Genomic DNA, 51,836 nt, shown 5'->3' on the forward strand with positions numbered 1-51,836 from the left:
GTGGGCTTCTTGTTTCGGTGCCGGGGTGCGGCGGTGGTGGTGTGACCGGGCAGGGCGGCGAAGAGCATGCGGTCGGCCGAGCGGTTGAGGTTTTCCACCGTGCCTTTCAGGTGCGGGCTGTAGGCGGGCAGGTCATCGACCCTGGCGCCGAGGGTGCCGAATACGCCCAGGACCGTCCTGGAGAGGAAGTCCTTGCCTCTGTCGATGCGCACCGCTTCGGGGATGCCTCCGGCCGGGCCGTACGGGCCGGTGCGCAGGACCGCAGCGCGCAGCGCGGTCAGGATCGAGGCTCGGGACGGATGGCCGGGTGTGACTGCGGTGCCGGTGATGGTTTTGGTCGCGACGTCGATGAACCAGGTCACCCATGGGCGCACCAGCTCCCCGCCGGCGTCCACCAGGAGCGGCGCCTGGACGTGGTCGGCCTCCCAGGTGTGGTTGCGCCACAGCCGGGGCCGCTTGCCGAACACGTCATGGGCGCGGGCCGCCTCCGGGCCGCGGGCGAGGGCGGCGCGTTCACCGGCGGTCAGGTCGCGGCGCACCGCACGGAGGAACGTCGAGAGCGACGGCACCGGGTCCAGCACCGGTACCGCCTGGTCTGGTGCCCCTCCCGGAACAGTTGGGGCAGGCTCTCGGGCTGCTTCCCGGGCGCGGGCGGTCAGTTGCCGGTGGACCGCGGACGCGTTCCCCTTCCAGTACGCCAGCAGCACCCGAACCTCGGGCGTGACCTCGAACCTGTCGCCCGTTCTGCGGCCCGGCCGGGCCGCTGTGCCGGGGTCGGCTTCGGCTTGGGCGAGCCACCGCCACACCGGCCGCTCCGAGACGCCCAGACGCTCCCCCGCCAGCCGCACATGCCCCCGCGAGAGCCGGCCCTGCCTCCGTAGCCGGAGCAGCTGCTGCACAGCGGGCCCGCGCAGCACGGTCAGCCCGGGGCCCTCCAGCACCGGTGCAGGCACATCCAGCGGCGAGGAGGTTTCGTTTCGGGTGCCTTGCTCATGGAGTTGGTTTCCTGCTCGGCGCTCATGGCCTTTGTTCCTGTGTCATGTCCTTGGCCGTCGTCATGTGTAGGGGCCCAGCCGTGCGCAAGCCTGCTCGAGCATGGAACGGTTCGCCCCTGGATGCTGGCTGTGTTTGGTGAGGGCGTAGAGGTGAGAGGTGATCTTCGCCCAGGTACGGAAATTGCCCCGCGCCACCGTGGCATCAGCCCACTCCACGTCCGCCGGATCCGTGCCTTCCCACACGTCATGGAACATGGCCAGCGTCTCCGAGAGCCGGCCCGGCTCCATACCGGTGACCTGGTGCCAGGTCAGCCCCCTGGAACGCAACGCCGGCGCCCGCGCGATCACCCGCTCCGTGCCCGCCCCGCACAGCAGCAACGCGGCGGCCGTTCCCGGCTCGTCCCACAGCAGCCGCAGATAGTCCAGCAACGGCGGAGACAGCCGCTGCGCATCATCGAGGAAGAGCACACCTGGTTGTCTCAACGCCTCAGTAAGGGCACGGTCCGCCGCTTGGGCGCGGTGGGCCAGAGAAGCCGCGGAAAGTCCGCACGCATCCAGCAGGGAGGCACGCATCTGGGGCGTACCGGGCTTCACCCCGACCACCGCCCGCCAGACCGGGGCCCATGAGGGCAGCAGATGCAGCGCTTGCTGCACCGCCACCGTCTTGCCCACCCCCGGCTCCCCGAACACGCAGCCGATCCCCCGCGCCGCCGCCGTGGGCCCGACCGCCTCCGGGCCACAGGGCCGGTCGAGACCACGCGCGCCCCGGGCACGAACAGCCGCACCCCGCCACGCGTGGCGGGCTGGCTACCGTTCTCGTCCGGGACGGCCGCAGCAGGCTGCGGTGGTTCGGCATCGACCACCGGCACACCCTCGCCCGGGCGCTGCAGCTTCAGCTCGGCCAGGACCCGGTCATATCGCTCGGGCTCTACCCGGGCCCGCGAGGCCCCGGCCGACTCAAGCGGGCGGCCTGCGCGCAGGTCCCGCCGCACCGTGCGGTGCAACGTGCCCAGCGACGGCACACCCTGAAGCGAGTCATCCTTTGTCATCAGCCGGTTCAGGGCCGCGACGTTCCCGCCCAGCTGGGCCAGCCGGTTCCACTGCTGGTCATTCAGCGTGAACCCGCCCGGCCGCGCTACCGGATCCAGCCGGCCCGCCCGCGCCTGGGACAACCACCGCCACACCGTCCGCGGTGTCACGCCCGCAGCCTCGGCCATCACCCGCACATGCAACGACGAGACCGATTCCTGTCCCTGTTCCACTTGCAGTAACCGACGGACCACCACACCCCGTGACAGTCGCTCTGCCTCGCTCATACACGCCAGCACACCCGGGCCCCAGGACCGCATGCACAGGAATGCGCAATCCCATGACAGCCACCCGCCAGCGTGCTAGCCAGCTGCTGACAGCTGTTTGGTCACCCCATGACAGCCACCAGCGCGAGAAGAAGCGACGGTCTCCCAGGCCGACAGCCCGTCACCCTCGGCTGACACCCAACCCGATGCCACCACACCCCCAACTCACAGTGGGCAACGGCGGTGCGCCTTCTGGTCTTTCTTATAGCTGGGTTATGGGTTAAGGGCTCTCGCCCTCGGGGGCTCTTCAACCGGCGAATGGCCCTCGTACTTCACCGACCAGGGCGTCGAGGATTTGCTGATGGCTTGGTGCCAGCAGGGTGCCAGGCATGCCTCTGCTCTACGATCCACCGCACTGCACGCAGGAACGCAGGTTCTCTCGTCCGCGTCCGCCATGGCCTGACACGAGCCGTCCATCGCGTCCGAGGAGGGGGCCTCGTGTCCTTGCTTGCTCTGTTGGTCGTCCTGCTGTTGTTCCTGGTCGTGCTTCTGGTGGTGAGCGCGCTCGGTTACGCCGCCTACCGCCATCCGGTGCTCACCCAGCCGCTGACGGTCTCACTGGCCGCAGCGACAACGCTGGGCAGCGTAGTCGCTACTGTGGCCACCATCGCCGTCCGCTGACGCGGGCGCACCTGGCCGGACTCAGCCGAGGGCTTCGCGCACGGGTGGCGGGAGGTTCATGGTGTCCGGGTCCCACACGTATGTGGGACCTCTTGTGGACCTGGTGCGGTGAGGGGCTGGCAGGTGCCGCAGCGGCCCTCACAGCCGCCCAGTCGATGTCGTCGCGCTTGCTGAGGGCCTGGGGGCCGCCGAGGCGGTAGAGAGGCGCTGCGGGGCTCTCGGCGGGCGTCGGGGTGGCCTCCTCGCCGGGGGGCCAGATCCGGAGACGGCTGACGGCTGACGGTGTTGCGTCAGGACTGACCGGAGCTGTCCGGCGTGTGGAGGTAGTAGGCGTACAGGTGGATGCCGTAGTGCTGGCGGAGCCTGGACAGTTCGAGGCCCGAGATGGCCGTCAGCGACACGGGGCCGCCCAGGTTGAGGAGTACGCCCAGGGCGCTGGTGTCCGGATTGGGCAACGCGGCCAGCCAGGCAGCGATTGCTGAGAGCACTCCCGGCAGGGCCGGGTGTATGGCGGCGCTTCCGAAGAAGTTCCGGGCGACCGCGAGCGTCGCGAAGACGAAGAAGAATAGGAGCCAGAACGCAAAAATCAGCTCTTTCAGGCTGACTTTTTCGCTCTCCGGCCGCCCGATGGTGAACGAAATGAGGAACAGCAGGACACCGAAGTACGCCACCATCAGCGTGACGCCTTTCAGTATGGGCTTCCCGAGCGGACGGATCGAGTAACCACGTCTCTTCCAGACCACCAGCATGACGCTGATCACCACTAGATAGGTGATCGGGGTAGCCCACACGGAAGCATTGACGCCGTCGAACACCACATCGGAAAGGCCGAAGCCAGAGTCAGAGCCGGAGACGACGTGAAATGCGTACATGCCGAGGTAGATGAGCAAACCTACCGTGGCGCGGCACCTGCGCAGTGTCTCCATCTCGGGATCGAGTGGTGCAGGAACCCACGTGGGTTCGAAAATCCAGAATGCCCAGTGCGCCGGGCTTAACAGACCCCAACAGCCCGGCCCTCTGTCCCGTTCTCCCTCCATTACACCCCCGCCTGAGACTGTCAGCCTGACACAAAAACACGTGCGGTGGAGGTGCCTGACGTCGGTCTCGCGCACGCCCAGCAGCTCCGCCGCCTCAGCTCACGTCACCCGCCGGCTGAGGCGGCTGTCATTTCAACGAGGTGTGGGGCTGGCCCCGGGGCTCGGCCCGGGGGTAGGAAAGGTGGGTGTGGGGCCGGGTTGTTTCTCCAGAGCTGCGGTCAGGAATTGCGGGTGCTTCTCCGCCCACGTGGCCATCTCGTCTCCCCAGCCGAGTTTTTCGCCGTCCGGTTTGCGACGCAGTTCCTCTTCCCATTTCTTCAAGTCCCAGCCCTGGTACAGCTGAGTGAGCATGGGAACATGGTGGCGGATGTTGTGGCGGCCATCCCGGTCCGCGACGTCGGCGAACGCTCCCATGATTGCAGCGATATATTTGATCGATCCTATGTCGGAGCTGAGTATCGCTTCGCGCTCTGCCAGGCTCTTCGGAGGGAGGTAGCCCCGGGCCTCGACCTGCTTCACCAGCGGGAAGTCGATGTGGACTTTTCCTGGTCCGGTTGCCCAGCGGGCGACTCGGGAGAGCTCGGGGTGAATCCGGCCAGCCTTCCGCCCCAGTCCTGTACCGGCAGGGACCGGGTGACGGAACAGCTGCGGGTTCTCGATTGCCTCCCACGCGATGGCGGCGACGATCGCTTTCGGGGAGATGTTCCGCCTCGCGGCTTCCTGCAGGATGGTCTCTCTGTGGACCTCCATCCAGCTCAGGACCGCGTCCTCCTCAAGGGAGAACGGTGTGCCGTCCGGACGTAGTCGTCCACGACGGGGCAGAAGGTTCGCATCCTCGAGCTCGTAGGAGAGCAGTGGCAAGTCCGGGTACGGGCGCGGCTGGCCGGGCTGAGGCGAAGGGGTGGAGAGGGAGACTTCTTTCAGCTCCCAGAAGATGCCCGAAGTGGTGCAATGCTGCGTGCCGCCTCTCTTTTGAAGTTCGTGCACTTGGCGCTGCCGTTTTTGCAGTTCGGTCACATGCAGCTGCAGGCGCTGGGCCAGTGCGCGGATCCGCAGTGCGGGGGAGGTGTCGACCCCCAGCTTGTTCAGCTCCGCCCATAAGTCGGTGGCGAGCTGTTCGAGGGCGGGCGCGGCCCGCATGTGGCTGGTGACCAGAGCGTCGAAGGTGGGCAGTTTTATACCGGAGAAGGCGGGGTTGGCCGTGGGGTCGGTCATGGCTTCCTCGGTAGCGAACGGAGTTTGTCGTCTGCGTCCTGCACTGCCTTGGCCAGCTGTGTTTGCAACTCGCGTCGGAGCGCGTTCACCTCGTCTTTGAAGAGGCGGCCTGTCGGACCGACCCAAGCGTTGTCGTCCAGAGCACGGCAGCATGCGTCCAAGGCGTGCCAGTGGTCGTCCGACAGACGCTGGATCCGATGGCGTGCAGTCTGCGCGTCGCGGTAGTCACCGTCACCCACCCCTGGGCCTCCTCGCTACCCGTGACCGGTTCCCGGATTGCTCGCTTCTTGGAGACGCTAGTTCACAGAGCGTGGCTGTGGCATCCGGCATTGGTACGACGTTCGCGTCGACCGCAGCGGTACACGGATTCGCTGCTCAGTGACGGTGGTGATGCTCAGCAATGAATCCACTCGTGCCGACACGGACAGTCGAGCTGGCCGACTTCCGTGGCCAGCGCCACCCCCGCCGGCCAGTTCGGCCTTGTCCTGGCCGGTCACGACCAGCAGGAGCCGTCGAGCGGCCCGCTGGTCAGGCCCCGGGAGGGCGCGGCCGGTGCGGGGCGTGTGTTGTGGGGTCAGGCGAAGAGGCCGAGGCCGGTGGCTTCGCGCATCTGGTCGGGGGTGAGTTTCTGCTTCTTGAGGTGGGTGCGGGTGTTGCTGCGGAAGACGCCCAGCCGGATCTCGTGTGTGCGGCCGTCGGTGTCGGTGACGGTCTCGGTATGGGCCCGGGGAACGCGTAGGTGCCCTTCGCGGGCCTTGAACTGGCGGGCGGCGGCCAGGTTGATTTCCCACCGCGTAGCCCCGGCGGGCACCGCTGGAGCGGCCGAGAGTGCCGTTGTGTCGGCGGGCCGGACGCCCAGTTCTGCGAGGCGCTGTTGCTGGTCTTCGGTGAGGGCGTGCCAGGCGGCGGGCTGTTCGGCGAGCCAGGTGCCGATGTCGTCGCCGCCGAGGCTGACGCCGGGCTGGAGCTCGGCGAGGGTGGCGCCCTGGGTCAGGAGCCAGCGGGCTTTCGCGTAGTGGCGTTGCCAGGTCAGGGGCCAGGTGGGGTTCCAGTCCGGGTCGATGGCCTCCAGCCGCTCGCGCCGGCTCTTCGCGCGCTCGGGCTTCTTGCCCAGGCCGTTGGGCTTGCGGGCCTGGTGCAGCCGCTCCCCCACCGCCACCCCGGCCAGCACCGCGTCTCGGGGTGCGGCGAGGGTGTGGTGCTCGGCGTAGTAGAGGGCGCACAGGTCGAGGAACTCGGTGAAGCTTTGGTCGCGGGGGTCGAAGACGAAGCCGGTCTCGGCGAGGAGATCGGTGCGCCAGTCGGCCAGGTCGCCTGCCCGCCAGGCGCGGCGCTGCTCGGCCGCCCACTGGCCGACCGGGAAGTCGACCTGCTGGTCTCCGAGGTCGACGGTGGCGGTGTAGGGGATGTTCGCGTGCCCGTGCTCGGTCGCGAAGTCGCGGACGGCTTCCAGGCCCGTGAGCCAGGCTGTCGACTCCGGGCGCAGCACCCGCGTACGGACTAGGCGGGCGATCTCGTCGGCTTCGCGGGGGCGGCGGGAGAAGCGCAGCAGGGCCAACTCGACGCCCTCGCCGTGCTCACCGGTGGGCTCCGGCTCCTCCTGGTCCTGGTCGTCGTCGGCCGGCCCGCCGTCCTCCTCTGCGGCTTCCGGCGCCTGCTGGCGGGGGTCTCCGGCCGGGTCGGCCGCGAGGACGTCCTCGGGCGTGCCGCTGCTGCGTCCGGACGGGCGCAGCGCCAGGCTCTCCACGATCCTGGGGTCGAAGGAGCGCAGGGCCCGCAGGATGGTGACCAGGGGCTCGAACGCGGCCGTTGCGGCCATGTCCCGCCCCTCGTCCTCCTCCGTCAGGAGGACGGGGACCAGGAGGCGGGCGACCTTGCCCTGGTGCGGTGCCTGTCGCAGCGCGCGTCCGACCGCCTGCACGATGTCGACGGGGCTGCTGCGGACGTCGGCGAACAGTACGCCGTCCAGGCCGCAGCGGCCGGTGATGTCGGTGCCTTCGCCCAGGAGGCGGCAGGTGGCCAGGATGCGGAACTCCGTCTTACGGCCCTCCGCATCAACCCCGTTGGCAATCTGGCCGAGGACGGCCCGCTGATGGGCGGCCGGGTGGAGGCCGCACAGCCACTCCCCCCAGATCTGTCCGGGGAAGCGGCCGGCCGCGCGCAGCTCGTCGGCAGCGTCCGGGAGGCCGCGGGCGAAGGAGAGGGCTTCCTGGGTGCGGGCGTGGAACGACAGCAGGCTGACCACCCCGGCGGTCTCCATGTGGGCGAGGGTGGCCGCGCGGATGGCGCCCAATCGCATGCCGCGCCGCTCCTCCAGCGTGGCGTCGTCGCCGGGGGGTGCGGGGTCGCGGATCTCCAGGACGTCGATCTCGAAACCGGCCAGTACCCCCTCCTCGATCGCCTGCCCGAGCGGGTAGGTGAAGCAGGGCTTGCCGAAGACCGCTTCGTCGTCCATGGAGGCGACCAGCACTTCGCCGTCGCCGTTGCCGTCGGTCTCGTAGATGCGGGGCGTGGCGGTCATGTACAGGCGGCGGTCGGCGGGGATGCGGGTGTTGTCGTGGATGATCGCCCACGGTTTCGAGGCCAGGCCTGCGGTGCGGTGGGCCTCGTCCACGATGGCGAGGCCGAAGCCGTCCAGCTTCTGCCCGAACGCCCCTGCCAGCGCCCGTTCCAGGACGCCGGCGGCGGCACGTTCCTCGATTGCCTCCTGCTCCTGGTCCTCGTCCCCGGTCTCGTCGCCGGTGCGGCGGCCGGGGTTACCGACGAGGGACGCGTAGGTGGCGAACACCGTCACGGGGCCGGTGCCGGCCCACAGTGCCAGCCGCAGCGGATTCGTCGTGCACCGCACGTCCAGGTCCTCGGCCAGGTGCGCGCGCACCTCGGGGTCGCGGTCCAGGGAGCAGACGGCGACCGCGGGGCCGGACAGGCCGTACGCGCGCCACTTGGCCACCGTCTGCGTCAACAGGTTGAGGGTGGGCACCAGCACCAGCACCCGCCCGCGCGGCTTCAGACGACGCGCCGCCTCGTAGGCGACCAGCGTCTTGCCCGATCCCGGTGCGGCGATCACCTGGGTGCGCAGGCCGTCGGCGGGGATGCCGCCGGGCGGGGTCTCCAGCGCGAAGACCGCCGCGTCGACGGCTTCCTTCTGCCGGCGCCGCAGCTCCACCGGTGTGCTGGTGGCGGTCTTCTCCATGTCTGCTGTCTCCTCCCCGCAGGTCCGTGGCTCAGGCGGAGAAGCCCACGGAGGTGGCGTACTCGTATTGGCCCCACTGGGAGCCGAGGTCGGTGAGTTCGTCGTCCCACGCGTCGGCGAGGGCGTCGTCGTCGCCGGCGGCCCAGGCCTCGACGATCCGGTCCCAGGAGCGGATCCGCAGTCGGCGGAAGGTGGCGGTGTCGGTGGCGATGACCCGCTTGCGGGGCCTGGCGACGCCGGACTGGTCGAGGGGCTGGATCTCTACGCGGGTGCCGCCGCGGGCATTGAGCCGCGCCAGCAGGTGCCGGGCGACGTTGCGGCGCCGGTAGGCACGGTAGGCGGCGTCGATGCGGGCGAGGTTGGCGCGGGAGGGGGCTTGTTTGTGCTGGAGCCAGCGGCGCAGTGTCCCCCGTGCCACGGTGATGCCCGCCTCGCGCATGGTCTGGTAGCCGGCGGGTGAGTTGGTGAGGTAGTGCAGGCGGGCGTTCAGGCCGCGGCGGGTGGTGACCGGGGAGCGGATGCCGCCCTCTATGGCCAGGCGGTCGAGGACCTCGCCGGCGAGGTGGGCGCTCTTGCGGCCGTGGGCGCCGTAGAGACCGAAGTTGAGGTTGCGCTCGGGCATCAGTTGGCCTCCCGCTCGCGGTAGCTGCCTGCGGCCGTCTTCTCCAGGCGGTAGGTGTGCTTGGGCTTGACCTCGGTGACCTCACGCCCTTCGGGGAAGAGCAGGGTCTCCTTCCCCGCCGCCCGCGCACCGCGCCAGTCGCCGGCGAGGTGGAGTTCGTCGGTGCCCATCACCCGCACGACGGCCAGGCCGGCCTGATCGGCGGCCCAGGCTTTGCGCCACAGATTGGCGAACGCCTGGGAGCGGATGAGGTGCATCCAATCCTGTCGGTAGAGGTCGCGGTTGTAGTTGGACTCCCCCATCGTGGAGACGAGCTTGGAGTACATGGCCTTCACGTACTCATACCCCGCCTCGCTCTCGGCCGAGTCCGCGGCCAGGGCCCGGGTGCGGACCTGCACCAGGGCGCGGCGCAGGGTCTCGAGCAGCTGCTCGGTCGAGCCGGAGGTCCACGATTCGTGGATCAGGGGACGCTCGCACAGCCCCACCTTCGGGCTGGCCAGCCGCAGGAGGAGCCGCAGAGTCGACTCTGTGATCCAGATCTGGCCGGGCTCTTCGCGGTCGCCGAGCGGGTTGGGCAGGTGGGGGTGGTCCCAGACGGGTGGGGTGACCAGGTGGACGCCGGAGCGCTTGGTGTCGTGCGGGGGCCCGCCGTTGTCGGGGCCGAGGTGGTGTTCGAGCTGGCCGATGGGCAGGTGGGCCTTGAGCGCGCTGAGGTAGGCGCCGTTGATATCCAGCGCGGTGACCGTGGCCGTCTGGTCGGCGAGCGCGTCGAGGACCTGGGGCGGCGCGGTCCAGCGGGGGCGTGCCTCCCAGATGTCGTCGGCGTCCTGCCGGCCGCGCTTGTGGAGGATGTCGGGCAGGTCGGGGTAGTTGCGGAAGTCGTAGCGCCCCCCGGTCCGGCTTTCTTCCAGCAGGGCCATGACGTCGGGGATGGCGGTCTTCTTCAACGCGGCGACCGCTTCTTCGACCTCTCCGCCGGCGTCCGCGAGGACAGCGTGGACCGTGCCCTCGATCCGTTCGACCAGCTCGCCGACCCTCCCACCGTCCTTGTGCACCGCGGCTGAGCCTGCGCTGGAGCCACCCACAGGGCGCGCGGAGCCAGCCGTCGTCACCGGCCGAGGGCCCCGCACCGGGCCCGTGGCAGCGGGACGTGCGGCGCCGCGCGCCCCTGGAGAGGCTGGGGTTGTCGTGGGGGACGGTGCGGCGGGTTGCGGTGTGACAGCCGCCGTGGCACAGGCAGCGGGCTCGTCGAGCAGGCGCAGGTGAGCCATGTCCAAGGGGACCTCGACGGTCGCGAGGGTGCCCAGGTCCCGGGCGGTGACCATGATGTGGGCTGTGGTGCCGTTGCCAGGGCGGGTGAGGTGGAAGACACGGTCCGCGTCGAGCTGTGCCACAAGTTGGGGGTCGTCGGTGTCCAGCAGTGCGACGACGGCGGCCTGCCGCTCGGCGGCCAGCCGGGCCAGGGACTTGACCGCTGTGGGCAGGGTCCGGCCCGAGAGCGGCGTGTTGTCGGCGCGGGTGTGCTGGAGCCGGTCGACTACCACCAGCCCGAGTTCCTCGATCCGGGCGGCTTCCTCAGCGATCACCTGCGCGGTCGGTTCGGGGCGGGTGAAGGACAGCGGCGCGTTGCGCAGGCGCCCGTCCGCGCTGGTCACGGCCTGGCGTTGCTCGGGGGTGAAGGTGCCGGCGGCGAACTGGGCGTAGGGGGCGGGGGCTTCGGCCGCGATCAGTCGGCGGGCGGCGACTTGGAGCGGCACACCGGACAGGGCGTAGAGCACGGGTGCCGGCTGCTCGGGGTTGAACGCGGCCGCGCGTGCGGCTTGCAACGGCAGCAGGCTTCCGCCCGCGTTCGGCGGAGCGACGACCAGGGTGAGGCTTCCCCGCGCCAGCCCGCCCGCGACTCGGTCCAGCGCTGCCACACCCGTCGACAGGCCCGCCGTCTGCGGCTCGGTCTCCAGTAGGCCGTCCAGGATCTCGCCCAGCCCCGTCAGTCCTGGGGTGGTCTCCGGCTTCTCGGCCCGGGGGACGGCGTGCTGGGAGACGGTGGCAGTGGCCTGCCCACCGACGGTGAGGATCTGGAGCTCTTGCTGGGCGGCGGTCACCAGGGCGCCCAGTTCCTGCCGGGCCTTCGTGCTCGACCACACCGGCCCCGACGGCTCCGGGTCCTCCAGGCGGCGCAGCACGGCGGCCTGCCTGCTTTTGGAGTTGACCAGCACGGTCTCCTCACCGTGGCCGAGGCGCTCGATCACCTCGCTCCACTGCTCACGGGCCTGCGAGAGCGTCACTTCCATACGAGCCTCCTCCAGCAAGACCCCACCCTAGCGCAGTAGATACATCGTAGGTGCATGTATGAGGCGGCGTCTGGCGGAGTTGTCCGGTCGGACTTGGAAGTCGTGGCCATGCGCCGCCCGGCAGTCGTCCTGCCTGGCATGCACAAAGGCCCGCCGCTCCCCTCATCGGCGCTTTCCAGGGGAGCGGCGGGCCTTGTGGGCAACCGCTGTCATGCCGGCTCGGAGACGGCCGCGGCGGGCTGGGTGAGCAGTCGACGGTAGGAGTCGGGCGTGCGCTGGTAGTCGCGGCTCTCGCTGCGCAGCTGCTCGGCGTGCTGGGGCTGCTCGTGCCGCCAGCACTGCACCTGCTCGGCGTTGAGGCGCAGGAGCTGGATGCAGGTGTCGATGCGCTCCCCCACCGTGCCGAGCATCAGGCCGGATCAAGCCTTCCAGTACCCCATTTGAGGCGAAATCAGCCGGTGTGACGGGGCTGCGATGCCCGATTCGATGTCGGTCAGGCGTGAGGCCGTCGGGTGCAGATGTGTTGTGTTTCGGTGCCAACTGTGCCTCACTGTTTATTTATGTTCTCTCTTTGGCTGAACGCTTCCGTTCTTCTTGTGAGGAGCATTCCGCGTGGGTGCCGCGCGGGACCACACCGCCGCAGGCATCCCCGACTGCGGCTGTGGGCCCTGGTGTTCGCCGCGGCGCTGTCGATGCCCGTCGGCGGCCTCACTCCGGTCGCCGGGGCGGCGGACCGGCCGGCCGGTGGAAGCGCGCCCGCGGGCCGTAGCGACCAGGCGCTCGGCGGTGAAGTCCACGGCCTCAAGGGCGAGTACTTCCGCATGTCGGAGCCCGGCGCCCGGGACTTCGCCGAGCTCGGCGGAACGGCCCTGGACCCGGACATCAACTACCCCGACCTGACCTCCACGTTCGAGACCATCACCGGACAGGCCGAGCACACCACCGCGCGCTGGAGCGGCCGGATCGAAGCGCCCCGAGGCGGCGAGTACACCTTCTACGCGAAGGGCGACAACGGCTTCCGGCTTTTCCTCGACGGCAAGCCCGTCATCGACCACTGGGTCCCCGACCAGGACGTCGAGCACCAAAGTGAGCCGCTCAGGCTGGAAGCGGGGAAGAAGCACGACCTCCGGTTCGAGATGTTCCAGGACAGCGGCGGCTCGAACATGGCGCTGAGCTGGTCGGGACCGGACATCGAGAAGGCGGCCGTCCCCGAGGCGGCCTTCACTCCGCCCGACGGCTACGAGGTCTACCCGGCCGACCTGTCGGTCACGGCCGACGGCCGACGCCTGCGGGCAGCCTTCGAGGCGGATGTCAGCGGCTTCGCCGCGCTCAAGGACCACCTCACGCTGGAGGCCGACACCACGGCGATGCCGCTGAAGTCGGTGGCCAGAGCCGGCAGCGCCCCTCGCGCCGTGGACATCACGCTCGAGGAGCCCATCCAAAAGGGGCAGCGGGTCCGGTTCATGTACGACGGCGAGGGCGGTTTGAGAAGCGGGGAAGAGACCGTACCGGAGATCATCCGCTCGGCGAGGAACCTCTCCACCCACCGTCTCACCACCGAGTGGGGAGACAAGGCCGGCCCGGCCCACCCGCTGCCCGAGTACCCCCGCCCGCAGCAGAGGCGAGACAAGTGGAAGAACCTCAACGGGCGTTGGCAGTTCAGCGGCGCGGAAGCCGGGGAGCGTCCCGAGTTCGGCGAGGAGCTGGACGAGAAGATCACCGTGCCCTACCCGGTCGAGTCCCAGCTCTCCGGGATCGAGCGGCACGAGGACCACATGTTCTACCGGAAACTCATCGACGTGCCGCGGCGCTGGAACATCGGGCCGCAGCGCCTGAAGCTCAACTTCGGGGCGGTGGACTACAAGGCCCTAGTCTGGGTCAACGGCAAGCAGGTGGCCGAGCACACCGGTGGCTACACCGCTTTCAGTGCCGACATCACCGACGCGCTCGAGAGGAACGGCAAGCAGGAGATCGTGGTCGGCGTGACCGACACCGGAGGGGACAACCAGCCCAAGGGCAAGCAGACACCGACGCCGGGCGGGATCGAATACACCCAGTCCTCCGGTATCTGGCAGACGGTCTGGATGGAGCCCGTCGCCGAAACGGCGATTGACAACGTTGTCGCAACTCCGGACATCGCGACCAGCAGCCTCACGGTGAAGGTCGCCTCCCCCAGCGCGTCCCGCAGCGCGGTTGTCACAGCGGTCGCGCGGGACAAGGAAGGCAAGAAGGTCGGCGAGGCCACAGGCCCCGCGAGGGAGGATCTGCGGTTGCGGATCAAGGATCAGCACCTGTGGTCCCCGGACGACCCCTACCTCTACGACCTCGACCTCACCCTGCGGGACGGCGGCACCAAGGACCGTGTCGCCAGCTACTTCGGAATGCGCTCGATCGGGGTGCAGAACGTCGGTGGCCACCAAAAGCTCGTCCTGAACGGCAAGCCGTTCTACTCGCTGGCCATGCTGGACCAGGGATTCTGGCCCGACGGCCTGTACACCGCACCGAGCGACGAGGCGCTCAGCTTCGACCTCAAGGCACAAAAGCGCCTCGGCTTCAACTCGGTGCGCAAGCACATCAAGGTCGAGCCGGCCCGCTGGTACTACCACGCCGACAAGCTCGGTCTCCTGGTGTGGCAGGACTTCGTCTCCGCCGACATCACGAACGAGGAGGGGCGGAAGGCCTTCGTCGATCAGGGCAGGGAGATGATGAGGCAAACACACAACTCTCCCGCCGTCGGCATCTACGTGGTCTTCAACGAGGGCTGGGGCGAGTGGGACCGGAACGCGACCGGCCGGCTCGCCGAGTCGGCCGGTCGGGCCGACCCGTCCCGCGTGATCAATGCCCACAGCGGCGTGAACTGCTGCGCCTCCAAGGGCGATTCCGGCGCGGGCGACCTCATCGACCACCACGACTACCAAAACATCGACCCGCCCGCCCCCGACGGCCACCGGGCCGCCGTGGACGGCGAACACGGCGGCTTCACGCTGCGCACCCCCGGCCACATGTGGCCAGGCGTGCCGGCAGCCATCTACAGCGGGGTTCCCGACAAGGCCGCCCTGACCCGGAAGTACGTCGGCAACACACGGAAGTTCTACCTCCAGCAGGCGGCCGGCCGGCTGTCCGGCTCGGTCTACACCCAGGTCACCGACCTCGAAGGCGAACTCAACGGGCTGTGGACGTACGACCGCAGACAGATCAAGGTCGACCCCGACACGGTGCGGGCAGTCAACCGCGAGGTCATCGAGGCCGGCGCGAGGGCGGGCCACAGGTGACACACGCCCTCGCGCCGGCGGCCCACTCGGCCACCGCCGGCTGAACCGGAGCCTGACAAGGCGGCCGTCCCCTCCCCCAGCCCCGGCCACCGGGACGGCCGCTGCCCTCGGCCCGGCCGTGCCGCCTGCGGACCGCATCGCCGGACGCCCGCCCCCACCGACCCACGACGAGGAGGCGCATCCCCATGCCCCTTTCCCGCAGACAACTCCTGGCCACCAGTGCACTCGCGATAGGCACCCCGCTGCTCGTCGACCGGTACGCCGCCGCGGTGACACCCGCAGCCGGAAAGGTGCCCCCCGCCCGCGGCGGCCTGTACTCCCCCAACGCGGCACCGCTCGCCCCCACCTCGTTCCTGCGCCTGCCACCCGGCGCCGTCACCGCGCGCGGCTGGCTGGCCGGCCAGCTGGAACTCCAGCTCAACGGGCTGTGCGGGCGGTACGAACAAATCTCGCACTTCCTCGACTTCGACGGGACCGGGTGGGTACACCCGGAGAAGGACGGCTGGGAGGAGGTCACCTACTGGCTGCGCGGCTACGTCAGCCTGGCCATCGCCACCCGGGACGAGGCGGCCCTCAAGAACAGCGAGCGGTGGATCGACGCCATCCTCGCCACCGCGCAGGACGACGGCTTCTTCGGCCCCCGCAAGCTGCGTACCTCGCTGAACGGTGGTCCGGACTTCTGGCCGTTCCTGCCGCTTCTCATGGCGCTGCGGTCCTGGCACGAGTACCGGCACGACGCGCGCATCATCCCTGTGATGTCCCGCTTCACGCGGTTCATGAACGACCAGGGCAAGAGCGCCTTCGACACGAGCTGGGTCTCGTTCCGGTGGGGCGACGGCCTGGACGTCGTCCAGTGGCTCTACAACCGCACCGGCGAGAGGCACTTGCTCAAACTCAGTGACAAGATGCACCGCTGGGGCGCCGACTGGACCGGGAAGAAGCTGCCGAGCCGGCACAACGTGGACATCGCCCAGGGATTCCGCGAACCCGCCCAGTACGCCCTGCGGTCCGGCGACTCGCGGCACACCCGCGCCACCTACCGCGCGTACACCGGGACGCTGCACGCATACGGACAGTTCCCGGGCGGCGGCTTCGCCGGCGACGAGAAGCAACGTGTGGGATTCGGCGATCCTCGGCAGGGCTTCGAGACGTGCGGGATCGTGGAGTTCATGGCCAGCCACGAGCTGCTGACCCGCATCACCGGGGACCCGCTGTGGGCCGACCGGTGCGAGGACCTCGCCTTCAACATGCTCCCCGCCTCCCTCGACCCGCAGGGCACCGGCATCCACTACGTGACCAGCGCCAACAGCATCGACCTCGGCCGCGAGGCCAAAACCCAGGGCCAGTTCCAGAACGGCTTCGCCATGCAGACCTACCAGCCCGGCGTGGACAACTACCGGTGCTGCCCGCACAACTACGGCATGGGCTGGCCCTACTTCACCGAGGAGCTGTGGATGGCCACCCCCGACCACGGGCTGGCCGCGGTGATGTACGCGGCCAGCGAGGTGAGGGCCAAGGTCGCCGACGGCACACAGGTCACCTTCCGCGAGGAGACCGACTACCCGTTCTCCGACACGGTGACCCTCACCCTCAGTGCCCCCGAGCCGGTCGGCTTCCCGCTCCGGCTGCGCATCCCCGCCTGGTGCGACAATCCCTCACTGAAGGTCAACGGACGCCCGGTCCCCGCACGTCCAGGGCCGGCGTTCGTGACCGTCGACCGCACCTGGTCCGACCAGGACACGCTCACCCTGCGGCTCCCCCAGCGCACCACCCTGCGGACCTGGAAGGGCAACGGCGACGCGGTCAGCGTCGATCACGGACCGCTCACGTACTCGCTGCGCATCGGGGAGAAGTACGTACGCTATGCGGGAAACACCACATTCCCCGCATACGAGGTACACGCCACCACCCCGTGGAACTACGGCCTCGCCGTCCATTCGCGACGCGACCTGAGCCAGCTGGAGCTGCGGCGCGAAAAAGGCCCCCTCGCGGACAACCCGTTCACCCACGAGGGAACCCCGGTACACATCACCGCCCCCGCCCGGCGTATCGCCCAGTGGAGCGCCGACAGCGAGAACGTGGTCAACCCGCTCCAGCCCAGCCCGGCCCGCAGCGACGCACCGCAGGAGAAGGTGACGCTGATACCGATGGGAGCCGCCAGGCTGCGCATCACCGCCTTCCCCACCGTCTCCCGCTCGGGCCGCACATGGCGCCAGGAACCCCCCTACCACCGGGTGCGGAACGGCCACAGCGGCAAGGTACTCGCCGTCGACGGCATGTCACTGGAGGAGGGCGCCCCCATAGTCCAGTTCGACAACACCGGCACGGGCGACCACGCCTGGCAGCTCCGCCCCCGGGGCAGCGCTGACCAACTGGTCATCCGCAACGGCTACACCGGCAAGATCCTCGGCGTCGAAAACGGCTCCTCGGCGGACGGCGCCCGGATCGTGCAGTACGAGGACCGGGCGGACGCGGACCCGCGCCTGCTGTGGAAACTGGACGACATCGGCGTCGGCGTCGGCGGGGACGGCGAGGAGGAGGACGGCCCGCACCGCATCGTCCACGTACGCACCGGAAAGGTGCTGGGCGTGGAAGGACGGTCGACGCACAACGGTGCCCAGGTCGTGCTGAGCGAGAACACCGGCGCGGACCATCAGCTGTGGAAGCTCGTGTAAGCGGCCCGCGCCGGCCCTGCCGGCAGGGCCGGCGCGGGCCGGGGGCCGTGGCGCTCCGGCAGCCAGGAGATGGCCGGTGGTCCAGACGCGGGCCCAGGCCACGTTCCAGGCTGGGGCCGGCCATCCCGGGCCCGGAGGCGTGCGGCCCCCTTGCCGCCCCGCAAAGAAGCTGAAGGCGGGACTGCCGCCGCGCGGCGCGGCGGCAGTCCCGCTTCCTCAGTCCCGGCCCACGGCGAAGACCCCGCTTTTTCAGTCCTGGCCCACGGCGAAGACGTGGAGCTGGCCGCCCTCCGGGGCGGTGGGGAGCGTGACGGAGGCGACGGTGCGGTCCGGGTCCAGCGGGATGTCGGTGGCCCAGACGTAGGTCGTCATCTTCTCGGGGGTGCCGGAGGGCATCTGGCGGGTGGGCATCGTGGCCGCCGCCGTGTTGTGCGGCGGCGGCTCGGTCGCTCCGTCCAGGTGCCAGTCTCCCAGCCGGACACGGCCGCGGCTCGTGGTGCCGTCGGTGTAGTGGACGGTCAACGTACCGCTGCTCGCCCCCTCGTTGCCCGCGCCGAGGATCCCGAGCCGCCGGGCGCCCCGGTGACCGTCCACGGTGAGGGTCTGGCCGTGGGCGTTCACGTGGTCGGGCTGTCCCGGCCGGGCCGCGGGCCAGCGGTAGCGGATGCCCTCGACCGTGGTCTCCCGGCCCGGGACGAGCCCGTCCTCGGCCAGTTCCTCGGCGACGTAACTGCCGCCATATCCGTTGAGGTCGCCGACCGGGCGGTCCCGCGTGGAGATACCCGCCTCGTCCGCCCAGGGCAGGACACAGGTGCCGTGCCGCGGGGTGACCGCGAGCCGTACCGCGCCGGGCGGCAGGGCGCGGCCCGAGGTGGTGGTGAGGCGCAGCGGCAGAATGAACTGCCCGGGTGCGGTGTCCTTCTCGACGGTGACGCGGACGCGGGCCGGGCGGGAGCCGCTCACCGTGCCGGACGCGCGGTCGAGGTGCACGCCCTCGGGCGCGTCCAGCTTCCAGCGGGCCCGGACCGGGCGGCCGTCTGCGGGGGTGAGGGTCAGCTTCGTCGAGGTGGTGCCGCCGGGGCGGGCGGCGGCGCGGGTGGCGGAGGCGACGGCGGGGAAACGGCCCTCGGCGTAGGAGGGGTAGCGGTCCGCCGCGGCCGTGCCCCAGCGGGTGTGCCGGTCGTCGGTGAGGCGGTAGTGCAGCGCGCTCGCCTTCCCGCTCAGCGCGCCGGCCGTCGTCCAGTTCCGGGTGTGGGGTGAGCCGTCGAGGGTGACGCCCTCGATGTAGCGCGCTCCGGTGCCGGCGCCGGGCGCGGTGATCCGCAGGGTGCGCCCGCGGCCCCGCTCAACGGTGACCGAGTCGAACGCCGGCGTGGACAGAGCCAGACGGGAGCTTCCCGGGGTTTCCGGGTACATGCCGATGCTCGCCCACACATACCAGGCGGAGAGCGCGCCCAGGTCGTCGTTGCCCGGCAGTCCGGCCGGGCCGGTGGTGAACAGGTCCCGCATACGCGGAATGACATCACCTGCCCGGTTGGGGGCGCCGAAGGCGTGGTAAGCCCACGGGGCGCCGAAGGTGATCTCGTTCCCGATCCAGGCATGCGGCGTGTTGGAGCCCGCGTCGACCTGGGTGAAGTGGGTGTCGAGCCGGTCGGCGGCCTGCCGCTGACCGCCCATGCCGGCGGCGAGCGCGGACAGGTCTTGCCCCGTCATCCACTGGTACTGGCCGCCGCTGCCCTCCTGGAACCCGGCGAGGCTCGCCGGGTTGGACTGCGGGGCGAGAGCGCCGTCGGCCATCCGGGGCTTGAGGCGGCCGTCGGCACCGTCGAGAAGGTTCTGCCAGTTGTGGGCGCGCCGCATGAAGGTGCGGCGGGTCCGCTCGTCACCGGTGGCGGCGGCCAGTCGGGCCACCCCGAAGTCGTCGACGGCGTACTCCAGGCTGGTGGCGGCAGCGGAACCGAGGGGCGAGTCGCCGTGCCGCAGGAAGCCGTTCTGCTTCCACTCCCGCAGCGCCTGCCGCTCGACATAGCCGTCCTCGCGGGGCGGTGTGGGCTTCGTCGCCGCCTGGAGCGAGTAGCGCAGTGCGCCGCGTACGTCGAAGTCGCGGGCGCCGAACGCGTGGGTGGCGGCGAGCATGGCGGGAGCCGGGTCGCCGACCATGCCGTTGCTGTGGTTGTGCAGCAGTGTCCAGCGGGGCAGCCATCCGGACTGGTCGGCCGCGTCCACCATCGACTGCGCCATGTCGGAGGCGCGGCGCGGGTCGAGGAAGGCCAGCAGCGGGGTCTGGGTGCGGTAGACGTCCCAGCCGGAGAAGTTGCCGTACCAGGTGCGGCCGTCGGCGACGCGGTGGATCTTCCGGTCGAAGCCGCGGTAGCGGCCGTCGGTGTCGCTGAGGGTCCGCGGCTCCAACAGACTGTGGTACAGCGCGGTGTAGAAGGTCCGGACGCGTGCCGCGCTGCCGCCCGCGACCCGGATACGGCTCAGCTCGCGGTTCCACGCTTCGTGGGTCCGCCGGGCGAGGCCGCCCACCGTCTGCCCGCGGGCCTCGGCCAGGTTGCGGCGTGCCCCGTCCGCGTCGGTGTAGGAGAGGGAAACGCGCACGCCGACGCTGCGGTCCTCTTTGGTGCCGAAGGTGAGATAGGCGCCGTTCTTGGTGCCGTCCGCCGAGGACGAGCCGGCATGGACCCTCTTGCCGCTCCAGGTTCCGTGCGCGGTGTAGGGGCGGTCGAACTCCGCGCGGAAGCTGAGGGTGTACGGCGCCTTGGCACTGCAGATGCCGCCGCTGGTCACCGTGCCGGTGACCGTACGCCGGTCGTCGTGCACCCGCACGCGGGCGCGGGAGACGCCGTTGGCGCTGCCGGAGGTGTCGAGCAGGACGGTGCCGCGACCGCCGTGCCCCTGGGGGAAGGTGAAGCGTCCGGCTCCGGCGCGGGTCCCGGCGGCGAGCCGGGTGTCGACACCGTTGCCGGCCCGCACGTGGTAGGTCCCGGGTGCGGCGTCCTCGTCGGCGTGGTCGAAGGCCGTGGTGTAGGCGTCGGGGTGCGCGGCGGGTGAGCGGTGCACGGTGCCGGGGACCGGCTGGAAGGGCACGTCGCCGAAGGCGGTGCAGCCGCCACCGGACAGATGGGTGAGGCTGAAGCCCGTCAGCTCGTCGTCCTCGGAGTGGTAGAGGCCGGGTGTCTGCTTCGCCGTGTCGGGGCCCCACTGGAGCATGCCGAAGGGGGCCGTGGCGGCGGGGTGGGTGTTGCCCTTGGAGAAGTTCTCCCCCATGCCCTGTTCGATCTTCTGAGAGCTGGGTGCCGTGCCGGTGAACACGTCGACGAGGGAGGCGGGGTCGTCGTCGGGCCTCGCGGACGTGGCCGCCGAGGCGGGGAGGGGGGAGAGACCGACGAGGGGCAGCAGGCAGCCGAGCGTGGCGGCGGCCCACCGGCTACGGGCGCGGCTGGTGTCCCGGCCCCGGCGGCGTGGTGGCCCAGCGTGCGGTGAGGGCGGCATGTCGCTTCGTCTCCTTGGGGAAGGAAGGCCAGGGTGCGGTGCGTGGGGGCTCATTCCGCGCGGTCCTCGCCGCCGGCCGGGCTGAGCCGGACGACCGCACCGCCGTCCGCCCTAAGAGGCAGGCGGAGGGTGTCGCCGCCCTTCAGGTGGCGCGTCCGCCGGCTCACCTCGCCTCCGTCGGCTCGGCCGCCTCCGTCACTTTCTGCGTCTTCTGCGTCTTCTGCGTCTTCGTAGAGCTGCGCCGTCCAGTCGCCGTTCCCCAGCGGGGCCGTGGGGAGGGTGACGGTGCGGGTGCCGCCGGCGCTGATCACGCCGACGTACCACTCGTCGCCGTGGCGGCGGGCGACGGCGGCGTAGGTGTCGGGGTCGCCGCCCAGCAGCCTGGTGCCGTCCCAGGCGGTGGGCAGGGCGCTGATCAGCCGCTGGGCCCGCGGGTGCGCGTCGTAGGCGGCCAGGTCGTCGCCGAAGCACTGCCAGCCGGACTCGTACGCCACAGCGAGGGCGAGTTCGTGGGCCGCCGTGGTCGCGTGCGGCAGGTCGCCCTGGCTGAAGACGGTCGGCGTGTAGTCCATGGAGCCGACGACGTTGCGGGTGTAGGCCAGCATCACGTTGTGCTCGGGCGTGATGCCGGTGTTGCCGGCGACCTTGTAGTACTCCTCGCCGCGCACGGCCTCGCTGGTCATCAGGTGCGGCCAGGTCCGCTGGAGGCCCCGGGGCACGGTCGTGCCGTGGAAGCTGACCATCAAACGCAGGTCGGCGGTCTGCCGCAGCACCCGGTCGTACCAGCGCATGGCGGGCTGCCGGTCGGAGTCGATGAAGTCGATCTTGACTCCGGCGATCCCCCACTTCTTCCACCGCGGCAGCAGCTTCGCACGCTGCTCCTTGGTGGCCAGGTCCTCGTGGTGGGCCCACACCAGGATCTTCACGCCGCGCTCGCGGGCGTAGGAGACCAACTGGGGCATCCACTCCGGCTTCCAGTGCCAGTCCACGAGGGAGTAGGGCAGGTGGTGTGCGGCCGCGTAGTCGACCCAGCGCTTCTGCGTGGCGTAGCTCTCGGGGCTGTCCGGGTCCGCCCACCAGGACCATGCCACCGCACCCGGATCGATCCAGGAGGTGTCGCGCACCTTCGAGGGTGCGGCCAGGTCGGTGACCGCGTCGCTGCCCACGACGTCGGCCGCGTCCCCGACGGCCGCCACCCGCCACGGTGTCGAGCGCGCGGTGAGCTGTGCCTGCGGCAGCCGCAGCCGGTAGTCGCCGCCACCGACGTGCTGGAGGTGCGAGGCCGCATAGCCGCCGTCCACCCCCGCTTCGGTCAGCAGCAGGTAGTCCTTCCCCTTCCCCGATCGGAAGAGCGCGGGGAGAGCCTCGTACCCCTCGCGGGCGTCGGCCACCGTGCTGGACCTGCGCTCCTTCTCGTAGTCGACGCTGTACTCCTGCAACCAGGCCTTCGCCTCCCCGCGCACCCGGAACGCGGAGTTCTCGGCCGTGATGGCGGCGGCCCGCGGCAGCGTGTAGCGGTAGGCGACGGCGTCGTGCGAGACCCGCACGGTGACGGTGAGGCCCGCGCAACGCGCGCCGTGGAAGGTGAACTTCTGCTCGGTCGCGGTGTAGCGGTGGTGGCGGCGCTTCCCCGTGACGGTGGTGTAGGTGTCGCGTACGGTCCGGGGCCCCGCGGTGCGCACGGTGCCGGTCAGGCCGTGCGCGCAGTCCGCCGTGGTGGTGGTGAGGCCGAGCGGTGAGGGGCGCAGCACGCTGCGTCCCTCACGGGTGAGGGCCAGGGTGGGGGTGCCCTCGTCGAGGGCGATCCGGGCCACGGGGCCGCTGCCATGGGCGCCACCCGGCGCGCGGACAGTGACCGGCATGCCGGCAGCCGCCGGAACAGGGGCGGGCGGGGAAGCGGCACCTGCTGCCGCCGTCAGCTCTCCGGCGAGCAGCCCCGCGCAGAACAGGACGGCGGTGGCGCGCCGCCAGTTCGCGGACCTCATACGGCTCGCGGACCTCATACGGCTCGCGGACCTCATACGGCTCGCGGACCTCATACGGCTCGCGGACCTCATACGGTTCGCGGACCTCATACGGTTCGCGGACCTCATACGGTTCGCGGCTCTCATGCGGTTCGCGGCTCTCATGCGGTTCGCGGCTCTCATGCGGTTCGCGGCTCTCATGCGGTTCGCGGTCTCATGCGGGCTCCTGTCGGTCCCGGCCGTGGCCTCGGGTGCGGTCCTGGGCGCGGTCACGGCGGTCGTGGATACGGTCGCGGCAGTCGTGGGTACGGTCGCGGGCGCCTGCGGCCAGCCAGACGGCGGTGTCCGGGGGCACGGAGGTGAGGGCGGTAGGCGCGGTGCGCCCGTCCAGCAGCCGTTCCGCGTCGCCGGGCAGCGGCACATCGGCCGGCCCGAGGTTCACGACGCAGCGCAACGGGCCGACGGTGAAGTCGAGGATGCCGGGCGCGGGCTGCGGGTTCCAGACGAGCTGCTCGTCGGGCGCGACGGCGGCCCGCACCCGCAGGGCGCGGCGGTAGAGGGACAACATACTGCCCGCCTCGCCGCGTTGGGAGGCGACCGACAGCGGGCCGAAGCACTCGGGCTGCGGCAGCCAGGCGGGACCGGCGCCGGGGCCGAAGCCGTACGACGGTCCGGACGGCTGCCACGGCAGCGGGACCCGGCACCCGTCCCGCCCCTTGCGCGCGCCCGACGAGCGGCGGCTGACCGGGTCCCGCAGCGCCTCGGGTGGCAGGTCGGCGACCTCGGGCAGACCCAGTTCCTCGCCCTGGTAGAGGTAGACGGCGCCGGGCAGCGCGAGCAGCAGCAGAACGGCGGCGCGGGCACGGCGCTCCACGCACGCGGCGTCCAGGCGCGGAGCGGTCCCGTCACAGCGCAGCCACTCCTCCGGATCGGCCCCCGGCGGCAGGGCCAGACGGGAGGGGTGCCGTACGACGTCGTGGTTGGAGAGCACCCAGGTGGGGGCGGCACCGTGGGCGGCGGCCAGCGCCAGGGAGCGGTCGATGGTGGCGCGCAGGGAGGCCGCGTCCCAGGTGCTGCCCAGGAAGTCGAAGTTGAACGCCTGGTGCAGCTCGTCGGGGCGGGTGTAGAGGGCGCGCCGCTCCAATCCGGCCCACGACTCGGCGACGCCGACGCGCGGTGGCCAGTAGCCGTCCATGACGCGGCGGAAGCCCCGGAGCAGCTCGTGGACCTCCTCGCGGTCCCAGAAGGGGTGGGTGCCCTCCCAGCCCACACCGACGATCTTGTGGTGCACCTGGTCGGGGCCCAGGTCGCGGAGCGGGCCTGTCAGTTCCTTGGCCATGCCGTGGCAGACATCGAAGCGGAACCCGTCCACGCCGCGGTCCAACCAGAACCGCAGGATGGCGTGGAACTCCTCGACGACCTCGGGGTTGTCCCAGTTCAGGTCGGGCTGCTGCGGTGCGAACAGGTGCAGGTACCACTGGCCGTCACCCACCGGCTCCCAGGCGGGCCCGCCGAAGACGGACTGCCAGTCGGTGGGCGGCGCCGCTCCTGCGTCCCGCCCGTCGCGGAAGACGTAGCGGGCCCGCTCCCGGCTGCCGGACGGCGCCGCGAGTGCCTGCCGGAACCAGGCATGCTGGTCGGAGGTGTGGTTGGGGACGAGGTCCATGATCACGCGCAGCCCCAGCCCGTGCGCCTGGGCCAGCAGCCGGTCGGCGTCCTCCAGGGTGCCGAACCGGGGATCGACGGCACGGTAGTCGGCGACGTCGTAGCCCCCGTCGGCCATCGGTGAGGCGTAGAACGGCGTGAGCCATACGGCGTCGGCGCCGAGTTCCGCGACGTGGTCCAAGCGGTCGGCGATCCCGGGCAGATCACCGAAGCCGTCACCGTCGCCGTCGGCGAAGCTGGGGACGTAGATCTGGTAGATAACGGCGTGGCGCCACCAGGCGTCCCGGCCCGTTGCAGGGTCGGCCCGGGGACACGGAACAGTGGAATCGTGCGGCTCGGGGACGACGCGGGAGTCGTTCATCAAGGCCTCCAGGGACAACGGCACGCAGCCAGCCCAGCTCCGGTACCGGCGGCGGGGGCCGGCGCGGGCGGCGGGCCAGTACGGGCGGCGGACCAGTACGGGCGGCGGGCCAGTACGGGCGGGGCGGGGCGGTCGTTCGCGGTGTGGCGGTGCCGTGACGTGACGGTGACGGTGGCGAAGTCACGAGGGAAACCGGGCCGGGCCGGGCCGCGGAGGCGGTCCTCGGCGGCCGTGAACAGATCAAACGCGCCGAAGCTGCCCGACTTCAAAACGAGATTGACAGAATGACCACGCCAGCACGCCCCGGCCCAGCACACACCCGGAGCGAAAACCGGACCGATCCGCAGGGACCGCAGCCCCAGCGCGGTGACCACCGCTCCGGAGGTCTCTCCCCCGGCGACGACGAACCGCCGCACCCCCCGCTCGGCCAGTGCGCGGGCACAGTCGGCGAGGGTCTCCTCCACGGCCTGCGCCACGCGTGCGGCGCCGTAGCGGGCGTGTGAACGGCGTACCGACGCGGTGTCGTCCGCGCTGTGGAGCAGCACCGTGCGTCCCGCCGCCAGGTGCGGGGCCGCCCACTTTGCCGCGGCGGCAGCGGCGCGTGCCGGGGAGGCCAGTGCCTCGGTCACCGGCAGGTGGCGGTTGGGCAGGGTGCGGCGGGCGTGCGCGATCTGCTCCGCCGTCGCCTCGGAGAGGCTGCCCGCGAGCACCGCCGCGGGCCCCGGCGCGACAGCGATGTCCCGCGCCTCGGTGGTGCCGCCCGGCAGCGCGAGGGCCAGCCCGGAGCCGCCGGTGACCAGCGGCAGGTGCCGGGTGGCGTACTCGACGGCTGACAGGTCGGAGTCGTCTATGGCATCGGTGACCACCGTGCGGACGCCTTCGCTCCGCAACCGCGCCACGTGGGCGCGCACCGCCCGCGGCCCCGCGCGCAGCACCTGGTGCGGCAACAGGCCGACGCCGTGGGACGTCTGGGGGCGCAGCACGCGGACGAGGTCGGAGTCGGTCATCGGCGTGAGGGGATGGTCACGCATGCCGGTCTCGTGCAGGGGGCGGCCGTGCACGAAGAGGTGACCCTGGTAGACGGTACGGCCGCCTGCGGGGAAGGCGGGACAGGCGATGGTCCACTCGGCGCCGGTCGCCTCCAGCAGGGCGTCGGTGACCGGACCGATGTTGCCTTCGGGGGTGGAGTCGAAAGTCGAGCAGTACTTGAACCACAAACGCGTGCACCCCGCCTCGGCCAGCGCCCGGTGTGCGCGCAGCGCGTCGGCGACGGCGCTCTCCCGTGGCGCGGTACGGCTCTTGAGCGCCACCACGACGGCGTCCACGTCGGCAGGCGCCGCCCGCGGTACTCCCACCGTGACCACCGTGCGGTGCCCCGCGGAGGCCAGGTTGCCCGCCAGGTCCGTGGCCCCCGTGAAGTCGTCGGCTCTGCAGCCGAGTGCCGGACCGGTACTCACCGTGCGCCCGCCAGCCGGGCCAGTTGTGCGGCCCCCGACTCGGGCGAAGTCAGCACGGGCACCGGCAGGTCGTCCTGCGAGAGGCGTTCCAGCGCCGTGGCCATCGACGCCTGGGCCAGGACCAGGACGTCGTGGCCGGCGGCGAGACGGACCGCCTCGGCGGCGATGCGCTGGTCATGGGCGTCGGTCCGTCCGGCGACGCGGGCCTCGTACGCGCCGGGACAGGTGCTGGTGGTCACCGTGACGGCCTTGCCGGCGTCCTCGGCCTTGCGCCGCACGAGGTGGGCGGTCGGCACGAGGGTGGAGGCGAGGGTCGCCAGGACGGCGATCCTGCGGCCCCGATCGACGGCCTGCTCGGCCATGGGATCGTCCACTCGCAGCACCGGGATGGAGACGTGCGCGCGGGCCTGTTCGGCGGCCTGCCCGATGGACGAGCAGGTGACCAGCACGGCGTCCGCGCCGGCCGCCTCGGCGTGGCTGACGTAGGCGGCGAGCCGGTCGGCGGTCCGGGGCAGCGGCCCGTGGTCGATCGTGTCGGCGAGCAGGCTCTCGTCCACGACGTGGTACGGCCGGGCCGCCGGAGCGTGCCGGCGTACCAGCGGCTCGAAGACGGCGGGCAGCGACGTGACGGTGTGCAGCACACACACCCGAGGTCCGGCGCTCACCGCGCGCTCCCCCGCACCGCGGCCGGCGCCTCCCACCAGGGGCGGCCGTGTTCGGCGACCAGTTCGCCGAGCATGGCCAGCCGGTCCGCACACTCCCCGCGCAACGCCGCTTCGGGGCCGGGTGCATCGAGTGCCGCCGTCCACACCGCGCGCCCGGCCAGGAAACCGGAGGCCCCGGCACGGCAGGCGGCCTCCACGGCGCGGGGGAAGTCGTCCGCCGCCACGCCCTGCGAGAGCACCACCCACGGGACATCGACCACGGCATCGATGCGAGCCGCCCGCGCCGCCAACGCGGAGACGGTTCCAACACCGCCGCCGGGCACCTGGCACTTGTAGACCGAAGGCCGCAGCGGGGCGAGTTCACGGGCCGCCTCGACGATGGCCTCGTCCAGTACGAACGACCCGGCGGTCACCTCCTCGGGCGTGGCGCGTGCGACGGGTTCGAGCACCGAGGCGAGCCCGGCGCGGCGGCACAGCTCCACGAAGCGGGCCGCGAGCGCGACGCGCCGCTCACGGTGCGCGTCGCGGCGCCAAATGACCAGCAGTTTGAGTCCGCGGGTGCCCTCGGCGCGGGCGGCGTCCGGATCGGCTTCCTCGTCGAGCCAGGTGTCCTCGACGGGCCCGCCGGGGCGCTGGTCGAGGCGGTCGACGGCGAGGATGGGCGCGCAGGTGTCGGGGAGCACGCGCGCGTCGAGCACGGGGCGGTAACCGTGGTCGGCGTCCAGCAGCAGCGCGGAGGCGTACGGGCCGAGGCAGCGCGCCGTGGCGAGCTTGAAGTCGGTCAGCCGCGCGTCGCTGACCGGGCCCTCGTGCGGCCCCTGACGCTCGGCCATCATCGTGCGCAGCGAGTCGCGTTGGTCGGCGGCGACCATCGCGAACGTGCCGTCGGGTCGCGCCAGCGCCGCGGGGGCGAGGGAGCCACCCGTCAACGCGGGGGCACGGTCGGTCTGTACGGCTTGCTCGGGCGAGCTCACGAAGCGGGACTCCTTGTCGGACGGAGGGTCGTACGGGACGGCACGCGGGGCCTGCGGAAGCGCATACGGACCGCGCGGAAGTGCTGGACGTGGCGGGTTCGCCCGGCCTGTCGAGGCCGACGGACTTGCCGGACCTGTCGAGGCCGACGGACTTGCCGGACCTGTCGAGGGCGACGGACTTGCCGGACCTGTCGAGGGCGACGGGGCGGGCGGGGCCGACGGAACGGACGAGGGTGACGGGACCAACAAGGGCGACGAAGCGGACGAGGACGACGGGGCCGACGGGGCCGACGGGGCCGACGGAGGCCGTTGAGGTGCGACCAGGGGCAGGAAACGTGTGTGGTGCCGTGACCGGTGGAGGGTGGCCGCCTCCGGGTCGGGGGTGAGCGGCGTGCAGGGGAGCCGCAGCGCCTCGGGGTCGCCACCGAGCGCCGCCCCGGCCCAGGCCGCGGCGCCCAGCGCGGCTGCCTCGGGCTCGGCACACACGGCGACGTCCCACGGGCTGACGGCCGCCTTGAGCGCGGTCCAGGACCGCAGCCGGGTCGCTCCGCCGAGCAGGGTCACCCTGCGCGGCGGGACCCCGGTGAGCGTCGCCTGGGTGTCGGTCATCCAGCGGGCGTGGTGGGCGGCGCCCTCCAGCAGTGCGCGGGCGAGGTGCCCGGCGCCGTGGTGCGGGCGCAGCCCGTGCACGGTCAAAGTGGCGTCGGGGTCGGGGCGCGGGGAGCTGCGGCCGTACAGGTACGGCTCCACCATCAGCTCCTCCGGTCCCGGGTCCGCCTCGCCGGTGGCCGGGCCGCTCTCGGATACCAGGCGGGCGAACGCCGCATAGCGGTCGCTGCCGTGGGTCTCGTGGGGGTTCAGGGCCGCGCTCAGGAACCGGTCGCAGAACCACTCCACCAGCGCGCCCGATCCCTGCATGCCGGCCAGCACGATCCATCCCCGGCCGTCGACGTGCCGGCCCCAGGACATGCCCTCGGCGCCGGCGGCGGCCACGTCCGGCGGGTGCGCGGCGACCGTCAGCACCGCCTCGGCGGTCCCCATGGAGTCGGCCACCTGCCCGGCACCCCGTACGCCGCACGCCCAGGCACCGACGGGATGGTCGTGCCCGGCGACCACCACGGGCACCCCGGCCCGCAGCCCTGTGGCGGCTGCCGCTTCGGCGGTGACGTGGCCGACGGGGGCGCCGGGGGCGTGCACGGGCGGCATGTGGTGCGGCCCCAGCCGGGCTTCGGCCAGCAGGTCGGGCAGCCACGCGCCCGCTTCCGGATCCCAGGCCATGGTGCGCTGCGCGAAGGTGGCGTCGGTGCCGAGCCGTCCGGTCAGCGCGTGCGCCACCAAGTCGGCGGCCCCCGCCCAGTGGCGCATCCGCACGGGCAGGTCCGGCATCCCGGCGGAGAGGGCGCACCACTTGGCGAGCGGCACCTTGGCCTGCGGGAGCACCCCGGTACGGGCGTGCAGTGCCGCTCTCCCCCATCTGCGGGCGAGGCGCTCGGCGTACGGCGCAGGCGCGGGGTCGGACCAGGCGAGGACGGGGCCGAGCGGTACCCCGTCCCGGTCCAGCGGGGCGCCTGCCTCGGCCATGCCAGTGACACCGATGGCGTCGGGTTCCCGGTCTGCCGACCGCAGGCAGTCGCGCAGCGCGCCGAGCCCGGCGGCGAGCAGGTCCTGTGCCGGGTGGTGGTGTCCGCCCGCGCCGCCGCGCGGGGTGCGCCGCTGGGCGCGGGCGAGGACCGTACCCGAGGCGTCGCACAGCAGCGCCTTGCAGTGGGTCGAGCCGATGTCGACACCGGCGAGCGCGGCGGGCGGTGTCATACCGTCACCCCTTCAGCCCGCCGCCGAGGCCGAAGCCGCCGCCGAGCTTGCGGGAGACCAGCACGTACAGCAGGACGGCCGGCAACGAGTAGAGGATCGAGTAGGCGGCCAACTGCCCGTAGGCGACAGTCCCGTACTGCCCGAAGAAGGTGAACAGGCCCACCGCGGCGGGCTCCTTCTCCGGGGACTGGAGCAGCACGAACGGGATGAAGAAGTTGCCCCACGCGCCGATGAAGGTGAAGACGGCGACCACCGCCATGCCGGGCGCCATCAGCGGTAGCACCACGTAACGCAGCGACTGCAGCCCGGACGCCCCGTCGACCCAGGCGGCCTCCTCCAGCGAGACCGGCACCCCGTCCATGAACCCCTTGGTCAGCCAGAGGGAGAAGGGCAGGGTGGCGGTCGCCAGGAAGAACATGGTGCCCCACAGGGAGTCCACCAGCTCAAGCCGGACGAACAGTTCGTAGACGGGCACCATGATGGCGGTCACCGGCAGCCCGGTGGCGAACAGCACCCCGTACAGGAAGGGCCGCCGGAAGCGCAGCCGGTACCGGGAGAGGGGGTAGGCGGCGAGCACGGAGACCACCATGTTGACCAGGGCCGCTCCCCCACACAGCAGCAGGCTGTTGAGGATGGGGCGGAGGCTGGTCTCCCAGCCGAGTACCGCCGAGAAGTTGCCTGCGGTCAGGTCGGGCACCGTGGCGCTGGCGGTGGCGTCGGAGTCCAGCGAGGCCACCAGCAGCCACACGAACGGCGCGGCGAAACAGAGCGCGACCAGCAGTAGGACGGCGTACACGAGCGGGGTGGCGGCCGAGCGGCGGGGTGCGGTCAGTCTGGTCAGCGACAGCGGCGAGGGGGACAGCGACGTCATCGGTTCAGCTCCGGCTTCAAAACGCGCAGGTAGAGGAAGGAGAAGACCCCGCCGATGGCGAGCAGCACCAGGGCGATCGCGGTCCCCTGGCCCAACTGGAAGAACTTGAAGGCCTGCTGGTACATGTACAGCGGCACGGTCTCGGAGGCACCGCTGGGGCCGCCGCCGGTGAGGACGAAGATCAGGGTGAAGACCGCGAGGGTCTGCAGGGTGACGACCATCAGGTTGGTGAAGATCGACCGCCGGATCATCGGCAGTGTCACCCACCACAGCTTGGCCCAGCCGGCCGCGCCGTCGGTGACGGCCGCGTCCTCGATCTCGGGCGGTATCTCGTCCAGCGCGGCCGTGTAGACCATCCAGGAGAACGCCGTGCCGCGCCACACGTTGGCCAGTACGACCGTGAGCATGGCGTGCTCGACCAGCCAGTCGGGCGCCGGCAGGTGCAGCGAGGTGAGGACGGTGTCGAGGGTGCCGCCGTCCGAGAAGAACGCGTACAGCGTGAAGCCCGCGACGATCTCCGGCAGCACCCAGGCACCGACCAGCAGCACGCCCAGCAGGGTGCGGATCCAGCGCGCCCGGCCACGCATCAGCAGCGCGAGGCTGAGGCCGAGCCCGTTTTGGCCCAGCACGCCGGAGGCGAGCGCGAAGACGAGGGTGAGCAGAACGGAGGTGGTGAACTGCTGGTCGCCGAAGAGGCGGGTGAAGTTCCGGGCGCCGACGAACTGCGGGTCCTGGGCCGCCGCCCCGGTCAGCGCCGTGTTGGTGAACGCGGCGTAGACGCACCACAGGACGGGTCCGACGAAGAAGACCGCGAGCAGCACGAGGGCGGGCAGCAGCGGCCAGGCTCGCCGTGCGGTGCGCGGCTTCCCCGGTGCCTCGCCGCCACCACGGGAAGGGGGCCGCAGGCGGGCGGGGACGGCGGCCGGCACGCCGCGGGGTGTCGCGGGGTGGTCGCGGGTCAGCTCAGCCACGGTCGCGCACCCGCCCCTCGCCGAGGTCGTCGCGGAGGCCGGAGGCGTAGGTGCGGGCGGCCTCGGCAGGGGTGGCGTCCGCGGTCATCACATCCTCCATGGCGACCTGGGCGCGGCTGGAGACCATCAGGTACTCGGCCTGGGTGGGCCGGAACTCGGTGACGGTCAGCAGGTCGGCGAAGGCCTTGTTGGTGGGCAGCGCCTCGGTGTAGGCGGGGTCGGCCAGCACGTCCTCACGCACCGGGATCTGCGCGTTCTCGACGGCGTACTGGAGAGCGCGCTCGCGCCCCGCCAGCAGGGTGATGAAGTCGAAGGCGGCCTCGGGTGTGTCGCTGTGCGCGCCAACGGAGAGCATCCAGCCGCCGGAGAGGCTGACCCGCCCGGGACCGTGCTGGGTGGGCATCGGCGCCACACCCATGTGCCGGCTCCACTCCGGCCAGGGAGAGGACCCGCCCTCGATCTACGTCTTGGGGGTCCACGACCCCTCCCCCACGGCGATGCCGACCTGCCCTGCGGGGAGCAGTTCGGAGACCAGTTTGTCCTTCGCAGTGGGGCTGAAGGACATCTGCTGGGTGGGGCCGAGCCGCTCGCGGAAAACGGTGTCGACGAAGCGGAGGCTGTCCCGCAGCCCCGGGGTGTCGCCGGCCCACCGGTCGGCCTTCGCGTCGTAGAAGCCGTCGCGGGTGCCGTACAGCAGCATCAGCAGGCCCTGGGTGGTGGTGGCCTCCCCCAGCGCCTTGGTGGCGTAGACGTTGATCGGGGTCACCTTCGGCACGCGGCGGTGGATGGTGCGGGCCGCGTCGAGCAGGTCGTCCCACGTGCGGGGGGTCCAGGCGGCGGGCAGTCCTGCGGCGGCGAAGACGCGCTTGTCGTAGAGGACGGCCCGCACGTCGGTACCGGTGAGCACTCCGTAGATGTGCCCGTCGTCGGCCCTGGTCGCCGAGCGCGCCGTCTTGTCGAACTGCTTCCAGTCCGGCCAGGCACGCACCTGCTCGTCGAGCGGCCGCAGATACCCGGCCTGGACGTCGGCGTTGGTCATCACCGTGTCCTGGAAAACGACGTCGGGCGCGCTGGGTGCGGACCGCTGCATCAGCTCGATCTTGGTGGCGAAGTTGCCCTGCTGGTCAGGGATCGGTATCAGCTCGACCTCGCGGCCTCGGCCCCGCTTCTCGTACGCCCGTGCCGCGTCCTTCATCTGGCGGTGCACGATGTCGTCCTCGCCCCAGAAGGGGTACGCGACCCGCAGTGCCCGCCCGGCGCCGGAGGCGATGCCGCATCCGGTCAGCGCGAGGCCGCCGAGCAGCCCGGCGGCTGCCCCCAGGACGGGACGCCGGGGCACAACTCGGCTGCCCTGCGGGACCGGCGGAGGTGCGCCGGGTCTGTTGTCCGCGCCGGGTGCGAAGGACGGGGCGTGTACCACGGTCTCTCCCTTGGGAAGGGTGCTGAGCGAGCGGACGCGCGGAGCGGGTTGGGGCCTGTGCGGGCGATGCGGCGTGCGTGGGCGAGGCGGGAACAGGGCGGTCCGCGTGTGGCATCGATTCCATGTGGGAACGTAACCACACACCCGACGGGCGTCAATGGAACGCACAGAATGCGCGGACGAAGGGCAGGGGAGCCCGAGTTCGGCGCGACTGGCTGCTGACTGCTGGCTGCTGGCTGCTGGCTGCTGGCTGCTGGCGATGGTTAACGGCGATGGTTAACGGCGATGGTTAACGGCGATGGTTAACGGCGATGGTTGACGGCGATGGTTGACGGCGATGGTTGACGGCATGTCAGCGCGCTCCGTCGCCGCAGGCGACAGGCGTCCGGTGCGGCGACGGAGGACGTACGGTCCGCGTGCGGGCCACGCGCTGCCGCTACCGCGACGGGTTCGCCCGTCTCCGCGTCGACGGGCCGCTCCAGCAGGTCCGTCGTTCCGTGGTGGGGAGCGAAGCGAACTCCGGCAACTCGGGCAGCGGTGTCACAGCGGCCTTCTCCGGACCGCCGGCTCCACGACCGGCAAGCCGCCGTCACGCGGCACCCGGAAGGTCTTGATCTCGCACGGCCCGAAGTCCGCTTCGACGACCCGCTGCCCGAGCAGAGCCAGGGCGATCCGCGCACGCGCGGGACGGCCCGTGGACTCGTAGGCACGGACCACGATGTCTCCGGTGCCGTGGCGGAGCGTTCGTGGCGGCTCTCGACGCGCAGTACCGCACGGACCGGGCCGTGCTCGACGAGCCGGACGCAGGTGCAGGTGAAGTTGCCGACCGCCTTGCCGTAGGCGCGAACCCGGTGCCCCCAGGTGTCGGACGGAGCGTCCACCACACCGCGGCGGGGCGGAGCGGGGCGCGGGGCTTCGGCGGCCGGCGTCGGGTGGGGAGGCGGGGTTCGGGGAGCCAGCCTGGTCGGGCATGGCACTCCTGGTCGGGGTCGTGCCCGGCGGGCAGGTCGATGAGGCGTTCGAAAGCGAAGGCGGTGGCACCGAGGACGCCGTTGGTGTCACCGTGCTCGGCGTGGACGAGGCGAACGGCACCGGCGGCGGGCCCCATGGCGTGTGCGGTGACGAGCTGCGGCACAGGGGCCAGAGTTGCTCGCCGGCGCGGGTGAAACCGCCGTCGAGGACGACGAGGTCGGGTTCGAGGACGTTGACGAGGGAGGTGAGGCCGCCGGCCAGCATCTCGACTGTCTCGTCCCACACCGCGGCGACCACCGGGTCGCCGGCGCGGGCCGCTTCCGCGACCGCCTTGGCGGTCGGCGCGGCGGGGTCGTCGAGGGCGCTGGTCTCACCCCGGTGGCAGGCCCGTGCGACGGCGTCGGCGGCGCGCCGGGCGATGGACGTGCCGGAGGCGTGCGTGCGCCTCCAGGCAGCCGACGCGGCTGCACCTGACGCAACGCCGCCCGCCGGGCCGGACGGTGACGTGCCCCGGCTCGCCCCCGTTGCCCCGCCGCGCCACGCCGCGGAACGTGCGCCCGTCCAGGACGAGACCGCAACCGACGCCGGTGGAGATCGTCAGGTAGAGCAGGTGGCGGTACTCCGCCGAGCGGCCCGCGCCGAAGCGCCACTCTCCCGCCGTGCCCGCCGTGCCGTCGTTCTCCAGCACCGCGGGCAGACCGAAGCGCTCCTCGGCGAGCCGGGTGACAGGGATGTCGACCCAGCCGGGCAGGTGCGTTGGGGCGATGAGCAGACCGGAGGCCGAGTCCAGCGGGCCGCCGCAGCCGATGCCGGTGCCGCTCAGGTCGGTAGCGCGGACGCTCTCCTCAGTTCGGCTGAGACTGGAAGCGGAGGACGCGACGGGAACGGAGACCGAACGAGGCACAACCGCGGGGCGCCGCATCACGGGTCGACCTCCGCAGAGAATGGCATCGTTCCCACACGGGGACATAGCTGCCCCGGTCACGAGGGGTCCAGAGCAAGCGCGGCACAGTTCCCACGTGCCACGCACACCGACCAGGCGCTCACGCGTATTCCTTGGGCTCACGCCGTTCGTGTACCGCTTCCGGCCGGTGGGCCGCGACGCGGCAGGTGCCTTCTCCGAACGTCTCGGCAGCAAGCCGCGCGACTTCCGCCCCCGCATCTCCCGTGGGACCAGTAACCGTCCCAAGGCCTGCGCCAACGACTGGCCCACCGGCATCGACACGGCGATGTTCACGTCGGAGGCCCTCCACCGGACGTACAAGAGACGTCGGCGCCCGCTCAGCCACTACGCCCTCGGCCGACTCCCGCAGTGGCTGGCGCTCGCGGCATCACTCGCTCCGCTGATCAACGTCGCGGGCCGCGTCCCGCTCCTGCGCCGCGCCATGATGGCGGCCATCGGCGCGGACACACGCCGTTCCCTGCCGCCACTGCCCCGCAAACCGTTCCACCGCGCCAAGCGGAAGAACACCTGCCCCGGAGATGGCGCATGGCTGCCCCGGAGAAGGCGCATGGCGCGGCCGGCGTGGCGAGGTACGGCTCGGCCCCTGACCCGTTGCCGGTCTGGCGGGGCCACGCCCCGACGTCATCCAGTCGGTGTGCTCATCGGCCGACGGAGTGCCGCACGCCAGCGCTCGGGGTCGATCCGGCCGGCATACAAGGGCAGCTCGATCGGGGACTGGCCGGTCGTGAACGGGTCCCACACCCGTGTGAGACCCGCCGTGCCCGAGGTGCGTACGCGACGCGCGTCCGCGAGGTCCAAGACGTCCGTAACGACCTGGTGGGTGGCGGACTCGGCCTCCGCCCGCACCCGCCCCTCGGGGTCGACCACGACGCTGCGGCCTATGCCGTCCGGTTGCGCGGCGTTGACACTGACCATGGCGACCTGGTTCACGATCGCGTTCGCCCGCGCCAGGACCAGCTCCTGGACACGGTCGACGGTCGGCGTGCGCACCAGATTGAGGACCAGGTCGGCGCCCTGCCAGGCCAGGTGGCGGGTGACCTCGGGGAACCAGGCGTCGTAGCAGATGGACAGGCCCACGCGCCCGTACCCGGCCATGTCGAAGACGACGAACTCCGTGCCGGAGGCGGTCGTCTCGTAGGGGCGCCAGGGAAACATCTTGCGGTACGCGGCGACGCGCCGGCCCTCGGGTGAGTACACGGGCGCCGTGTTGTAGACCGCGCCGTCGTCGCCGCGCTCGTAGACGCTTCCGGGCGCCAGCCACACACCGGCCTCGCGCGCGAGGTCCGCCAGGCGGGCGCCGCGGGGGCCATCCAGCGGCTCGGCGGCCGCCGCCATGACCGTCTCGGGGTCCTCGTCCGGCCGGTGGCCGCACAGGTGCAGCTCCGGGTAGACCAGCAGTCGGGCACCGGGGTGGGCACGACTGTGACGCGTCACGTCCGCAGCGAAGGAGTCCAGGCCGTCGTGGGCATCGTGCTGGAGCGCAGCCGACTGGACGAGGCAGAGCGACAGGGGGCTGGTCATCGACGGAGGGAACCTTTCGGCTGAGGTGAGTGCGGCAGTCCGAACGAGCCAACCAGCCCCGCGTCCCGGGGACAACCCCGTTGATGCCTGCGGAAGAGGCAGGATTAGCCTGTGGCCGCATGACGCTCACTCAACTGAGAGCCTTCGTCGAGGCGGAGCGACTCGGGTCGTTCACCGCCGCCGCGCGGGCCCTGGACATGGCCCAGGCCTCCGCCTCCGAGCTGGTGCGCCGCCTGGAGACGGAGCTGGACGCCGAGCTGTTCGTGCGCGGCAGCCGCACCCTCACGCTGACCTCGGCGGGGCAGGAGCTGCTGCCGTATGCCCAGCAGTCCGTGGAGGCCGCCGACAGCGGCACCCGGGCCGTGCACTCCCTCGGCTCGCTCGGCGGCGGCACCGCCACCCTCGGGGTCCTGCGCAACGCGGACTACTACCTGCTGTCCAACCTGGTGCAGCTGTTCCACGCCCGCTATCCGTCGGTGCGGGTGCGCCTCGTGGGGCAGAACTCCGCCGAGACTGCGGCGGCCGTGGCAGCCGGACGCATCGAGGCGGGCCTGGTGGTGCTCCCCATCGACGACGAGGAGCTCCAGGTGGCGCCGCTGCTGCGCGACGAGGTGTACTACGTCAGCACGAGCGAGGAACGCACCCGGACACCGGTGACCATCGAGGACTTCGCGCGGGCACCGCTGGTCTTGTACGACGCGCACTACGGCTGGCAGGACCCCACCCGGCGGCAGCTCGCCGAGCGCGCCCAGTTCGCGGGCGTCCGCGTCGACCCGCTGATCGAGCTCGAACACGTGGAGGCCGCCCTGAAGTTGGTGACCACGGGGGTCGGAGACACGATCGCCAGCCGCGCCGTGGTCGACAGTCCCGCGTTCCCCGCGGGGCTGCACACGACCCCCTTCGCCGACCCCGTCTACGACACCATCGCGCTGGTGCGGCGCCGGGGACACCCGCTGTCCCGCGCCACCCGCGAACTGGCCCGCATCGCTGAGGACACCCTGCGCGAGTTCCGCCTCGCTCGCGGCCTGTGAGGGGCCGCCCCTCAGGTGGCACCACCATACGACAGGAAAAACCTGTGGATGAGACAGGAATCACCCCCCTAGCCCTGCGGCAGAAGCCCGTCTAGCGTCGTCGCCATGCAGATCACGCACGCCGAAGCCCAGACCCTCCCTTCCCTCCAGTGGCTCAAGAAGCCGTCCGTCGACGGTCCGCCCGCTCAGCGCGACCCGAAGGTCGTCGAGCGCGTCTCCGCAATGCTCACGGAAATCGAGCACAAGGGCATGGACGCGGTCCGCGCCTACGCCCAGGAACTGGACGGCTGGTCCGGCGGCCTGGAGGTCTCCGCACCCGAGCTGAAGAAGTCCGGCGACGCCCTTCCCCCGGATGTCCGCACCGCCCTGGAGATGGGCTACGAACGCACCCACCGGTTCGCCGCCGCGCAGCGCGAGCACCTCACGGACTTCGAGGTCGAACTCGCCCCCGGCGTGCAGGGCGGCCAGCGGTACGTGCCGGTCTCCCGCGTCGGCGCCTACCTTCCAGCCGGCCGCTTCCCGCTGCTCGCCAGCGCGTTCATGACGGTCAATGTCGCCAAGACGGCCGGTGTGCCCACTGTCGTGGCTTGCACCCCGCCGTCGGGCGAGCACGGCGCCCACCCCGCGGTGCTGTACGGCGCCTACCTCTCCCGCGCCGACCGGGTGTTCGCCCTCGGCGGCGTCCAGGCGCTCGGTGCGATGGCCTTCGGCCTCCTTGGCGAGGCACCGGTCGACATGCTGGTCGGCGCCGGCAACGCGTTCGTCACCGAGGCCAAACGGCAGCTGTTCGGCCAGGTCGGCATCGACCTGCTCGCCGGCCCCTCCGAGGTCGCAGTCATCGCCGACGAGAGCGCAGACTCGGAGTGGGTCGCGGCCGACCTGCTGGGCCAGGCCGAGCACGGCCCCAACTCCCCCGCCGCGCTGATCACCACGTCCGAGCAGACCGGGAAGGCCGTCGTCGCCGAGCTGGAGCGCCAGCTCGCCACCCTCGCCACCCGTGACATCGCCGGTCCGGCCTGGCGGGACTTCGGCTCCGTCATCGTGGTCGAGGACCGGGACGCCGCCGTCGCCGTCGCGGATGTCATCGCCCCCGAGCACCTCGAGGTGCACACCGAGGACGACGACTTCTACCTGGCCAACCTCACCAACTTCGGCTCGCTCTTCATCGGCCAGTGGTCCACCGTCGCCTACTCCGACAAGGGCATCGCCGGCACCAATCACGTGCTGCCGACGGGCAAGACCGCGCGCTACAACGCCGGCCTGTCGGTCTCCCGGTTCCTCAAGCCGCTGACGTACCAGCGGGCCGCGAAGGAGGGCACTGCGGCGCTCGCCCCGGCCGTCGAGCGGATCTCCGCCTTCGAAGGGCTCGCGGCCCACGGCGCCACCGCCACCGCGCGCATCGACGCGATCGGCCGTACCTCGGGCGCGTTCGACAACGTGCCGGACGCGCTGCGCGAGCAGCTCTGACCGCTCCTCTCCCGGGCCGGGGACAGGCCCCTCATCGGCGTCCGTCCCCGGCCGGGCACACCCCTCTTCCGGGACCCTGCGTGCCAGTCAGGCGCGGCGTGGCTCCCCTCTCGTCCGCGAGCCAAGGATCCTCACATGCAACACCCTCCTGCCGAGCCGTCCCGCACCGGGGGCGCGACGCTCACCCAGGGCCTGAAGGGCCGCCAGATCACGATGATCTCCATCGGCGGGGTGATCGGCGCCGGGCTGTTCGTCGGCTCGTCGGCCGCCGTGACCACCGCGGGCCCAGCCGTGATCGTGTCGTTCCTGCTGGCCGCCGCCCTGGTGGTGCTCGTCATGCAGATGCTCGGCGAGATGGCCGTCGCCAACCCCGACACGGGCTCCTTCTCCACGTACGCGGACCGGGCGCTCGGCCGCTGGGCCGGATTCTCCATCGGGTACCTGTACTGGTGGTTCTACATCCTGGTCATCCCCATCGAGGCCATCGCCGCGGGAGAGGTCATCGCGGGACTCACCTCGATCCCCAGCTGGATACCGGCCCTCGCGGTGATCCTCGCGCTGACCGGCAGCAATCTGCTGGCGGTGCGCAACTACGGTGAGTTCGAGTACTGGTTCTCGCTGATCAAGGTCGTCGCGATCGTGGCGTTCCTGGTCCTCGGGGTGCTGGCGGTGCTCGGTGTGCTGCCGGGCTCCGACGCCCATGGTGTGTCGAACCTCTGGAGCCACGGCGGTTTCGCCCCGCAGGGTGTCACGGCCGTCCTCGCCGGTCTGCTCACCGCGATGTTCAGCTTCCAGGGCAGCGAGATCGTCACCATCGCGGCGGCGGAGTCCGAGGAGCCGCGCAAGAACATCAAGAAGGCGATCCGCGCGGTGGTGTGGCGACTCGGCCTCTTCTACCTCGGTTCGATCCTCGTCGTGGTCTGTCTCGTGCCCTGGAACGCCGGCGACCTGGCGGCGGGGTCCTACCAGGCCGTCCTGGACCGGATGAACATCCCGGGCGCCTCCCGGATCATGGACGTGGTGCTGGTCGTCGCCGTGTGCAGCTGCCTGAACTCCGCCGTCTACACGGCGTCGCGGATGCTGTTCTCGCTGGCCGGGCGGGGTGACGCCCCGGCCGCTTTCGCCCGGACCTCGTCGCAGGGGGTGCCCCGCAACGCGGTCCTCGCCTCGACCGTCGTCGGCGTCACCGCGGTGATCGCCAACTATCTGCTGCCGAAGGTGTTCTCGTACCTCATCGCCTCCAGCGGAGCGATCGCGCTGATGATGTACATGGTCATCGCGTTGACGCAGTACGCCGTGCGCCGCAAGGGCGAGCGGCCGACCGATGTACGCATATGGGGTTTCCCCTACCTGACGCTCGCCACCATCGCGTTCATCGCCGGGGTGCTGGTCCTCATGGCCGTGCTGCCAGGCCACCGGCTGGAGCTGTGGCTCTCGCTCGGGCTCGCCGCGGTGCTGGCCACCGTGGGTGTGGTGCGGCAGCGACGCCTTGGGGCGCCCGCGACCGCTGCCGAGCCCGCCCGCGTGGCTTCCCGGTCGTGAGGGGTCAGCGGGCCTTGGCGTGGGTGGCTCTCGGGACGAACTCGATCGGCAGGGCGTGGCGTTCGCCTTCGGGCCCGGCCTCCTCGGCGATCCGCCGGGCCAGCAACCGGGCCGCCTGAATGGCGAGGGCCCCCAGATCGTGCCGGACGGTGGTCAGCCGGAACGCCTCCCAGGCCGCCATGGGCAGGTCGTCGAAGCCGATGACGGTGAGGTCTCCGGGCACCTCGACGCCGGCGGCGAGCGCGGCGTTGAGCACCCCGATGGCCACCACGTCGTTGCCGCAGAACACGGCGGTGGGCGGTTCGGCAACCTTGAGGAGGGAGGACAGCGCCGCGTATCCGGTCTCGTACTCGAACGCGCCCCTCACCACGCGGTCTTCCGGCAGCCCGATGCCGGCGTCGGCCAGGGCGAGCCGGAAGCCCAGTTCGCGCTCGCGGCCGGTCGTGGTGTTGGCGGCGCCGAAGATGCCCGCGATACGGCGGTGGCCGAGGCCGACCAGCTCCTGCGCGACGAGGCGACCGCCGGCCTCGTTGTCGACGACGGACGCGAAGTCGCCCGGCCTGCCGGTGTCCCGGTTGAGGAAGACGTAGGGCATGTCGCGCCGCTCCAGCAGGGCGGGCAGGCGCGAGTCGGTGGTGGCCGTCGCGAGGACCACACCGTCGAGCGACTGGTCCAGCAGCTTCTCCTCGGCTACCGCCTCGTCCGAACGCTCGATGAGCAGCATCATCCGGTACCCGAGCCGCTGCAGCTCGTCGTGGAGCGGCGCGACGACGTGCGGGTAGAACGGGTTGGTCATGTCGGTCACGATGACGCCGACCCGCCAGGTGGCGCGGGTGGACAGCGTGCGGCCCGCTTCGCTGGGTACGTAGTCGAGCGCCTGGGCGGCCCGCTTGATCTTCTCGCGGGTGGGCCGCGAGACACGAGGGTCGTCGCGCAGGGCGCGGGAGACCGTGGGCTGCGAGACACCCGCGAGTTTCGCCACGTCGTGACTCGTGATCGCCATGTCTCTCTCCTCGTCGACACCGCGTACCGCCCGGAACCGGAATCCGCGACCCCGACAGTATACGTACGCCGCCGTATACGTATGTCCGCTTCGACTTCCTTGACCGCTACTCGTTCGTCAAAAGCCCCGAAAGTCATTACTCCCCCCTTGACAGGGCACACTTCCGGAGCCTGTCATGGGAAATGCATACGTATTCCGATCCTGCTTGCCGACCAGGGAGCCCCCATGTCCGATGTCGTCGTGTCCACACCCGAGCTGGAGCGCCGCACCGTGCGCCGCAGCGACTTCGTCTCCTGCAATCAGGCCTTCATCGACTGCCGTACGCCCGGCTCGGACCGGAAGGAGAACTACGCCATGATCGGGCCGGGCGTCTCGCAGTCTTCCGGCCAGCACGTCAACCTGCGACTGCCGCACGGCTACAACATCGGCGCCGCCGCCATGCCGCACGGCATCACCAACAACCTGCACCTGCACTACACCGCCGAGGTGTTCGTCTGCACCGCGGGCGAGTACCTGCTGCGCTGGGGCGCCGACGGCGAGGAAGGCGAACTCCCCCTGAAGGCAGGAGACATCGTCTCCGTACCCACCTGGATCTTCCGCGGCTTCACCAACACAGGCCCGGACGACGGCTGGCTGTTCACCGTGCTCGGCATGGACGACACCGGCGGCATCATCTGGGGCCCCTCGGTCCTGCGCGAGGCGGCACAGCACGGCCTCTACCTCACCGCTGACAACCAGCTCGTCGACACCGTCGCCGGGGACACTCTTCCGCCGGAGTCCGAGCGGGTCACGCCCATGACGCAGGAGCACATCGACCGGCTGCGCCACTACAGCGCCGAGGAGATGAAGCGCCGGGTCGCGGCCACCGACGACCTCGTGTGGTCGCAGCATCCCTTCCTCGACAGCTCCCTTCCCGGCGGCGGCGCGCGCCTGAGCTGCGTCATCGGCTACGGCATGACCGAGGACCCGCACCAGGAGCCGCGCGTGTTCAACCCGCACGGCCACAACCTCGCCTGGTTGCGTGCCGAGCCCGGCCAGGGTGTCTCCCCGCACCGCCAGCACGAGACCCAGACACTCATCGTCAAGGACGGCGAGTGGGAGATCACTCTCAACCGCACCGACCCGGTCTCGGTGCGGCTCGGCCCGCGCGACATGCTCTCGGTGCCCCAGGACGCCTGGCGCACACTGCGCAACGTCGGCGAGGAGGAGGGCGATCTCCTCGTGGTCAACTCCGGCGACGGGCGGGTCCTCCTGGAGTGGGACGAGGAAGTCCTCAAGGCCGCCGCCGACGGGGGCCTGGGCCTCGACCACAATGGATACGTCGCCCCGTACGCGCTGCTGCCCCGCTCCGCGCGGCGCTGGTGACCGGCGTGCCGCTGCCCCTGGTCGTGGTCCCCGGCATGCTCTGCGACACGAGCCTGTGGTCGGACGTCACTTTCCCCGAGGGTCACGCCGTCCATCACGTCGCGCTGCGGCGGCCGGACATCGGCACGCTCGCGGACGATGTGCTTGCCGCAGTGGACGGGCCGTTCGTGCTCGTGGGGCTCAGCCTGGGCGCCATTGTCGGATTCGAGGCGCTGCGGCGGGCCCCGGAGCGGGTGGCTGGACTGTGCGTGATGGCGACGAACGCCGACGCCCCTCGTCCGGAGCAGCGGGCGGCCTGGCGGGAGTTGGACACTCTCGTCGCGGCCGGCCGGTTCGCGGAGGTGATCGAGCGCACGCTGCCGGACATGTTCCCCGACCGGCATGGGTCGACGGCGGACGCCGAGCGCTACCGTCGCATGGCACAGGCCGTGGGCCCCGACGCCGCCCGCGCTCAGCTTGCCGCCCAGCCCACCCGCGAGGACGCGTTCGCGGCGCTGCGCTCGGCGCGCTGCCCCTCCGTTGTCCTCGCGGGCAGCCGGGACACGCTCTGCCCGCCCGCCTTCCACCACGCCATCGCCGAGGCCCTGCCGCACTCCCGCCTGCGCGAACTGCCCGACTCCGGACACCTCGTGCCGTGGCAGCGGCCCGACGCSGTGGGTGCGGCGCTGCGGGACCTGGTCGCCGCGGTCGCSGCCGCCTGACACCCCACCCCCCGTCCAACGAAGCGAGTCGAAGAGAGCCGTCATGCCCCGATTCCTCAAGTCCCCCGTCCCCGCCGCCCAGGTGACCGCCGCCCGCGCGGACGTCGCCGACCGGGTGCGCGCCATCCTCGACGACATCCGCGAGCGCGGCGACGACGCGGTGCGCCAGTACTCCGAGAAGTTCGACGGCTGGGGCCCGGAGTCGTTCCGGCTGTCGGATGAGGAGACCGAGCGCATCGTCGCCGGTGTCCCGGAGCAGGTGCTGGACGACATCCGGTTCGTACAGGAGCAGGTGCGTACCTTCGCCCAGGCGCAGCGCGACGCACTGCTCGACGTCGAGATCGAGACGCTGCCCGGCGTCCGGCTCGGCCACCGGCACGTCCCCGTCTCCGCCGCCGGCGCGTATGTGCCCGGCGGGCGTTACCCGCTGACCGCCTCGGCCCATATGACGATCGTGACCGCGAAGGTCGCGGGTGTGCCCCGGGTCGTCGCCTGCACCCCGCCCATCCGGGGCGAGATCCCGGCCGCGACGGTCGCGGCGATGCATCTGGCAGGCGCCGACGAGATCTATCTGCTCGGCGGCGTCCAGGCCATCGCGGCGATGGCGGTGGGGACCGAGACGATCGGCAGCGTGCCGATGCTGGCGGGGCCCGGCAACGCGTATGTGGCCGAGGCCAAGCGTCAGCTGTTCGGCGAGGTGGGCATCGACCTGTTCGCCGGGCCCACGGAGATCCTGGTGATCGCGGACGAGCACGCGGACCCCTTCGTGGTCGCCGTCGACCTGCTGTCCCAGGCCGAGCACGGCCCGGACTCCCCCGCCGTCCTCGTCACCACGTCCGAGGATCTGGGGCGCGAGGTCGAGCGGCACATCGAGCGGCTGCTGCCCGGCATGCCGACGAAGGACTTCGCCGGGCCGGCCTGGCGCGACCACGGCGAGATCGTCGTGGCCGACACCCTCGACGAGGCCTTCGAGATCGCGGACTCCTACGCGAGCGAGCATGTCGAGGTACTGACCGAGAACCCGCGCCAGGCACTGGAGAAGATGCGCGACTACGGCGCGCTCTTCCTCGGCGAGGGCACCTGCGTCAGCTACGGCGACAAGGTCATCGGCACCAACCACGTCCTGCCCACCCGCGGCGCCGCCCGCTACACGGGCGGCCTGTGGGTCGGCAAGTACCTCAAGACGGTCACCCACCAGGAGGTCACCGACACCGCTTCGTCGGCACTGCTCGGTGAGGTGTGCGGGCGCGCCGCCCGCGTCGAGCTTTTCGAGGGCCACGCGCGCTCCGGTGACGTCCGCGCCGCGAAGTACGGCGACAAGGCGCTGGAGTGGAATGAGGAGGCCGGCGCATGACGACCGATCCCACCGGGACGTCCCTCGCCGGGACGTCCCTCGCCGGGCGGACGGCGCTCGTGACCGGGGGCGGCAGCGGCCTGGGCCGCGCCATCACCCGCTCGCTGCTGGCCGACGGCGCCCGCGCGGTGATCACCGGGCGCGACGGGGACACCCTGAAGCGCACCGCCGACGAACTCGGGCCCGAAGTCGTTCCCCAGGCCTGTGACGTGTCCCGGCCCGCGGACGTCGAGGCGCTCGCCGCCGCCCTCGCGGACGAGGAGATATCCATCCTGGTCAACAACGCGGGCATCGCCGGCCCGGTGGCACCGCTGACCGACATCTCGCCCGAGGACTGGGACGAGGTCTTCGACATCAACGTACGCGGCGTGTTCCTGATGTGCCGGGCGTTCCTTCCCGCGATGTCCCGGCGCGGCTTTGGTGATGTCATCAACCTCGCCTCGGTCTCGGGCAAGCGGCCGTTGCTGCGGCGCACCCCGTACTGCGCGTCGAAGATGGCGGTCATCGGCCTGACGACCACGCTGGCGGGCGAGGTGGGGCCGCAGGGCGTCACGGTCAACTCTCTGTCCCCCGGGCCGGTTTCGGGGCCGCGCATGGAGCGCAATTTCCGCCTGGAGGCCGAGCGCACGGGCAGCAGCTACGCCGAGGCCGAGGAGGCCTTCGTGTCGCGTGCCGCGCTCGGGCGGATGGTGACCGAGGAGGAGGTCGGCGAGGCGGTGAGCGCGATGCTGCGGATGCGTGGCATGTGCGGCGCCGATATCGACCTGTCGGCGGGGATGGTGGCCCGATGACCGCCCCGCGCACCCCGCGCCGCAGCCTCAAACAGCGCCTGGCGGCCGGCGATGCGCTGCGCGGTGCGCTACTGCGGCTGCCCTCGGAGACGCTGGTGGAGATGGCGGGCGTCGCCGGTCTGGACTTCGTGTTCATCGACTGCGAGCACGGGCCCGCGGACACGGCACTGCTCCAGCAGCACATCATGGCGGCCGAGGCCCACGGCGTCGACGTCCTGGTACGGGTGGGCACCGCCGAGCCCGCACTGGCGCTGCGCTGCCTGGATCTGGGCGCGGCCGGACTCGTCCATCCGCACGTGGACGGCGCCGAGGACGCCCGGCGTGCTGTGGCCGCGAGCCACTATCCGCCGTGGGGCGAGCGGGGCTTCGCCACCTACAGCAGGTCGGGGCGGTTCGGCACGGTCACCGCGGCCGAGCATGTGGCGGCGTCCCGCGAGACGCTGGTCGTCCCGATGATCGAGACACGGCGGGCGTGCGCCGCGGCCGACGAGATCGCCGCCACCGAGGGTGTGGACGCGGTCCTGGTGGGCCCCGCCGACCTGGCGGCGGACTGCGGCTTCCCCGCGCAGGCGGTCGTCGACGACCTGGTCCGGCAGGCACACCGGGCCACGGCCCAGCACGGCCGCACGGTGATGACGATCGTCCCCCACCTCGCGGCGGCGCAGGCCGCCGAGGAGTCCGGGGCCCGCCTGATCGTCTTCAACATGGCGCAGGTGCTGATGGACACCATGGGCGCGCTCGCCCGGCCATCGGGGCCGCCGGCGCCCTAGGGCCTCTCACCTCCCGCCCATCCGAAACCTCAACATTCGCTCTCGGTTCATACCTATGCACATGCCGCATGCAACTCCTCATCCGCCGCGCGATCGGAGCAGTCATGTCCTCTGCAGCGCCACCCCGCACGCCCGCCAAAATCGCCCCCGACGAGGCGGAGAAGCGGAGTGCGATTCGCCGGGCCATCGGCGCGGGCAGCGTCGGTAACTTCGTCGAGCAGTTCGACTACGGCCTGTACGGCTACATGGCACCGATCATGGCCCCGGCGTTCTTCCCGGAGAGCGACAAGACCGTGGCGGTGCTCGGCACGTACGCGATCATCGCGATCGCGTGCCTGGTCCGTCCCCTCGGCGGGACCATGCTGGGCCGCTGGGGCGATCGGCTGGGCCGCAGGAAGACGCTGCTGTGGACCCTGGTGGCCATGGGTGCGTCCACCGCCCTCGTCGCGGTCCTGCCCACGTACCACCAGGTCGGCATTGTGGCACCACTCCTGCTTCTGGCGCTCCGCGTGGTCCAGGGGGTTGTCTCCGGCGGCGAGTACGTGGGCGCGGTCGCGTTCATCGTCGAGTGGGCAGAGCCCAACCGGCGCGCTTACTACACCTCGTACGCCTCCAACAGCTGCTTCGTCGGCACACTCGCCGGGGCCGGTGTCGCCTCACTGACGAGCTGGGTCTTCCAGGGCCCCGCACTCGACTCGTGGGGCTGGCGCATCCCGTTCCTGCTGGCGATCCCGCTCAGCCTGATCGGCCTGTGGATGCGCAGCCGCATCTCGGAGAGCCCAGAGTTCGTCCGGGCCACCGAGGACGGCACCGATGTCGTCAAGTCGCCGGTGATCGAGGCCCTGCGGTCGCAGTGGCGTCCCATCCTGGTCTACTGCGGGATCTCCATCATGTGCGCGATCCTGTCCTACACCTGGGTCACGTTCTATCCGCAGTACCTGACGAACACGCTCGGCCTGCCCCGCTGGATGGGCCTGGCCTCCAACGCCATCTCGATCGCCGTCCTCATCCCGCTGCTGCCGCTGGCCGGCAAGCTCTCGGACCGCATCGGACGCAAGCCGATGCTCCTCACGGGTGCCATAGCCTGCATCGTGCTGGTCCCGCTGGCCTTCTGGGTCGGCGAGGCGGGCACCTTCGGCGCCGCCGTCACCAGCCAGCTCATCTACCTGGTGCCGGAGTTCTTCCTCACCGGCATCATCACGGTCTGCGCGGCCGAACTCTTCTCCACCCGCACCCGGTTCAGCGCGAGCGCCATCGCCTACAACAGCTCGTTCTCCATCTTCATGGGGATCACCCCGTTCGTGGCAACGCTGCTCGTCGACACCTTCGGCACCATCTACTCCGTGTGGGCCTACCTGGCCGCCGGCGCAGTCCTGGCACTCGTCGTCGTCACCACCTTCATGACGGAGACGTACCGCACCCAGCTGGGCGCGGACAAGTTCCCCCGCCAAGAGGCACCACAGCCCGCCTGATCCACCGCCCGGCAACCCCTTGCCCGACCCCCACCCATCAGCCACCATACATACGTATTTCCTCACTGGAACGGAAGAAGCACCATGCCCCTGAACCCCGTCGCGTACGAGCCCTACAACGACCCGGACGAGTTCATCCGCGAGGTGACCGACCGCATCTGGGTCGAGCGCGACATCGCCCACATCGTCGACAACTACGAGCCCGACTCGATCGTCCACGCCAGCCTCGGCACAGTCGTCGGCCGCGACGGCGTCATCGAGGGCAGCACGATGCGAATGGCCGACGCGCCGGACCACGTCGGCCAGGCCGAGGACGTGGTGTGGGAGGCGCGTGGGGACGACGCGTTCCTCAGCTCGCACCTGGTCTTCTCCGCCGACCAGCACCTCGCGAACGGCCGCAACGTCCGAGTCCGCAAGCGCACGATCGCCAACTGCCTCTACCGGCGCGGCCGCATGGTCGAGGAGTGGGTGGTGCGCGACGACCTCGCGACCTGCCTGCAGCTCGGCATCGACCCGGACGAAGCCGCCCGCGACCTCCAGTTCCAGGGCTACACCGGGTCGATGACCGAGGAGCCGCCGACAGACGTGCTCGCGGAAGGAGTCAGCGGTCCGCGCTCCGACGACTTCCGCCCCGAGTGTGAGATGGTCCTCGAGTTCATCGACCGGGTCTGGTCACAGCGCGAGCTCAACAAGGTCAACGACTTCATGGCGCGCGACCTCTTTCTGCACACCATCGGCGACCGCACCGTCATCCGGCCGGAGCGCTACCAGTCCGATCTGCTGGACATGGTCGGCCCCTTCCCCGACGCGCGTTTCGCCGTGCGGGACGTCCAGACCCACCACGCCGAGCGGTATGCGGGCCTGCGCGTCGCCGTGCTGTGGACCATGCACGGCACCTACCGCGGCACCCCAGCCTTCGGCCCGCTCACCGGCAAGCCCGTCACGGTCCTCGGCGTCTCGCAGTTCCTGATCCAGGACGGCCGCATCGTCAAGGAGGTCCGGGTCTACGACGAGATCGCCCTGCGCGCCCAGATCAACGCGGGGCGGGAAGACGGCGCGGACGTGGCGGCCAACATCTACTGACCCCACCTGTCCCCTCGCCTCTCCGTGAAAGGGGTGTGGGAGCCCTGCGCCGGGCTCCCACACCCCTTTCACGGACGCCGCGGCAGCGACGCTTCGCTCACGAGCCGCATGCGTAGCAACAAGTGTGACGGCCGCCGACCAGCTGACGAGTTCGCCCCCGACGATGACCGCGCGCTGGCCGACGGGCTGATGATGGAGGTGGCCGAGGTTTCGCAGCCGACCGGTGGTGGAGACGCCGTGCGGACGGTCGCCGGTGATGCGGCGTGCGGTGCGGGGCCGCTCGCGGGCACCAGTGGCCGGCACGATTGCCCGCAGACGGATGGCATAGCGGCCGTCCGGGCTGGTCACGCGGACCATGTGGTCGTCATCCCAGCCGGTGACCATGGGTGCGGATCCCGGCTCCGGCCCGCGTCCCGCGTGCGACGAGATGGCGGGCGTAGGCAGGACCGGACATGATGCAGGGCGGGCCAACACGGTGAGGAGGTAGTCCTCGATGGGCTCCTCGGCGACCCCGTCCGGGGGATGCCCCGGCCGCGGGCACGCACACGCACCCGGTAGGAGCCAGGTCCTGCCGGAGTGAGCATCGGCAGGTCGGGCGGATCGTCCCTCAGGGCCCGCACGCGCAACTCGTCCGCCAGCGTGGTGACGCTGTGCTCGACGACCTCATCCCCACCCTCCGTGACCAGTTCGGACGGCGGCTGGTCACGGACTTCCCCTTCGATGTTGTCCTCGCCACTGCTCGCACCGGTGTGTCCTTGCCGGGGTAGACCAGGCCTTCCTGAAATGCGGTCAGCTGACCGACGGTCTTCTGGTGACCGACGGTCTTCTGGCTCTTGACCTCTTCGACGCTGCGCGTCCGCACCGAGACGCCGCATCACCCTGATGCCGCTCAGGGAACGCTCGGTCCTGCACATCTGACCTCAAACGGGTCTCCCAGCCGTCGAAGGTGCGCAGGAGGCTCGGTGACAAGTGCCGGCGACGCTCCACGCGGATACCACTTCGCGTCAGCGGCTCTTCTCAGGACTCCGCCATCAGCCACACGCAAGGCGCGGCGCGTCGCACACCCACTCCGGAAAGCTGGAGGTGGCACATGGATCGAACGTAGCCACTGGCACCCAACTGGCATTTCACACGCCGCCCCGGGGCAATCCCACGATCGGGTGACGTTATCGCGATCGCCGTCACACATCGCGCGATCTCCTGATCATGATCAGGTGACTCATCGATCCCGAATCGGCCGCCGTCGGGTGCTCTACCCCACGGGCGCCGCCGCACTCTGTCTGCTGACCGCGCTGTCCACGCTGCCGGCCGCCGCTCAGCCCGGCGAGGCCCGGACCGACAAGGCCGGCCCCGCCGCCGGGCCCGCCGTCCGGCCGCCCGCCACGCGCGCCGAGGCGCGCACCGCCGCCTACCTGGAATCCGTCCGCAACGACCCCGACCGGCTGCGGGACTTCTTCTGGAAGCTGCCCAAGGGCGGCGACCTGCACAACCACCTCTCCGGCGCCGTCAGCACCGAGTACCTCATCGAACTCGCCGCGCAGGACGGGCTGTGCATCGAGAAGAAGACGATGACCGCGGTGCAGCCGCCGTGCAAGGACGGTGCCCGCCCGGCCGCCGACGCGCGCACCGACAAGGCGTTCCACAAGGAGCTGGTGCGGGCCTGGTCCATGGAGGACTTCCCGCAGGGCGAGTCCGGGCACGACCACTTCTTCGCCGCCTTCGGCAAGTTCGGCGAGGTGACCTGGCGCCATCCGGGCAAACTCCTCGCGGAGGTCGCCGAGCACGCGGCCCAGCAGAACCAGTCCTACCTGGAGACGATGGCGACCCCCGCCTCCGAGGGCGCGAAGAAGCTCGCCGAAGAGGTCGGCTGGGACCCGGACCCGGCACGGATGCACCGCAAGCTCCTCGCCGGGGGCAAGCTGGACCGGTTGGTGGCACAGGCCCGGAAGGAGGCCGACCGCACAGGCGCCGAGTTCCGCACCGAGGCACGCTGCGACACCGCACACCCCCGCCGCGCCTGCCGGATGCCCGTCCGGTGGATCTCGCAGGTCTCCCGCGGCAGCTCACCCGAGCGCGTCTTCACCCAGATCGCACTCGGCCTGCGGCTGGCCGAACGCGACCCCCGGTTCGTCGCGGTCAACCTCGTCCAGCCTGAGGACGGGGAGAGCGCGCTGCGCAACTACCGGCTCCAGATGCGGATGCTGAACTACCTGGGCAAGCAGTACCCGAAGGCCCACATCACCCTGCACGCCGGAGAGCTGTGGCCCGGGCTGGTCAAGCCGGAGGATCTGTCCTTCCACATCGGCGAGGCGGTGAACGTGGCGAAGGCCGAGCGCATCGGCCACGGCGTCGACCTCGTACACGAGAACAACTGGCAGCAGCTGGCCCGCACCATGGCCCGCCGGGAGACGGCCGTCGAGGTGCCGCTCACCAGCAACGCACAGATCCTCGGTGTGAAGGGTGACGACCACCCGTTCAACACCTACCGCGCCTATGGCGTGCCGGTGGTCCTGTCCACCGACGATCCGGGCATCTCCCGCACCGACATCAGCCACGAATACCAGTACGCGTCCACCACCTACCGGCTGCGCTACCCCGAGCTGAAAGACCTGGCGCGGGCCTCGCTGGAGTACGCCTTCCTGCCCGGCCGCAGCCTGTGGCGCGGCAACCCGACACGCGACGGCTACCGGCCCACCGCTGCCTGTGCGAAGGAACGCCCAGGCAGCGGCAGGCCCGGCGGCGCCTGCGGTCGCCTCCTGGCCGACAGCCCGAAGGCAGCCGCCCAGTGGCGCCTGGAGTCCGCCGCCAACGCCTTCGAACGCACACACGTCGGCAAGCGCTGACCCCGACCCCGTCACCCGCCTCAACC

General features: G+C 71.3%; 35 protein-coding genes and 2 pseudogenes. 14 read left to right on the forward strand and 23 right to left on the reverse strand.

Annotated elements, in window-relative coordinates; genetic code table 11:
- Both AB8Z75_RS00965 and AB8Z75_RS00970 read right to left on the reverse strand, forming a co-directional pair.
- Positions 1-953: transposase family protein (locus tag AB8Z75_RS00965; RefSeq protein ID WP_369199385.1), on the reverse strand; the 953-nt coding region annotated here is incomplete at its 3' end.
- A gap of 102 nt (positions 954-1,055) precedes the next feature.
- A complete protein-coding gene (locus AB8Z75_RS00970; protein ID WP_369199418.1) occupies positions 1,056-1,694 on the reverse strand; it encodes an AAA family ATPase in 639 nt (212 codons plus the stop codon).
- 1,094 nt (positions 1,695-2,788) lie between these two features.
- Here AB8Z75_RS00970 and AB8Z75_RS00975 point away from each other — a divergent pair.
- Positions 2,789-2,971 (forward strand): hypothetical protein, encoded by a 183-nt coding sequence (locus tag AB8Z75_RS00975; protein WP_369199386.1) that lies wholly within the window; start codon positions 2,789-2,791, stop codon positions 2,969-2,971.
- Between the two features lie 290 nt (positions 2,972-3,261).
- On the opposite strand, the gene AB8Z75_RS00980 is transcribed toward AB8Z75_RS00975, so the two are convergent.
- From AB8Z75_RS00980 to AB8Z75_RS01005, 6 genes are all read right to left on the reverse strand, one after another.
- Positions 3,262-3,897 carry a hypothetical protein gene (locus AB8Z75_RS00980; RefSeq protein WP_369199387.1) on the reverse strand — a complete coding sequence of 212 codons (636 nt, stop codon included), beginning with the start codon at positions 3,895-3,897 and terminating at the stop codon, positions 3,262-3,264.
- A gap of 243 nt (positions 3,898-4,140) precedes the next feature.
- Positions 4,141-5,223 carry a hypothetical protein gene (locus AB8Z75_RS00985; protein ID WP_369199388.1) on the reverse strand — a complete coding sequence of 361 codons (1,083 nt, stop codon included), beginning with the start codon at positions 5,221-5,223 and terminating at the stop codon, positions 4,141-4,143.
- Between the two features lie 574 nt (positions 5,224-5,797).
- Entirely contained in the window at positions 5,798-8,416 is a 2,619-nt protein-coding gene (locus AB8Z75_RS00990) for a Helicase associated domain protein (RefSeq protein WP_369199389.1), read from the reverse strand.
- 31 nt (positions 8,417-8,447) lie between these two features.
- Positions 8,448-9,038 carry a transcriptional regulator gene (locus tag AB8Z75_RS00995; protein ID WP_369199390.1) on the reverse strand — a complete coding sequence of 197 codons (591 nt, stop codon included), beginning with the start codon at positions 9,036-9,038 and terminating at the stop codon, positions 8,448-8,450.
- Entirely contained in the window at positions 9,038-11,329 is a 2,292-nt protein-coding gene (locus AB8Z75_RS01000) for a DnaB-like helicase C-terminal domain-containing protein (RefSeq protein ID WP_369199391.1), read from the reverse strand. The genes AB8Z75_RS00995 and AB8Z75_RS01000 overlap by 1 nt, the downstream gene beginning before the upstream one ends.
- A 209-nt stretch (positions 11,330-11,538) precedes the next feature.
- Positions 11,539-11,727, reverse strand: coding sequence for a hypothetical protein (locus AB8Z75_RS01005; RefSeq protein ID WP_369199392.1), 189 nt, complete (start codon positions 11,725-11,727; stop codon positions 11,539-11,541).
- A gap of 423 nt (positions 11,728-12,150) precedes the next feature.
- Between AB8Z75_RS01005 and AB8Z75_RS01010 the strand changes: the two are divergent.
- Together AB8Z75_RS01010 and AB8Z75_RS01015 are read left to right on the forward strand one after the other, a co-directional pair.
- A pseudogene (locus AB8Z75_RS01010) lies at positions 12,151-14,598 on the forward strand (PA14 domain-containing protein); the annotation flags it as partial.
- A gap of 188 nt (positions 14,599-14,786) precedes the next feature.
- Complete coding sequence (locus tag AB8Z75_RS01015; RefSeq protein ID WP_369199393.1) at positions 14,787-17,276, forward strand: beta-L-arabinofuranosidase domain-containing protein; 2,490 nt, start codon at positions 14,787-14,789, stop codon at positions 17,274-17,276.
- Between the two features lie 249 nt (positions 17,277-17,525).
- Here AB8Z75_RS01015 and AB8Z75_RS01020 read toward each other — a convergent pair whose 3' ends face one another.
- The 14 genes and pseudogenes from AB8Z75_RS01020 to AB8Z75_RS01085 all read right to left on the reverse strand — a co-directional run bounded on the left by AB8Z75_RS01020 (position 17,526) and on the right by AB8Z75_RS01085 (position 36,388).
- A complete protein-coding gene (locus AB8Z75_RS01020) occupies positions 17,526-20,771 on the reverse strand; it encodes a GH92 family glycosyl hydrolase (RefSeq protein ID WP_369199394.1) in 3,246 nt (1,081 codons plus the stop codon).
- 50 nt (positions 20,772-20,821) lie between these two features.
- Positions 20,822-22,756, reverse strand: a complete 1,935-nt coding sequence (locus tag AB8Z75_RS01025; protein ID WP_369199395.1) for a glycoside hydrolase family 97 catalytic domain-containing protein — start codon at positions 22,754-22,756, stop codon at positions 20,822-20,824.
- A gap of 193 nt (positions 22,757-22,949) precedes the next feature.
- A complete protein-coding gene (locus AB8Z75_RS01030; RefSeq protein WP_369199396.1) occupies positions 22,950-24,761 on the reverse strand; it encodes a glycoside hydrolase family 13 protein in 1,812 nt (603 codons plus the stop codon).
- Complete coding sequence (gene otnK / locus AB8Z75_RS01035) at positions 24,761-26,218, reverse strand: 3-oxo-tetronate kinase (RefSeq protein WP_369199397.1); 1,458 nt, start codon at positions 26,216-26,218, stop codon at positions 24,761-24,763. The genes AB8Z75_RS01030 and otnK overlap by 1 nt, the downstream gene beginning before the upstream one ends.
- Positions 26,215-26,883 carry an aspartate/glutamate racemase family protein gene (locus AB8Z75_RS01040; RefSeq protein ID WP_369199398.1) on the reverse strand — a complete coding sequence of 223 codons (669 nt, stop codon included), beginning with the start codon at positions 26,881-26,883 and terminating at the stop codon, positions 26,215-26,217. Before AB8Z75_RS01040 ends, otnK begins: the two co-directional genes overlap by 4 nt.
- The gene (locus tag AB8Z75_RS01045; protein ID WP_369199399.1) at positions 26,880-29,669 is read right to left on the reverse strand and encodes an FGGY family carbohydrate kinase; all 2,790 of its coding nucleotides are present in this window, start codon (positions 29,667-29,669) and stop codon (positions 26,880-26,882) included. The genes AB8Z75_RS01040 and AB8Z75_RS01045 overlap by 4 nt, the downstream gene beginning before the upstream one ends.
- Positions 29,670-29,673: 4 nt before the next feature.
- Complete coding sequence (locus AB8Z75_RS01050) at positions 29,674-30,540, reverse strand: carbohydrate ABC transporter permease (protein WP_369199400.1); 867 nt, start codon at positions 30,538-30,540, stop codon at positions 29,674-29,676.
- On the reverse strand, positions 30,537-31,511 hold the full coding sequence (locus AB8Z75_RS01055) for a carbohydrate ABC transporter permease (protein WP_369199401.1): 975 nt from the start codon (positions 31,509-31,511) through the stop codon (positions 30,537-30,539). Before AB8Z75_RS01055 ends, AB8Z75_RS01050 begins: the two co-directional genes overlap by 4 nt.
- Entirely contained in the window at positions 31,504-31,929 is a 426-nt protein-coding gene (locus tag AB8Z75_RS01060) for a hypothetical protein (protein ID WP_369199402.1), read from the reverse strand. Before AB8Z75_RS01060 ends, AB8Z75_RS01055 begins: the two co-directional genes overlap by 8 nt.
- Before the next feature lie 42 nt (positions 31,930-31,971).
- Positions 31,972-32,850, reverse strand: a complete 879-nt coding sequence (locus tag AB8Z75_RS01065) for an extracellular solute-binding protein (protein ID WP_369199403.1) — start codon at positions 32,848-32,850, stop codon at positions 31,972-31,974.
- 621 nt (positions 32,851-33,471) lie between these two features.
- Positions 33,472-33,648, reverse strand: coding sequence for a hypothetical protein (locus AB8Z75_RS01070; protein ID WP_369199404.1), 177 nt, complete (start codon positions 33,646-33,648; stop codon positions 33,472-33,474).
- Positions 33,649-34,128: 480 nt separating this feature from the next.
- Positions 34,129-34,323, reverse strand: a pseudogene (locus tag AB8Z75_RS01075) (hypothetical protein); the annotation flags it as partial.
- Entirely contained in the window at positions 34,274-34,807 is a 534-nt protein-coding gene (locus AB8Z75_RS01080) for an ROK family protein (RefSeq protein ID WP_369199405.1), read from the reverse strand. The pseudogene AB8Z75_RS01075 and the gene AB8Z75_RS01080, both read right to left, overlap by 50 nt.
- Before the next feature lie 681 nt (positions 34,808-35,488).
- Positions 35,489-36,388: a carbon-nitrogen hydrolase family protein gene (locus AB8Z75_RS01085; protein WP_369199406.1), complete on the reverse strand. Its 900-nt coding sequence runs from the start codon at positions 36,386-36,388 to the stop codon at positions 35,489-35,491.
- A gap of 119 nt (positions 36,389-36,507) precedes the next feature.
- Here AB8Z75_RS01085 and AB8Z75_RS01090 point away from each other — a divergent pair, with 119 nt between their 5' ends.
- The 3 genes from AB8Z75_RS01090 to AB8Z75_RS01100 all read left to right on the forward strand — a co-directional run bounded on the left by AB8Z75_RS01090 (position 36,508) and on the right by AB8Z75_RS01100 (position 40,428).
- The gene (locus AB8Z75_RS01090) at positions 36,508-37,419 is read left to right on the forward strand and encodes a LysR family transcriptional regulator (RefSeq protein WP_369199407.1); all 912 of its coding nucleotides are present in this window, start codon (positions 36,508-36,510) and stop codon (positions 37,417-37,419) included.
- Between the two features lie 105 nt (positions 37,420-37,524).
- The gene (hisD, locus tag AB8Z75_RS01095; RefSeq protein ID WP_369199408.1) at positions 37,525-38,886 is read left to right on the forward strand and encodes a histidinol dehydrogenase; all 1,362 of its coding nucleotides are present in this window, start codon (positions 37,525-37,527) and stop codon (positions 38,884-38,886) included.
- 135 nt (positions 38,887-39,021) lie between these two features.
- On the forward strand, positions 39,022-40,428 hold the full coding sequence (locus AB8Z75_RS01100; protein WP_369199409.1) for an amino acid permease: 1,407 nt from the start codon (positions 39,022-39,024) through the stop codon (positions 40,426-40,428).
- 4 nt (positions 40,429-40,432) lie between these two features.
- Here AB8Z75_RS01100 and AB8Z75_RS01105 read toward each other — a convergent pair whose 3' ends face one another.
- A complete protein-coding gene (locus tag AB8Z75_RS01105) occupies positions 40,433-41,431 on the reverse strand; it encodes a LacI family DNA-binding transcriptional regulator (protein ID WP_369199410.1) in 999 nt (332 codons plus the stop codon).
- 225 nt (positions 41,432-41,656) lie between these two features.
- On the opposite strand from AB8Z75_RS01105, the gene AB8Z75_RS01110 reads away from it, so the two are divergent.
- The 8 genes from AB8Z75_RS01110 to AB8Z75_RS01145 all read left to right on the forward strand — a co-directional run bounded on the left by AB8Z75_RS01110 (position 41,657) and on the right by AB8Z75_RS01145 (position 51,810).
- The gene (locus tag AB8Z75_RS01110; RefSeq protein WP_369199411.1) at positions 41,657-42,796 is read left to right on the forward strand and encodes a cupin domain-containing protein; all 1,140 of its coding nucleotides are present in this window, start codon (positions 41,657-41,659) and stop codon (positions 42,794-42,796) included.
- Between the two features lie 5 nt (positions 42,797-42,801).
- The gene (locus AB8Z75_RS01115; protein WP_369199412.1) at positions 42,802-43,497 is read left to right on the forward strand and encodes an alpha/beta fold hydrolase; all 696 of its coding nucleotides are present in this window, start codon (positions 42,802-42,804) and stop codon (positions 43,495-43,497) included.
- 43 nt (positions 43,498-43,540) lie between these two features.
- Positions 43,541-44,851 carry a histidinol dehydrogenase gene (gene hisD, locus AB8Z75_RS01120; protein ID WP_369199413.1) on the forward strand — a complete coding sequence of 437 codons (1,311 nt, stop codon included), beginning with the start codon at positions 43,541-43,543 and terminating at the stop codon, positions 44,849-44,851.
- The gene (locus AB8Z75_RS01125) at positions 44,848-45,642 is read left to right on the forward strand and encodes an SDR family NAD(P)-dependent oxidoreductase (RefSeq protein ID WP_369199414.1); all 795 of its coding nucleotides are present in this window, start codon (positions 44,848-44,850) and stop codon (positions 45,640-45,642) included. The genes hisD (AB8Z75_RS01120) and AB8Z75_RS01125 overlap by 4 nt, the downstream gene beginning before the upstream one ends.
- Positions 45,639-46,412: an HpcH/HpaI aldolase/citrate lyase family protein gene (locus AB8Z75_RS01130; RefSeq protein WP_369199415.1), complete on the forward strand. Its 774-nt coding sequence runs from the start codon at positions 45,639-45,641 to the stop codon at positions 46,410-46,412. The genes AB8Z75_RS01125 and AB8Z75_RS01130 overlap by 4 nt, the downstream gene beginning before the upstream one ends.
- 104 nt (positions 46,413-46,516) lie before the next feature.
- Positions 46,517-47,884 (forward strand): MFS transporter, encoded by a 1,368-nt coding sequence (locus AB8Z75_RS01135; protein ID WP_369199416.1) that lies wholly within the window; start codon positions 46,517-46,519, stop codon positions 47,882-47,884.
- Positions 47,885-47,968: 84 nt separating this feature from the next.
- Entirely contained in the window at positions 47,969-48,967 is a 999-nt protein-coding gene (locus AB8Z75_RS01140; RefSeq protein ID WP_369199417.1) for an ester cyclase, read from the forward strand.
- Between the two features lie 1,247 nt (positions 48,968-50,214).
- Positions 50,215-51,810 (forward strand): adenosine deaminase, encoded by a 1,596-nt coding sequence (locus AB8Z75_RS01145; RefSeq protein WP_369199419.1) that lies wholly within the window; start codon positions 50,215-50,217, stop codon positions 51,808-51,810.
- Positions 51,811-51,836: the final 26 nt, after the last annotated feature.

Source organism: Streptomyces sp. PU-14G, from assembly GCF_041028275.1.
Lineage (GTDB): Bacteria > Actinomycetota > Actinomycetes > Streptomycetales > Streptomycetaceae > Streptomyces.

Coding starts and splice junctions, on each gene's coding strand:
- AB8Z75_RS00980 (WP_369199387.1), bottom strand. CDS start 3,897: ATGGAGACACTGCGCAGGTGCCGCGCCACGGTAGGTTTGCTCATCTAC.
- AB8Z75_RS00985 (WP_369199388.1), bottom strand. CDS start 5,223: ATGACCGACCCCACGGCCAACCCCGCCTTCTCCGGTATAAAACTGCCC.
- AB8Z75_RS00990 (WP_369199389.1), bottom strand. CDS start 8,416: ATGGAGAAGACCGCCACCAGCACACCGGTGGAGCTGCGGCGCCGGCAG.
- AB8Z75_RS00995 (WP_369199390.1), bottom strand. CDS start 9,038: ATGCCCGAGCGCAACCTCAACTTCGGTCTCTACGGCGCCCACGGCCGC.
- AB8Z75_RS01000 (WP_369199391.1), bottom strand. CDS start 11,329: ATGGAAGTGACGCTCTCGCAGGCCCGTGAGCAGTGGAGCGAGGTGATC.
- AB8Z75_RS01015 (WP_369199393.1), top strand. CDS start 14,787: ATGCCCCTTTCCCGCAGACAACTCCTGGCCACCAGTGCACTCGCGATA.
- AB8Z75_RS01020 (WP_369199394.1), bottom strand. CDS start 20,771: ATGCCGCCCTCACCGCACGCTGGGCCACCACGCCGCCGGGGCCGGGAC.
- AB8Z75_RS01025 (WP_369199395.1), bottom strand. CDS start 22,756: ATGAGGTCCGCGAACTGGCGGCGCGCCACCGCCGTCCTGTTCTGCGCG.
- AB8Z75_RS01030 (WP_369199396.1), bottom strand. CDS start 24,761: ATGAACGACTCCCGCGTCGTCCCCGAGCCGCACGATTCCACTGTTCCG.
- AB8Z75_RS01045 (WP_369199399.1), bottom strand. CDS start 29,669: ATGACACCGCCCGCCGCGCTCGCCGGTGTCGACATCGGCTCGACCCAC.
- AB8Z75_RS01050 (WP_369199400.1), bottom strand. CDS start 30,540: ATGACGTCGCTGTCCCCCTCGCCGCTGTCGCTGACCAGACTGACCGCA.
- AB8Z75_RS01060 (WP_369199402.1), bottom strand. CDS start 31,929: ATGGGTGTGGCGCCGATGCCCACCCAGCACGGTCCCGGGCGGGTCAGC.
- AB8Z75_RS01085 (WP_369199406.1), bottom strand. CDS start 36,388: ATGACCAGCCCCCTGTCGCTCTGCCTCGTCCAGTCGGCTGCGCTCCAG.
- AB8Z75_RS01090 (WP_369199407.1), top strand. CDS start 36,508: ATGACGCTCACTCAACTGAGAGCCTTCGTCGAGGCGGAGCGACTCGGG.
- hisD (WP_369199408.1), top strand. CDS start 37,525: ATGCAGATCACGCACGCCGAAGCCCAGACCCTCCCTTCCCTCCAGTGG.
- AB8Z75_RS01100 (WP_369199409.1), top strand. CDS start 39,022: ATGCAACACCCTCCTGCCGAGCCGTCCCGCACCGGGGGCGCGACGCTC.
- AB8Z75_RS01105 (WP_369199410.1), bottom strand. CDS start 41,431: ATGGCGATCACGAGTCACGACGTGGCGAAACTCGCGGGTGTCTCGCAG.
- AB8Z75_RS01110 (WP_369199411.1), top strand. CDS start 41,657: ATGTCCGATGTCGTCGTGTCCACACCCGAGCTGGAGCGCCGCACCGTG.
- hisD (WP_369199413.1), top strand. CDS start 43,541: ATGCCCCGATTCCTCAAGTCCCCCGTCCCCGCCGCCCAGGTGACCGCC.
- AB8Z75_RS01125 (WP_369199414.1), top strand. CDS start 44,848: ATGACGACCGATCCCACCGGGACGTCCCTCGCCGGGACGTCCCTCGCC.
- AB8Z75_RS01130 (WP_369199415.1), top strand. CDS start 45,639: ATGACCGCCCCGCGCACCCCGCGCCGCAGCCTCAAACAGCGCCTGGCG.
- AB8Z75_RS01135 (WP_369199416.1), top strand. CDS start 46,517: ATGTCCTCTGCAGCGCCACCCCGCACGCCCGCCAAAATCGCCCCCGAC.
- AB8Z75_RS01140 (WP_369199417.1), top strand. CDS start 47,969: ATGCCCCTGAACCCCGTCGCGTACGAGCCCTACAACGACCCGGACGAG.